Annotated in this window: 51 protein-coding genes and 1 tRNA gene (2 of these 52 only partly in view); 32 read left to right on the top strand and 20 right to left on the bottom strand. The window is 70.5% G+C overall.

The genetic code is table 11. The features are described from left to right. From KBY19_RS02210 to KBY19_RS02200, 3 genes are all read left to right on the top strand, one after another. Nucleotides 1-1,022 carry the 3' portion of a PQQ-binding-like beta-propeller repeat protein gene (locus KBY19_RS02210; protein WP_180289661.1) on the top strand. 583 nt of this gene lie to the left of the window's left edge, so 1,022 of the gene's 1,605 nt are visible here — the last part of the coding sequence; its start codon lies off the left edge, out of view; it ends in the stop codon at nucleotides 1,020-1,022. Between the two features lie 150 nt (nucleotides 1,023-1,172). Then, nucleotides 1,173-2,984, top strand: coding sequence for a PQQ-binding-like beta-propeller repeat protein (locus tag KBY19_RS02205; protein ID WP_210965017.1), 1,812 nt, complete (start codon nucleotides 1,173-1,175; stop codon nucleotides 2,982-2,984). Nucleotides 2,985-3,195: 211 nt separating this feature from the next. Further along, nucleotides 3,196-3,882: a LuxR C-terminal-related transcriptional regulator gene (locus KBY19_RS02200; RefSeq protein ID WP_099881786.1), complete on the top strand. Its 687-nt coding sequence runs from the start codon at nucleotides 3,196-3,198 to the stop codon at nucleotides 3,880-3,882. 21 nt (nucleotides 3,883-3,903) lie between these two features. On the opposite strand, the gene KBY19_RS02195 is transcribed toward KBY19_RS02200, so the two are convergent. Both KBY19_RS02195 and KBY19_RS02190 read right to left on the bottom strand, forming a co-directional pair. Next, entirely contained in the window at nucleotides 3,904-4,242 is a 339-nt protein-coding gene (locus tag KBY19_RS02195) for a hypothetical protein (protein ID WP_185017141.1), read from the bottom strand. Nucleotides 4,243-4,270: 28 nt separating this feature from the next. Further along, the gene (locus tag KBY19_RS02190; protein WP_099881784.1) at nucleotides 4,271-5,941 is read right to left on the bottom strand and encodes a sodium:solute symporter family protein; all 1,671 of its coding nucleotides are present in this window, start codon (nucleotides 5,939-5,941) and stop codon (nucleotides 4,271-4,273) included. Nucleotides 5,942-6,221: 280 nt separating this feature from the next. Here KBY19_RS02190 and galT point away from each other — a divergent pair, with 280 nt between their 5' ends. The 5 genes from galT to KBY19_RS02165 all read left to right on the top strand — a co-directional run bounded on the left by galT (nucleotide 6,222) and on the right by KBY19_RS02165 (nucleotide 11,594). Further along, the gene (gene galT / locus KBY19_RS02185; RefSeq protein ID WP_185017139.1) at nucleotides 6,222-7,343 is read left to right on the top strand and encodes a galactose-1-phosphate uridylyltransferase; all 1,122 of its coding nucleotides are present in this window, start codon (nucleotides 6,222-6,224) and stop codon (nucleotides 7,341-7,343) included. Nucleotides 7,344-7,606: 263 nt separating this feature from the next. After that, the gene (gene galE / locus KBY19_RS02180) at nucleotides 7,607-8,614 is read left to right on the top strand and encodes a UDP-glucose 4-epimerase GalE (protein WP_210965015.1); all 1,008 of its coding nucleotides are present in this window, start codon (nucleotides 7,607-7,609) and stop codon (nucleotides 8,612-8,614) included. Then, nucleotides 8,611-9,768, top strand: a complete 1,158-nt coding sequence (gene galK / locus KBY19_RS02175) for a galactokinase (protein ID WP_185017137.1) — start codon at nucleotides 8,611-8,613, stop codon at nucleotides 9,766-9,768. Before galE ends, galK begins: the two co-directional genes overlap by 4 nt. A 310-nt stretch (nucleotides 9,769-10,078) precedes the next feature. Next, the gene (locus KBY19_RS02170) at nucleotides 10,079-10,987 is read left to right on the top strand and encodes a response regulator transcription factor (protein ID WP_185017135.1); all 909 of its coding nucleotides are present in this window, start codon (nucleotides 10,079-10,081) and stop codon (nucleotides 10,985-10,987) included. A gap of 175 nt (nucleotides 10,988-11,162) precedes the next feature. Continuing rightward, complete coding sequence (locus tag KBY19_RS02165; protein WP_099881774.1) at nucleotides 11,163-11,594, top strand: PPOX class F420-dependent oxidoreductase; 432 nt, start codon at nucleotides 11,163-11,165, stop codon at nucleotides 11,592-11,594. Between the two features lie 33 nt (nucleotides 11,595-11,627). Here the strand turns inward: KBY19_RS02165 and KBY19_RS02160 are convergent, their stop codons facing one another. Both KBY19_RS02160 and KBY19_RS02155 read right to left on the bottom strand, forming a co-directional pair. After that, entirely contained in the window at nucleotides 11,628-12,389 is a 762-nt protein-coding gene (locus KBY19_RS02160) for an SDR family NAD(P)-dependent oxidoreductase (RefSeq protein WP_247690505.1), read from the bottom strand. A 53-nt stretch (nucleotides 12,390-12,442) separates the two neighbouring features. After that, on the bottom strand, nucleotides 12,443-12,940 hold the full coding sequence (locus KBY19_RS02155) for a MarR family winged helix-turn-helix transcriptional regulator (protein WP_099881772.1): 498 nt from the start codon (nucleotides 12,938-12,940) through the stop codon (nucleotides 12,443-12,445). Nucleotides 12,941-13,011: 71 nt separating this feature from the next. On the opposite strand from KBY19_RS02155, the gene KBY19_RS02150 reads away from it, so the two are divergent. Then, the gene (locus KBY19_RS02150; RefSeq protein WP_210965013.1) at nucleotides 13,012-13,815 is read left to right on the top strand and encodes a trans-aconitate 2-methyltransferase; all 804 of its coding nucleotides are present in this window, start codon (nucleotides 13,012-13,014) and stop codon (nucleotides 13,813-13,815) included. A 78-nt stretch (nucleotides 13,816-13,893) separates the two neighbouring features. Here KBY19_RS02150 and KBY19_RS02145 read toward each other — a convergent pair whose 3' ends face one another. From KBY19_RS02145 to KBY19_RS02130, 4 genes are all read right to left on the bottom strand, one after another. After that, nucleotides 13,894-14,457, bottom strand: a complete 564-nt coding sequence (locus KBY19_RS02145) for a GNAT family N-acetyltransferase (protein WP_099881769.1) — start codon at nucleotides 14,455-14,457, stop codon at nucleotides 13,894-13,896. 92 nt (nucleotides 14,458-14,549) lie between these two features. After that, nucleotides 14,550-15,110, bottom strand: a complete 561-nt coding sequence (locus KBY19_RS02140; protein ID WP_247690531.1) for a Uma2 family endonuclease — start codon at nucleotides 15,108-15,110, stop codon at nucleotides 14,550-14,552. Between the two features lie 212 nt (nucleotides 15,111-15,322). After that, nucleotides 15,323-15,925, bottom strand: a complete 603-nt coding sequence (locus KBY19_RS02135; protein ID WP_221506569.1) for a TetR/AcrR family transcriptional regulator — start codon at nucleotides 15,923-15,925, stop codon at nucleotides 15,323-15,325. A 154-nt stretch (nucleotides 15,926-16,079) separates the two neighbouring features. Continuing rightward, complete coding sequence (locus KBY19_RS02130; protein WP_185017129.1) at nucleotides 16,080-17,195, bottom strand: fatty acid desaturase; 1,116 nt, start codon at nucleotides 17,193-17,195, stop codon at nucleotides 16,080-16,082. A gap of 431 nt (nucleotides 17,196-17,626) precedes the next feature. Between KBY19_RS02130 and ppc the strand changes: the two genes are divergently transcribed. Further along, nucleotides 17,627-20,371: a phosphoenolpyruvate carboxylase gene (gene ppc / locus KBY19_RS02125; RefSeq protein ID WP_307843423.1), complete on the top strand. Its 2,745-nt coding sequence runs from the start codon at nucleotides 17,627-17,629 to the stop codon at nucleotides 20,369-20,371. Nucleotides 20,372-20,410: 39 nt separating this feature from the next. On the opposite strand, the gene KBY19_RS02120 is transcribed toward ppc, so the two are convergent. Next, on the bottom strand, nucleotides 20,411-20,926 hold the full coding sequence (locus KBY19_RS02120; RefSeq protein WP_210965010.1) for a hypothetical protein: 516 nt from the start codon (nucleotides 20,924-20,926) through the stop codon (nucleotides 20,411-20,413). A gap of 162 nt (nucleotides 20,927-21,088) precedes the next feature. Between KBY19_RS02120 and KBY19_RS02115 the strand changes: the two genes are divergently transcribed. After that, nucleotides 21,089-22,342, top strand: a complete 1,254-nt coding sequence (locus KBY19_RS02115) for an SUKH-4 family immunity protein (protein ID WP_185017123.1) — start codon at nucleotides 21,089-21,091, stop codon at nucleotides 22,340-22,342. Nucleotide 22,343: 1 nt separating this feature from the next. On the opposite strand, the gene KBY19_RS02110 is transcribed toward KBY19_RS02115, so the two are convergent. Together KBY19_RS02110 and KBY19_RS02105 are read right to left on the bottom strand one after the other, a co-directional pair. Beyond that, entirely contained in the window at nucleotides 22,344-22,526 is a 183-nt protein-coding gene (locus tag KBY19_RS02110) for a hypothetical protein (RefSeq protein ID WP_247690529.1), read from the bottom strand. A gap of 58 nt (nucleotides 22,527-22,584) precedes the next feature. Next, nucleotides 22,585-22,812, bottom strand: coding sequence for a hypothetical protein (locus tag KBY19_RS02105; RefSeq protein WP_210965006.1), 228 nt, complete (start codon nucleotides 22,810-22,812; stop codon nucleotides 22,585-22,587). An 86-nt stretch (nucleotides 22,813-22,898) separates the two neighbouring features. Between KBY19_RS02105 and KBY19_RS02100 the strand changes: the two genes are divergently transcribed. From KBY19_RS02100 to KBY19_RS36125, 11 genes are all read left to right on the top strand, one after another. Next, nucleotides 22,899-23,729, top strand: coding sequence for a helix-turn-helix transcriptional regulator (locus KBY19_RS02100; protein ID WP_210965004.1), 831 nt, complete (start codon nucleotides 22,899-22,901; stop codon nucleotides 23,727-23,729). Then, complete coding sequence (locus tag KBY19_RS02095; protein WP_099881752.1) at nucleotides 23,726-23,941, top strand: DUF397 domain-containing protein; 216 nt, start codon at nucleotides 23,726-23,728, stop codon at nucleotides 23,939-23,941. The genes KBY19_RS02100 and KBY19_RS02095 overlap by 4 nt, the downstream gene beginning before the upstream one ends. A 170-nt stretch (nucleotides 23,942-24,111) precedes the next feature. Beyond that, on the top strand, nucleotides 24,112-24,432 hold the full coding sequence (locus tag KBY19_RS02090; protein WP_099881750.1) for an ArsR family transcriptional regulator: 321 nt from the start codon (nucleotides 24,112-24,114) through the stop codon (nucleotides 24,430-24,432). Then, nucleotides 24,429-24,698 (top strand): hypothetical protein, encoded by a 270-nt coding sequence (locus tag KBY19_RS02085; protein WP_210956717.1) that lies wholly within the window; start codon nucleotides 24,429-24,431, stop codon nucleotides 24,696-24,698. The genes KBY19_RS02090 and KBY19_RS02085 overlap by 4 nt, the downstream gene beginning before the upstream one ends. A gap of 154 nt (nucleotides 24,699-24,852) precedes the next feature. After that, on the top strand, nucleotides 24,853-27,123 hold the full coding sequence (locus KBY19_RS02080; RefSeq protein ID WP_185017119.1) for an MMPL family transporter: 2,271 nt from the start codon (nucleotides 24,853-24,855) through the stop codon (nucleotides 27,121-27,123). A gap of 137 nt (nucleotides 27,124-27,260) precedes the next feature. Continuing rightward, the gene (locus tag KBY19_RS02075; protein WP_210965002.1) at nucleotides 27,261-27,827 is read left to right on the top strand and encodes a DUF421 domain-containing protein; all 567 of its coding nucleotides are present in this window, start codon (nucleotides 27,261-27,263) and stop codon (nucleotides 27,825-27,827) included. Nucleotides 27,828-27,997: 170 nt separating this feature from the next. Then, on the top strand, nucleotides 27,998-28,492 hold the full coding sequence (locus KBY19_RS02070) for a hypothetical protein (RefSeq protein ID WP_099881741.1): 495 nt from the start codon (nucleotides 27,998-28,000) through the stop codon (nucleotides 28,490-28,492). Between the two features lie 328 nt (nucleotides 28,493-28,820). Then, complete coding sequence (locus tag KBY19_RS02065; protein ID WP_210965000.1) at nucleotides 28,821-30,839, top strand: hypothetical protein; 2,019 nt, start codon at nucleotides 28,821-28,823, stop codon at nucleotides 30,837-30,839. Beyond that, on the top strand, nucleotides 30,836-31,480 hold the full coding sequence (locus tag KBY19_RS02060) for a hypothetical protein (RefSeq protein WP_210964998.1): 645 nt from the start codon (nucleotides 30,836-30,838) through the stop codon (nucleotides 31,478-31,480). Before KBY19_RS02065 ends, KBY19_RS02060 begins: the two co-directional genes overlap by 4 nt. A gap of 20 nt (nucleotides 31,481-31,500) precedes the next feature. Then, nucleotides 31,501-32,127, top strand: a complete 627-nt coding sequence (locus tag KBY19_RS02055) for a hypothetical protein (RefSeq protein WP_210964996.1) — start codon at nucleotides 31,501-31,503, stop codon at nucleotides 32,125-32,127. A gap of 353 nt (nucleotides 32,128-32,480) precedes the next feature. Then, a complete protein-coding gene (locus KBY19_RS36125; protein ID WP_185017113.1) occupies nucleotides 32,481-33,128 on the top strand; it encodes a hypothetical protein in 648 nt (215 codons plus the stop codon). Between the two features lie 23 nt (nucleotides 33,129-33,151). On the opposite strand, the gene pth is transcribed toward KBY19_RS36125, so the two are convergent. The 5 genes from pth to KBY19_RS02025 all read right to left on the bottom strand — a co-directional run bounded on the left by pth (nucleotide 33,152) and on the right by KBY19_RS02025 (nucleotide 37,800). Further along, nucleotides 33,152-33,742: an aminoacyl-tRNA hydrolase gene (gene pth, locus KBY19_RS02045; RefSeq protein WP_099881735.1), complete on the bottom strand. Its 591-nt coding sequence runs from the start codon at nucleotides 33,740-33,742 to the stop codon at nucleotides 33,152-33,154. 176 nt (nucleotides 33,743-33,918) lie between these two features. Then, nucleotides 33,919-34,527: a 50S ribosomal protein L25/general stress protein Ctc gene (locus KBY19_RS02040; protein WP_185017111.1), complete on the bottom strand. Its 609-nt coding sequence runs from the start codon at nucleotides 34,525-34,527 to the stop codon at nucleotides 33,919-33,921. Between the two features lie 365 nt (nucleotides 34,528-34,892). Then, entirely contained in the window at nucleotides 34,893-35,870 is a 978-nt protein-coding gene (locus KBY19_RS02035) for a ribose-phosphate diphosphokinase (RefSeq protein ID WP_099881731.1), read from the bottom strand. A gap of 164 nt (nucleotides 35,871-36,034) precedes the next feature. Next, nucleotides 36,035-37,597, bottom strand: coding sequence for a bifunctional UDP-N-acetylglucosamine diphosphorylase/glucosamine-1-phosphate N-acetyltransferase GlmU (glmU, locus tag KBY19_RS02030; RefSeq protein WP_210964992.1), 1,563 nt, complete (start codon nucleotides 37,595-37,597; stop codon nucleotides 36,035-36,037). Nucleotides 37,598-37,729: 132 nt separating this feature from the next. Then, nucleotides 37,730-37,800: transfer RNA gene (locus KBY19_RS02025), tRNA-Gln, on the bottom strand. A 228-nt stretch (nucleotides 37,801-38,028) separates the two neighbouring features. On the opposite strand from KBY19_RS02025, the gene KBY19_RS02020 reads away from it, so the two are divergent. Continuing rightward, complete coding sequence (locus KBY19_RS02020; RefSeq protein WP_210964990.1) at nucleotides 38,029-39,627, top strand: sensor histidine kinase; 1,599 nt, start codon at nucleotides 38,029-38,031, stop codon at nucleotides 39,625-39,627. Between the two features lie 24 nt (nucleotides 39,628-39,651). On the opposite strand, the gene KBY19_RS02015 is transcribed toward KBY19_RS02020, so the two are convergent. Beyond that, nucleotides 39,652-40,194, bottom strand: coding sequence for an SUKH-3 domain-containing protein (locus tag KBY19_RS02015; protein ID WP_210964988.1), 543 nt, complete (start codon nucleotides 40,192-40,194; stop codon nucleotides 39,652-39,654). Beyond that, nucleotides 40,191-40,739 carry a YwqJ-related putative deaminase gene (locus KBY19_RS02010; RefSeq protein ID WP_307842617.1) on the bottom strand — a complete coding sequence of 183 codons (549 nt, stop codon included), beginning with the start codon at nucleotides 40,737-40,739 and terminating at the stop codon, nucleotides 40,191-40,193. Before KBY19_RS02010 ends, KBY19_RS02015 begins: the two co-directional genes overlap by 4 nt. Nucleotides 40,740-41,027: 288 nt before the next feature. On the opposite strand from KBY19_RS02010, the gene KBY19_RS02005 reads away from it, so the two are divergent. From KBY19_RS02005 to mfd, 6 genes are all read left to right on the top strand, one after another. After that, nucleotides 41,028-41,909: a hypothetical protein gene (locus tag KBY19_RS02005; protein ID WP_210964986.1), complete on the top strand. Its 882-nt coding sequence runs from the start codon at nucleotides 41,028-41,030 to the stop codon at nucleotides 41,907-41,909. 157 nt (nucleotides 41,910-42,066) lie between these two features. Beyond that, nucleotides 42,067-43,080, top strand: coding sequence for an SMI1/KNR4 family protein (locus tag KBY19_RS02000; RefSeq protein WP_185017104.1), 1,014 nt, complete (start codon nucleotides 42,067-42,069; stop codon nucleotides 43,078-43,080). A 7-nt stretch (nucleotides 43,081-43,087) separates the two neighbouring features. Further along, nucleotides 43,088-45,622 carry an SUKH-4 family immunity protein gene (locus KBY19_RS01995; protein ID WP_210964984.1) on the top strand — a complete coding sequence of 845 codons (2,535 nt, stop codon included), beginning with the start codon at nucleotides 43,088-43,090 and terminating at the stop codon, nucleotides 45,620-45,622. A 101-nt stretch (nucleotides 45,623-45,723) separates the two neighbouring features. Beyond that, the gene (locus KBY19_RS01990; protein ID WP_099881719.1) at nucleotides 45,724-46,731 is read left to right on the top strand and encodes an LCP family protein; all 1,008 of its coding nucleotides are present in this window, start codon (nucleotides 45,724-45,726) and stop codon (nucleotides 46,729-46,731) included. A 90-nt stretch (nucleotides 46,732-46,821) separates the two neighbouring features. Then, a complete protein-coding gene (locus KBY19_RS01985; RefSeq protein WP_099881717.1) occupies nucleotides 46,822-47,742 on the top strand; it encodes a cellulose-binding protein in 921 nt (306 codons plus the stop codon). 176 nt (nucleotides 47,743-47,918) lie between these two features. Then, nucleotides 47,919-51,515, top strand: coding sequence for a transcription-repair coupling factor (mfd, locus tag KBY19_RS01980; protein ID WP_099881715.1), 3,597 nt, complete (start codon nucleotides 47,919-47,921; stop codon nucleotides 51,513-51,515). A 42-nt stretch (nucleotides 51,516-51,557) separates the two neighbouring features. Here mfd and KBY19_RS01975 read toward each other — a convergent pair whose 3' ends face one another. Together KBY19_RS01975 and KBY19_RS01970 are read right to left on the bottom strand one after the other, a co-directional pair. Then, entirely contained in the window at nucleotides 51,558-51,929 is a 372-nt protein-coding gene (locus KBY19_RS01975) for a hypothetical protein (RefSeq protein WP_099881713.1), read from the bottom strand. Nucleotides 51,930-52,003: 74 nt separating this feature from the next. Then, nucleotides 52,004-52,618, bottom strand: coding sequence for a hypothetical protein (locus KBY19_RS01970; protein ID WP_099881711.1), 615 nt, complete (start codon nucleotides 52,616-52,618; stop codon nucleotides 52,004-52,006). A gap of 252 nt (nucleotides 52,619-52,870) precedes the next feature. Between KBY19_RS01970 and KBY19_RS01965 the strand changes: the two genes are divergently transcribed. The 3 genes from KBY19_RS01965 to KBY19_RS01955 all read left to right on the top strand — a co-directional run. After that, complete coding sequence (locus tag KBY19_RS01965) at nucleotides 52,871-54,766, top strand: N-6 DNA methylase (protein ID WP_307842609.1); 1,896 nt, start codon at nucleotides 52,871-52,873, stop codon at nucleotides 54,764-54,766. A 180-nt stretch (nucleotides 54,767-54,946) separates the two neighbouring features. Then, the gene (locus KBY19_RS01960; protein ID WP_210964982.1) at nucleotides 54,947-55,711 is read left to right on the top strand and encodes a hypothetical protein; all 765 of its coding nucleotides are present in this window, start codon (nucleotides 54,947-54,949) and stop codon (nucleotides 55,709-55,711) included. Beyond that, nucleotides 55,708-55,928 carry the 5' end (the start) of a serine/threonine-protein kinase gene (locus KBY19_RS01955; RefSeq protein WP_185017089.1) on the top strand. 1,072 nt of this gene lie beyond the right edge of the window, so only the first 221 of its 1,293 coding nucleotides appear in the window; its start codon is at nucleotides 55,708-55,710; its stop codon lies off the right edge, out of view. Before KBY19_RS01960 ends, KBY19_RS01955 begins: the two co-directional genes overlap by 4 nt.

The raw sequence follows: 55,928 nt of genomic DNA, 5'->3' as shown, positions 1-55,928 counted from the left end.
TGACCGACGACCACCGAACGGCGGTCGCCTTCCAGAAGAGCGACCACGGCTGCAACACGGTCGCGGTTTTCGACGTCGACAGCGGTGAGAAGCTCTGGGAGGAGCCCGTCCCCTTCGGCGACACCATCTTCGGCGGCGGAGACCTCAATCTGACGGTCGCCCAGGACACCGTCGCCCTCTCCTGGATCGGCGGTTTCGCCGCCTACCCGATCGAGGGCGGCGACCCGCTGTGGAAGAGCAAGGAGACCGGGGAGACCTGCGAGCACACCCGCTACGGAGGTGGCGCCCGGCTGCTGGCGGTGCTCGAATGCGGCAGGACACTGACCGTCAACCAGCTCGATCCGAAGACCGGTCACTCCACCTGGGACGTGAAACTGCCCCGCGGTCTGAAGGACGGGCGCTCGGTCCGGGTGGTGGACACCGATCCGATCGTGCTGGTGGTGGGCACCGGTGACGAGGTCGAGTCGGAGGTCATGACCATCGACGACAAGGGCTCCGTCGCCGCCACCTTCAACCTGGGCAAGCGCTACGAACCGGGCTGCGGGATCGGCAACATGGGCAGCGAGGCGTGTTTCAACGTCGTGGCGACCGACAAGACGGTCTTCGTCTCGACCAAGGAACACGACGGCAGCGGCGACAGCGTGGCCCGGACCAACGAGGTGATGGGGTTCGGCTTCCACAGCGGCGAACCGAAGTTCAAGTCGAGCGCAGGTGACGACCGCACGGTCTTCCCCATCGGCACCGAGGGCGACAAGGCCATCGCCTATGTCACACCGACCCTGGAGAAGGGCGGTCAGGTCGTCAGCGTCTCGCCGGACGACGGCAAGCAGCGGGGGCTGCTGCGGCTGCCGGACAAGAGCGCGGAGCAGCAGGGCCACTTCCGGGTACCGACCATGAGCACCAGTGCCCCGGCGCTCTACGAGGGCGGCCGGCTCTTCCTCCAGCGGAGCCTGCTGTACGGGAAGGAGGAGTCGCAGAAGGACGCGGCACCGATGGCCATGGGGTTCGGTACCGGACGGTGACGGAACCGCGATCCGGGCCCTCGGTGTCCGATGGTAGAAAGAACTTCCGCTCCGAAGTCTGCCATTGGTAGGCCACATTGTCCGATTCGCTCCGCCCTACGGGGGTTCGAGGGGCCGGGCGCCCGGTCTGCCCGTAACGAGGGATTGTTCATGTCGCAGCCGCCTCCGCCGCCTAGCCAGCCGCCATCCGGAGGCTTCGGCGCACCGCAGGAACCGCCGCGGGATCCGCAGGGGCAGCCGTCCTACGGCTACCCGCAGCAGCCGGATGCCGGGCAGCCGTCGTACGGCTATCCGCAGCAGCCCCCGCCGCCTGCGCAGGCACCCGGCGGGCCGCCGTCACAGCCCCCGCCCGCGGCACCCTCCGGATACGGCTACCCGCAGCAGAACGCGCACGCGGCTCCCACGCAGGCCGCCTTCGGCGCCGTGACACCCCCGCCGCCGGGTCCGCCCGGGCAGCCTGGTCCTCCCGGTCCTCCCGGTCCTCCCGGCCCGCCGCCCGGCGGCTACGGGCAGCAGCCGCCGGGAGGTTACCCGTACGCCAACACCGGCGCGGGGATGCCCGGTGGCGGGGGTGGCGGCAAGAGCAACTCCAAGATCATCGCGGTTGTCGCCGGTGTCGTCGCCGTCGCGGTGATAGCCGTCGGCGGCGTCTTCTTCCTCACCAAGGACGACGGCGGCAAGGAGAACGAGTCCAAGGGCGGGGGCGAGAAGACCACCGAGAACAAGGACCCCAACGCGCCGCCGAAGAACACGCAGGCCAAGCAGGTCGTCGACATGAAGGCGCCCGAGGTCAAGGACTACACGAGCGTCAACGGCGGCTGGGCCACGGACAAGGTGTTCGCCAAGTCCTCGGTCCAGGAGATGGTCATCAAGGAGTTCGAGTCGGGCAGGGAGACCAAGCTCTCGCTCAAGGGCAACGTCTGCGCGGCCTCCAACGAGATGACCAAGGACCACAAGGTCGCCGTCGTCGTGCAGGAGACCATCTCCAACAGCGCCGACTGCACCCGTTTGGTCGTCGTCGACCTGGACGCGAAGAAGATCGCCTGGGACCAGACGATGCCCAACATGGAGACGCAGTCCGTGGACAGCGTCGCCATCAGCGGTGACACCGTGGCCGCGGCGTGGATCGGTGGCTCCGCCGGCTACAAGATCTCCAACAAGAAGAAGCTGTGGGAGGCCAAGCCGAGCGAGTGCCGTGACGTCGGCTACGCGGGCGGCGAGGAGCTGGTCGCCGTCGTGGAGTGCGGCAGCAGCATCAAGTCGCCGCAGATCTCCGTGCAGCGGCTGGACCTGGACACCGGCAAGGCCAAGTGGAAGTACGAGCCGCCCAAGGGCGTCCGCAACGTCCGCGTCGCCTCCACCAAGCCGCTGGTGCTGGTCGCCGGCGCGGGGGACGAACTGACCAGCGATGTGCTGACCGTCGGCGAGGACAAGAAGCTCAAGGCGAAGATCTCCCTGGGCGACCGCTACGAGAAGCCGTGCCGGGTGGACGTCAACAGCTGCTACGGCATCGCGGTCGGCCCCGAAGCGGTCTACCTGGCGACCTCCCAGCACGACGGCGGTTCCGACAGCCTGTCCCAGGTCAACGAGATCATGGCCTTCGACTTCGACTCCGGCCGCACCAAGTGGAAGTCGCCGTCGGGCAAGAGCCGCGAGATCATCCCGTTCAAGACGCAGGGTTCCAACGTGCTCGGCTACAAGACCCCCAGCATCGGGCACGGCGGTGAAATCGTCACCATCGAACCGAAGAAGGGCAAGCAGACGACGCTGCTGAAGATGCCGGCCTCCGACTTCGACGAGGGGGAGCAGGCGTTCTCCGTCTCCCCCGGTTCGCTGGACACGCCGCTGATCTTCGAACACAACAGGTTCTTCCTGCTGGAGAAGACGCTCTCGGAGAACCGTTCGAGCCTGAACGACGAGGAGCCGCGGCTCGCGGTCGGTTTCGCACCGACCAGCGACTGAGCCGACCCCGACACACCACGTGACCGGCCCGCCATGTTGTGCCATGGCGGGCCGATGGCTGTCTTCAGGCGCCGGGTTCAAGCCCTCCCTTGGGGATTTCAGCCCGTAAGGGGCGCGGAACGGCGAGTGAGCGTGTAGCTTCCCGGAGAACAAGGGACGGCTGCGCCGGGGGGTGCGGGGCCGACGGGAGTGTGTGGGGGGAGCGAGCTTGATGAGCGTGCGGCTCATGGTGGTCGACGACCACCGCCTGCTCGCCGAGGCCCTTGCCTCGGCGCTGAAGCTGCGCGGACACCGTGTGCTGGCGGCGGCCGCGCCCAGCGGCGGCGCCGCCGAGTTGGTGATCAGCAGGGCACCGGAGGTGTGTCTGCTGGGCACGGCGACGCCGGCCGAACCGGGTGTCTTCGACCCGGTAGTGCGGATCAAGAGAGAGAAACCGCAGATCGCTGTGGTGGTGCTCGGTCCGGTGCCGAGCCCGCGCGGGATCGCCTCCGCCTTCGCGGCGGGGGCGTCCGGCTATGTGCGGCACGACGAGCGGATCGAGGGCGTCGAACGGGCCATGGTCAAGGCCAGGGCCGGAGAGTCCGCCGTGGCGCCGCAGTTGCTGACGCAGTCCTTCGCCGAGCTGCTGAACCCGGCCGCCGAGCCGGACGACGAGGGCGCCCGGCTGCTGCAGATGCTGACCCCGAGGGAGGTGGAGGTGCTGGTCCGGGTGGCCGAGGGCGAGGACACCCGGCTGATCGCCGCGGGAATGGGGATCGCGCCCAGCACGGCGCGGACCCATGTGCAGCGGGTGCTCATGAAGTTGGGGGTCGGCTCGCGGCTGGAGGCCGCCGCCCTGGCCGCCCGCACGGGGCTGCTGGAGCGGGCCGGCGGTCCTGGGAGCGCCCGCGAGCAGTAGCCGGGCGCTCCCAGGGGGCGGTCACTCCGCCGCTTCGCTGTCCTGCGAGGAGGTGTCCTGCGGGGACGGCGGGGGGATGGTGGGGCTCAGGCGGAGCCACAGCAGGAACGCCAGGCCCAGGGCGAGCATGGCCAGGCCGGTCCACAGGTTGATGTTGATGTCCTGTGCCTTCTTGAGGTCCTCTTCGGAGGCGAAGATCCCCGCGATGGTGACGATCACGCCGTACACCACGAACAGGCCGCCGATGATGCGGCGTACGTCGAAGAGCCGCGCCGCGGTCTGCGACCGCCGCTCCAGTTCCTCCACGTCCTTGGCCACCTGCTGAGCGTCTGGCTTCGAGGGGGTGCTGTCATGACTCATGGGGCTTCAGTGTCCTTCGCGTCGGGGCTCAGAAGGAGAAGGGGATGTAGCAGATGGCGGCGAGGATCAGCGCGCCCCAGCCGAGCAGCGCGGGCCTGCGGTACCAGGCGTCGTCGCCCTCGCCGGGCGGCTCCGGCTCGCCGGGCGAGCGGGTGCCGTAGACGAGCCCCGCCAGTTCCTCGGCCGGCTTCGGCTTGGTGAACAGTGTGACGGCCACCATGACCACGGAGCCCACGACGAAGGCCACGATCGAGGAGACGAAGTTGGCGCCCTGGTCGCTGGGGATGTCGATGACGCCCTGCTTGTAGAACCAGAAGTAGTTCACCATCGCGCCGGCGGTGCCGGTCAGCAGCCCCCAGAAGCCCGCGGCGGGCGTGGTCTTCTTCCAGAACATGCCGATGATGAAGACGACGAAGAGCGGCACGTTGAAGAAGGAGAACAGCGTCTGCAGGTAGTTCATGATGTTGCTGAACGAGGAGGCGATGAACGCCGTCCCCATGCCGATCAGCACGCCGACGACGGTGACCCAGCGGGCGGTGGCCACATAGTGCTCGTCGGGCCGGTCCTTCTTCAGATACGCCGCGTAGATGTCGTTGGTGAAGACGGTGTTGAAGGAGGAGATGTTGGCCGCCATACCGGCCATGAACGCCGCCAGCAGACCGGTGACCGCGATACCGAGCACGCCGTTGGGCAGCAGGTCGCGCATCAGGACCGGGATGGCGTCGTTGTACTGCAACCCGTCCTCGGTCTTGCCCAGCGTGGGTTCCATGACGAGCGCGATCAGGCCGGGTATGACGACGACCGCGGGAATGAAGATCTTGGGGAAGGCCGCGATCAGCGGGGTGCGCCGGGCCGCGGAGAGGTTCTTGGCGGACAGCGCGCGCTGCACCTCGGCGAAGTTGGTCGTCCAGTAGCCGAAGCTCATCACGAAGCCGAGGCCCAGCACGATGGTGAGCCAGTTGGCGCCCAGCGGGTTGTCGGAGCCGATCCCGGTGCCGTCCCAGGCGGTCATGAAGGCGCCGCCCTTCTCACCGGAGAGGGTGTCGGTGATACCGCCCCAGCCGCCGACGCGCTTGAGGCCCACCACGGTGAGCGGGATCAGCGCGGCGAGGATCACGAAGAACTGCAGCACCTCGGTGTAGATCGCCGAGGACAGGCCGCCGAGCGTGATGTACGCGAGCACGAAGAAGCCCGCGACGACGATGGAGATCCACAGCTCCCAGCCCAGCAGCGCCTTCAGCACGAGGGCGAGCGCGTAGAGGTTGACGCCGGCGATCAGTACGGAGGAGACCGCGAAGATGACCGAGCTGAGCAGGTGGGAGGAGGGCCCGAACCGGTGCAGCAGGAACTCGGGCACCGAGCGGACCTTGGAGCCGTAGTAGAACGGCATCATCACCAGGCCGAGGAAGACCATGGCGGGAATGGCGCCGATCCAGTACCAGTGCACGGTGTAGACGCCGTACTGGGCGCCGTTGGCCGCCATGCCGAGGATCTCGGTGGCACCGAGGTTGGCCGCCACGAAGGCGAGGCCGGTGATCCAGGCGGGGAGCGACCGGCCGGAGAGGAAGAAGTCGAGGCTGGTCTTCACACTGCGCCGGGCGGCGAAGCCGATCCCGAGTACGACGGCGAAGTAGATGCCGAGGAGTGTGTAGTCGAGTCCGTTGGTGGGGAGCCGTAGCCCTTCGGCCAGGTGCAACATGGGTCACTCGCTTCATTGCGCGATCGGAACGGACGCGAACGTACCGCCGACGTTTCACTTTTTGAAAGGTCATGTTGCAGGAGTTTGTTTGATTGTGATGATTGTCGAGGGGTGGTAGCGGCGGATCATCCGGTTTGCCCGCTCTGTCGCGAGGCTCCGGGGTGGGGGTGGAGGTCGGAAGTCGCCGCACTGCCCGGTTCCCTGTCACCTTTCGTTCGCTGTTGGCTCCTGGTTCTTTGTGTGTGATTATGTTTGAGGCCTAGGAACGAGGAGCCATCCGGTGAAGAAGACCTCAGGCCGTCTTGCCGACGGCCGCGAGATCGTTTACTACGACCTGAGCGACGATGCCGTCCGCACCGCCGCCGACCGGCGTCCGATGCCCGCCACGGAGGCGCTCTCCCAGATCCGGCACGACCCGCTGCTGGACGAGTGGGTCGGTGTCACCGCGCACCGCAACGCCCGCACGTACCATCCGCCGGCCGACGAGTGCCCGCTGTGCCCCTCCCGGGAGGGGCGGATGAGCGAGATCCCGGAGCCTGACTACGACGTCGCCGTCTTCGAGAACCGTTTCCCCTCCTTCCACGGCGCGCCCGGCAAGGAGGAGACCGAGGACTCCGCCGGGCTCTTCCGGCACGCGCCCGGCGCCGGCCGGTGCGAGGTCGTCAGCTTCACCTCGGACCACCAGGCCTCCTTCGCCGACCTCGACGAGGAGCAGGCCCGACTCGTCCTGGACGTGTGGACCGACCGCACCGCGGATCTGTCCCGATCGCCCGGTGTCGAGCAGGTGTACTGCTTCGAGAACCGCGGCGAGGAGATCGGGGTGACCCTCTCCCACCCGCACGGTCAGATCTACGGCTATCCGTTCACCACCCCGCGCACCGTCCGGATGCTGCGCTCTGTGGCCGAGCACGCGGCCAAGGCCGGCGGCAACCTCTTCGACGACCTCGTCGCGGCCGAACGCGCCGCCCAGGAGCGGGTGGTCATCGAGGGCGAACACTGGACGGCGTTCGTGCCCTACGCCGCACACTGGCCGTACGAGGTGCATCTGTACCCCAGATCCCGGGTGCCCGATCTGCTCGCGCTCGGCGAGGAGGCCCGCGCGGAGTTCCCCCGCATCTACCTGGAGCTGCTGCGCCGCTTCGACCGTCTGTTCGGCGAGCCCGCGTCCCGTACCCCCTACATCGCCGCCTGGCACCAGGCACCGTTCCCCGACGGCTCCGTCGACGGCGATCCCCGCCTCGCGGCTCGCGACGAGTTCGCACTGCATCTGGAGCTTTTCACCATCCGACGGGCTCCCGGCAAGCTGAAGTTCCTCGCGGGTTCCGAATCCGGCATGAACGTGTTCATCAACGATGTGCCCCCGGAAGCCGCGGCGCAGCGCCTGCGGGAGGTGGCTTCATGAAACGCACAGAGAGAGATGGTTTCGTGGGGCCCGTCGACGCGGAGGCGACCGCCGTGTGGGCGGAGAAGCGAACGAAGGACGCTGGTGAGCGACGTGCACGCGGCTGCCGGGGCGCGGTCGAGGATGGTGGGTCAGGCTGCCGTGTGGGCGGAGAAGCGAACAAAGGACGCTGGTGAGCGACGTGCACGCGGCTGCCGGGGCGCGGTCGAGGATGGTGGGTCAGGCCGCCGTGTGGGCGGAGAAGCGAACAAAGGACTGGGGTAATGGCTAAGTACCTGGTGACCGGCGGGGCCGGATATGTGGGCAGCGTCGTGGCGGCCCACCTGCTGCAGGCAGGGCACACCGTCACGGTGCTCGACGACCTCGACACCGGCTTCCCCCAGGGCGTACCGGCCGGTGCCGAGTTCGTCCGCGGCCGCATCCAGGACGCCGCACGCGTACTGGACGCCTCGTACGACGGCGTACTGCACTTCGCCGCGCACTCCAAGGTGGGCGAGTCCGTCGAGCATCCCGAGAAGTACTGGCGCAACAACGTCGGCGGCACCATCGAACTGCTGGCCGCCATGCGCCGGGCGGGCGTGGGCAAGCTGGTCTTCTCCTCCACGGCCGCCGTCTACGGTGAACCGGAGCGCACTCCCATCACCGAGACCGACCCCGCCGCGCCCACCAGCCCGTACGGCGCGTCGAAACTGGCCGTCGACCACATGATCAGCGGCGAGTGCGCGGCGCACGGGCTGGCCGCGGCCTCGCTGCGCTACTTCAATGTGGCGGGCGCCTACTTCGCCGCCGACGGCACCGCCTACGGTGAGCGCCACGACCCCGAGTCGCACCTGATCCCGCTGGTGCTCCAGGTCGCCCAGGGGCGGCGCGCCAGGATCTCCGTCTACGGCGACGACTACCCGACGCCCGACGGCACCTGCGTGCGCGACTACATCCACGTCGCCGACCTGGCCAAGGCCCACCTCCTCGCCCTCGACAGCGCGACCGCGGGCGAGCATCTGATCTGCAACCTCGGCAACGGCAACGGTTTCTCGGTACGGGAGGTCATCGAGACCGTCCGCAAGGTCACCGGGTACGACGTACCGGAGGAGGTCGCCCCGCGCCGGGGTGGTGACCCGGCGGTGCTGGTCGCCTCCGCCGAGCGGGCCCGGCAGGCGCTGGGCTGGCGGCCGGAGCGCAGCGGACTGGAGGAGATCGTGGCGGACGCCTGGCGATTCGCGCAGGACGTGGCGGGCACCGCCCAGGAGCGGACACCGGAGGGCGCAGCGTGAGTCGGAAGGTCCGCGAGGGGTTCGTGGAGGTCTACGGGGCCGAGCCGGAGGGTGTCTGGGCGGCGCCGGGCCGGGTGAACCTCATCGGCGAACACACGGACTACAACGACGGTTTCGTGATGCCCCTCGCCCTTCCGCACACGGTGCACGCGGCCGTCTCCCGGCGCGACGACGGTGTGCTGCGGCTGCACTCGGCGGATGTGCCGGGCGCCGCCTACCAGCTGCGGCTCGACGAGCTGACGCCGGGCGCGGACGGGGGCTGGGCCGCGTACCCGTCCGGTGTCGTATGGGCGCTGCGCGAGGCGGGGTTGCCGATCGGCGGCGCGGACGTGCAGATCTCCAGCACCGTGCCCACCGGTGCCGGGCTCTCCTCGTCGGCGGCGCTGGAGGTCGCCACCGCGCTCGCGCTGTCGGAGCTGTACGAGCTGGGGCTGTCCCGGCCGTGGCTGGCGCGGCTGTGCCAGCGCGCGGAGAACGACTTCGTCGGCATGCCCTGCGGGATCATGGACCAGATGGCCTCCGCCTGCTGCGCCGAGGGCCATGTACTGCACCTGGACACCCGCGACCTGACTCAGCGGCAGGTACCTTTCGACCTCTCCGCCGAGGGACTGCGGATGCTCGTCGTCGACACCCGCGTCAAGCACACGCTGGCCGACGGCGCCTACGCGGGGCGCCGCCGAGCGTGCGAGGCGGGCGCGAGGGCGCTCGAAGTCTCGGCGCTGCGCGATGTGGCCCACGAGGAGCTCGACGCGGCGCTCGCCCGCCTGGACGCCCGGTTGGACGACCCCGAGGTGCGCGGCTGTGTACGGCACATCGTCACGGAGAACCGGCGGGTCGAGGAGACGATCGCCCTGCTGGACGCGGGCGAGACGCGCGCGGTGGGCGCGGTACTGACCGCGGGGCACGCCTCCCTGCGGGACGACTTCCGTGTCTCCTGCGAGGAACTGGACCTGGTGGTCGACACCGCGCTCGCCGCGGGTGCGCTCGGCGCCCGGATGACCGGCGGCGGCTTCGGCGGTTCGGCGATCGTGCTGGCCGAGGAGACGCAGACCGAGAAGATCGCAGAGGCGGTGACCTCGGCGTTCGAGGCCGGGGGCCATCTGGTGCCGCAGGTGTTCGAGGCGGTGCCGAGCGCGGGTGCGCGGCGCTTGTGAGACGGCTGCTCCCGGGCGCGCGACGCCTGTCCCGCGCGCGGATTCCGGCCGCGCGCCTGCGCTCCTGACGCGCCCCGGCGCGCCCCTCGTGGGATCACGAGTGGAACGATTTTTGTGATTTGCCTTCCGTTGTCACAGCCCAGCCGTACCCTGAATCTTGTACAGCGCCGGTGGGGGCCGGTGCTGATCAGGGGGCGAGACAGCCGGGTACGACGCCCAGGGGCGGGGTAGACAGCGAACACGGCGGCGGCCGTGTCGATGGCGCGCTTTCCCGCGCATGGGCGCCGTGCCCGCACTGCCAGGGGGTGCCATGCAACGTATTCGCGTGCTGGTGGTCGACGACCACCGCATTTTCGCCGAGTCCTTGGCCGCGGCGCTCGCGGCGGAACAGGACGTCGAAGTCGGCGCGGCGGGCAGTGGCGCGGCAGCGCTGCGCCATCTGGAGCGTGGCGCGGCAGAGGGCCGCCGGTTCGACGTCCTGCTCGTCGACGCCGATCTGGGCGCCCCGCTGAACGGCGCGGCGCAGCCCGCCCACGGTGCGATGCCCGGCCCGGGACCCGTGCCCGCCCAGGGCGGAGCGCCCCAGCCGGCTTCGGCACGGACCAACGGTGACAGGCACCTGCCCGGCAGGCTGCTGGGCACCTCCGACGAACCGTCGGCACCGGCGGTCACCGGCGCGGCGGTCGCCTCGACCGCCGATACGCCGGCGACCGCGGTCGCCACCGGCGGGTTACCGCTGGTGGCGCGCGTGCGCGCCGACTATCCGACGGTGCGCACCGTCGTCCTGGCCGAACGGGACGACCCCCGGCACGCCGCCGCTGCGCTCCAGGCGGGCGCGGGCGGCTGGGTCGCCAAGGACTGCTCCCTCTCCCGGCTGCTGCAGGTGATCCGCGGTGTCCTCAAGGACGAGACCCATCTGCCGCCCGCCCTCCTCACCGGCGTGCTCAAGGAGTTGACCGCCAGCCGCAAGCACCGCACCGAGAGCGAACGCCTCGTGGAGTCCCTGACCCCGCGCGAGCGGGAGGTGCTGCGGTGCATGGTGGCGGGGCTGGGACGCAAGGCCGTCGCGGAACGGCTGTATCTGTCGCCGCACACGGTGCGCACCCATATGCAAAACGTCCTGGGGAAGCTGGGCGTCCACTCGACCCTGCAGGCCGTCGCCCTGGCCCGGCGCGCCGGGGTGGGCCCGGCGGAGCTGGAGCCGGCGGGAGCACGCTGACTCCGGCACCCTCGGGTCCGGCTCCGGCTGCCGCCTCCCGCGTCGTGTCCGGCTCCTGCTGTCGGTGCCGGGTTCTAGGCTGAGGTCCGAAGTCCGTGATCACCTGATCATCTCTGATCCGAAGCCTGTGATCACCTCTGATCCGATCGTCCGGACCGACTGCGGAGACGTGGCAATGCAGCAGATGACCGAAGCCCAGTGGCGCGACTTCGTCCTCACGGGCACCCGCACCGGGAAGCTGGCGACCACCCGCAAGGACGGCCGCCCTCATGTCACCCCCGTATGGTTCCTGCTGGACGAGGAGGGCCAACTGCTCTTCAACACCGGCGGCAGTTCGCTCAAGTACCGCTCCTTGCGCCGCGACCCGCGCTTCGCGCTCTGTGTGGACACCCAGGAGCCGCCGTTCAGCTTTGTGATGCTGGAATGCGTCGCGGCCCAGTTCATCGACGATCTGGAGCTGATGCGCGAGTGGGCCACCCGGATCGCCGGCCGCTACATGGGCGCCGACCGGGCCGAGACCTTCGGGGCACGCAATGCCGTCCCCGGCGAGTATCTGGTGCGGGCCCGTATCGAGCGGGCCATCGCCCACGCGGACATGGCCGACTGAGCCGGGGCGGCTCGCTCGGGGCCCCAGCCCGGCTCACACAGAGTTCTTGAATACGCTCCAGCCTCCGTCCACCACCAGTCCGGCGCCCGTCACGAAGGAGGCGTCCTGCGAGAGCAGGAAGGCGATGGCGGCGGCGACCTCGTCGGGGCGCCCATGGCGGCCGACGACCGTCTCGCCGGCCGCCTGTCGCCGGTCCTCCTCGTCGACCTCGTCCCAGGCGGGCGTCATGATCGGCCCCGGCAGTACGGAGTTGACCCGTACCCGGGGACCGAAGTCGGCGGCGAGCTGGCGGCCGAGGCCGGTGAGGCCCGCCTTGCTGGCGGCGTACGCGGGCCGTCCGGGCAGTCCGACGAGGGCGTGCACGGAGGAGGTCAGCACCACGGCGCCGCCCCGCTCGCGCAGATCGCCGGCGCAGGCACGGACTCCGAGGAAGGCTCCGGTCAGATTCACCCCGAGCTGGGCCTCCCAGTCGGAGACGGAGATCTCGTCGACGGCGCCACCGCGCACCAGCGCCGCGTTGCAGACCAGCCCGTCCACCGGCCCGAACCCCTCGCGGGCGGTCTCCACCGCGCGCCTCCAGGCCGGTTCGTCCGTGACGTCACCGAGAACGAACGCCGCCCGTCCGCCCGAGGCGGTGATCTCCCGCGCGGTGCGGTGCGCACCGGCCTCTTCCTTGTCGAGGATGACGACGGCCGCGCCCTCGTCGGCCAGCCGGTGCGCCGTGGCGGCACCGATGCCGGAGCCGCCACCGGAGATGATGACCGTATGTCCCTCGAACCGCGCGCCCATGGCCATGCGCGTGATCGTACGGCCCAGGATGCGCGCGGGGTAGAGCCCCGGGACAGGGCTCAGGTGGGGATGTTGTCGAACGGTGCCGTCAGCTGACGCAGCAGTGAGGCCAACTCGCCGCGCTGCAGCGGGGAGAGCTCGGCGAGAATGGCGCGCTCCTGGTCGAGCAGCCCGGCCAGTGCGCTGTCGGCGCGGTCCCGTCCCTCGGCCGTGAGCCGGACCAGGACCCCGCGCCGGTCGCTGGGGTCGGGCAGCCGCTCGACGAGCCCCTTCTTGGCGAGGCGGTCGATGCGGTTGGTCATCGTGCCGGACGTGACCAGGGTCTGGGTGAGCAACTGGCCGGGCGAGAGCTGGTAGGGGGTGCCCGCACGGCGGAGCGCGGTCAGCACATCGAACTCCCACGGCTCCAGACCGTGCTCGGAGAACGCGATACGGCGGGCGCGGTCCAGGTGCCGGGCCAGTCTGCTGACCCGGCTGAGCACCTCGAGCGGCTCGACGTCGAGGTCAGGGCGCTCTCGGCGCCATGCTGCCACCAAACGGTCGACCTCGTCCTCCATGGGATCAGTGTAGAGGTTGTGTCGACGTGAAGTCTCTTGACGTCAAGAGAGAGCGCGTGCACCCTGCTGCCATGTGGGACCCCCAGCAGTATCTACGGCACTCAGGCCCTCGCCTTCGTCCCGTTCTCGATCTCCTCGCACAGGTACCCGATCAACTGCCGGGTCATCCTCGCGTCCGGATCGCCGACCTCGGTTGCGGCCCCGGTGGCCCCAGCACACCACTGGCCGAGCGGTGGCCCGAGGCGCACATCACCGGATACGACAACTCACCGGAGATGCTCCGCGAGGCCGCGGCGCACGCCCGTCCGGGCCGCCTCGACTTCGCCCACGCCGACCTGGCCCACTGGCGCCCCGACCCCGTGGAGGACTTCGGGCTGCTCTTCTCCAACGCCGCCCTCCAGTGGGTGCCCGGCCACCAGAACTCCTTCCCCGACTGGCTCGCGGCCCTGCCGTCCGGTGGTGTCCTCGCCTTCCAGGTGCCCGGCAACTTCCGGGCTCCGAGCCACACCCTGTTGAGTGAACTGCGCGACTCCCCTCGCTGGCGCGACCGCGTCGGCGCACCCTCCCGCGCCGACACCGTGCTGAGCCCCGCCGAGTACGCGGACCTCCTCGCCCCGCTGGGCCCCGAGGGCTGCGACGTCGACGCCTGGGAGACGACCTACCTCCACCGGCTGACCGGCCCCGACCCCGTACTCGAATGGACCAAGGGCACCGCACTGCGCCCCGTACTGGCCCGCCTGGCGGATGACCCCGCCGCCCGCGACAGCTTCCTCGCCGAGTACGCGGAAGCTCTCCGCGAGGCATATCCACGCGCCGCGGACGGCACGACGGCGTTCCCGTTCCGCCGGGTCTTCGCTGTCGCGGTGAAGCGGTGAACCGGTGACTCGTCGCGGTCCCGGCTGCGGTCGCCGGCGCGCTGCGGTGGCGGTCGCTGTCGCGGTGCGGGAGGGGCGCTAGGACGCCTGTCCGGCGGCGCGCCACTCCGGGGCGAGGACCGACCAGATCTCCATGTCGGCCCGCTTGCCGCGGTAGAGGAAGCTCTCCCGCAGGACGCCGTCCTTCGTCATGCCCAGGCGGCGGGCGACGGCGATGCTGGGCTCGTTCGCCGCGGACACGTGCCACTCGACGCGGTGGATGCCCCGTTCCTCGACGGCCCAGTCGATGATGACGCGTACCGCGCGGGTCACCAGCCCCTTGCCCACGGCCGAGGGTTCGAGCCAGCAGCCGGCCTCGGCGTTGCCCTGGGGCACGTCCATCGTGCGGAAGAGTACCCCGCCGACCAACTCGTCCTCGGCCGTCCAGATGCCGTAGATTCGCCCGGTGTCGGCGGCGGCCTTCTCTGCGTAGGACTGGAGGAAGGCGCGCGCCGACTCCAGATCCTTGTTGGCGTCGGGCAGCCCCACATGCGCCCCGATGAACTCCCGCCCGCGCTCGATGTGGGCGAGGAACTCCTCGGCCTGCCACGGTTCGAGGGGGCGCAGTTCCGCACCGTCGTCACCCAGGGATATCGCGAACATCCTCGTCCTCCGCGGTCGAAGGTGTGCACACCTCGGCACACCGCGAGGGGAGCTTCGCACACGTTCCGTTTCGGACCGAGGGATTTTCGGCGCTACCGGAGGTCCAGTGACGACAAGGTGATGTCGATGCTGATGTCGTACGGAACGCTGACCTTGAGCTGACCATGATGGATGCCGGTCAGCGTGTAGCCCCTGGTCACGGGGTCGAGTTCGTAGACCCGGACGACCGGGTGAGGTTCGGTACCCGCAGTCTCCACCAGCCAGAAGTTCGGGATGCCCGCCGCCGCATACTTCCTGGGCTTGACGTCGTGATCGCGGACTTCGGACTCGGGCGAGACGACCTCGACCGCAAGGACCAGATCTTCGGCACGGTACCGGGACTGCTCCAGTCCCTCGACCGAATCCCTGCGGACCACGGAGATATCCGGTTCCACGCCATTGCGCCGGTCCAGAAGCACGGTCATCTCCCGCTCGACTTCCAGCTCCCCGGGAAGCGTGGTCAGAAGCCCTCGTGTGAGGACGTCAATCATCCGCCAGTGGAAGCGTCGCTGCGGACTCACGAAAACCAGACTCCCGTCGATCAGCTCGGTGTGCGGCGGGAGGTCGGGCAGCGTGAACAGGTCGTCCACGGTGTATCCGTCCAGGGGCGGCATCGGCCAGCGCCTGCCGGGTTCGCGCGCGGGTTGAGGCGCAGACTGACGCTCGGCCTCAGGCTGGCGCTCAGGCTCGGGCTCGTGCCCGGCGATCGGCTCGGCAGTCATTGTTCCTCCCATAAGTGGGATTCTCGGCCTGCGCTTCCACGGTAGCGGGCGGGTACGACGGAGATCGTCCAAATGGGTGACGGCCCCCGCAGGGGGCCGACGGTTCACGACCTCCTGTGACCGATCAGGCGCGGCTTCTGCTCCAGCCCGTCCAGGCCGTGCCAGGCGAGGTTGACCAGATGCGCCGCCACCTCGGCCTTCTTCGGCTTGCGGACGTTGAGCCACCACTGCCCCGTGAGGGCGACCATGCCGACGAGGGCCTGGGCGTAGAGGGGGGAGAGCTTGGCGTCGAAGCCGCGGTTCTTGAACTCGCGGCCGAGGATGTCCTCGACCTGGGTGGCGATGTCGGAGATCAGCGACGCGAAGGTGCCGGTCGACTGGGGGAGGGGGGAGTCCCGCACCAGGATGCGGAAGCCGTCGGTGTACTGCTCGATGTAGTCGAGCAGCGCGAAGGCGGCCTGTTCCAGCAGCTCACGGGGGTGGCCCCCCGTGAGCGCCCCGGTCACCATGTCCAGCAGGCGCCGCATCTCACGGTCGACGACGACCGCGTACAGGCCCTCCTTGCCGCCGAAGTGTTCGTAGACGACAGGCTTGGAGACCCCGGCCTTGTGGGCGATCTCCTCCACCGACGTTCCCTCGAAGCCACGTTCGGCGAAGAGGGTGCGGCCGATGTCCAGCAGCTGTTCGCGGCGCTCCTTGCCGGTCATCCGGCGACGGGCACGCTTCTTCGGACTGCTGGACGGCGGCGTCCCGCCGCTGAACGGCGGCGTCGTCTCGTCGGTCGGCACAGAGTGGGCCTTCCCTGTCGTATGGCTGTCTCGGGACCCGGGGGCCTGGCTGGGCCCCTGGGTCAGCACAGCATCATGCCGCCTGGGCCGACTGGTCGGGACGGCGGGAGTCGGCCTCGGTCGTCCCGTCCGTCGCCGGCTCCTGCTCCGCCTGCGCCGTCTTACGGCGGCGCGAGCCTTCCGTGTTGCGCTTCGAGTCGAGCCGGTCGAGCTTCGGCCAGCGCACGTCGTATGCCCAGCCGGCCTTCTCGAACCAGCGGATGATGCGCGCGCTGGAGTCGATCTGTCCGCGCTGGACGCCGTGCCGGGCGCAGGTGGGGTCCGCGTGGTGCAGGTTGTGCCACGACTCGCCGCAGGACAGGATCGCCAGCCACCACACGTTGCCCGACCGGTCACGGGACTTGAAGGGGCGCTTGCCGACGGCGTGGCAGATGGAGTTGATCGACCAGGTGACGTGGTGCAGCAGCGCGACGCGCACCATGGAGCCCCAGAAGAAGGCGGTCACCGCGCCCTGCCACGACCAGGTGGCGAGTCCGCCGATCACCGGCGGGATCATCAGGGAGACGACGGTCCACATCACGAACTGGCGGGAGACGGCGCGCAGCGCGGGGTCCTTGACCAGGTCGGGCGCGTACTTGTGCTGCGGCGTCTGCTCCTCGTCGAACATCCATGCGACGTGCGCCCACCACAGGCCCTTCATCAGCGCGGGGATCGTCTCCCCGTAGCGCCACGGGGAGTGCGGGTCGCCCTCGGCGTCGGAGAACTTGTGGTGCTTGCGGTGGTCGGCGACCCAGCGCACCAGCGGACCCTCGACGGCGAGCGAGCCCATGACCGCGAGCGCGATCCGCAGCGGCCGCTTCGCCTTGAACGAGCCGTGCGTGAAGTAGCGGTGGTAGCCGATCGTGATGCCGTGGCAGCCGATGTAGTACATCGCGACCATCAGCCCCAGATCCAGCCAGCTCACCCCCCATCCCCAGGCCAGCGGCACCGCGGCCACCAGTGCGACGAACGGGACGGTGATGAACAGCAGCAGCGCGATCTGTTCGGCCGAGCGCCGCTTCTCACCGCCCAGCGTCGCGGACGGCAGGGCGGTCGGGGAGGTGGCCGCTCCGGGGGTGGAGTCGGCCTCCGGCGAGTCGGCGGGGGCGGCTTGTGGCGAACTGTCGAGCACGTCCGGGCTTGTCGTCATAGATTCCCTCATTGGACCTCGGCTTGGCTACGGTTCCGTAACCTACGGCGTCGTAAGTATGGCAGCAGTAAGTCACGGGACAAGAGGGGTGCGCGCGCCGGGGCGGGGCCCGCCACGCTTCCCACCCTTCGGACGGGAGTCCTGTACCACGCTGAGGCCGACCTATCCTTGTTCCGTCGGACAGCGCGGTCCGCCACCTGCCCGAAGCACACCCGCAAGGGAAGCAACCCCGCAAGGGAGCCGCACCTGTGAGCAGCGCCGACAGCAACCAGCGAACCCCCGAGCCGCCGGAGAACCTGCCCGGATCGAGTGACCCCGGGACGGCCGGAAGTGTCCAGGGCGGTCCTGCTCCCGGCGGGAATCCGTCCCGAAGGAGTCCCTCCGAGGGGACGGCCTCGGGCGGGGAGTCCGCAGGCAGCCACCCCCTCAGCGTGGACAGCGTCGACAGCGTGGACGCGGCCGAGGCCACCTCGGCCCTGCGTGCGGACATCCGCAGACTGGGCGACCTGCTCGGCGAGACACTGGTGCGCCAGGAGGGCGCAGAACTGCTCGACCTGGTGGAACGGGTACGCGCGCTCACCCGCAGCAACGGCGAGGCAGCCGCCGAGCTGCTGGGCGAGACCGACCTGGAGACCGCCATCAAGCTGGTGCGCGCCTTCTCCACCTACTTCCACCTCGCCAACGTCACCGAGCAGGTGCACCGCGGCCGCGAGCTGCGCCAGCGCCGCTCCGGCGACGGCGGGATGCTCGCCCGTACCGCCGACATGCTCAAGGACGCCGACCCGGCGCATCTGGCGAACACCGCGCGTAACCTTTCGGTACGCCCCGTCTTCACCGCCCACCCCACCGAGGCGGCCCGCCGCTCGGTACTGACGAAGCTGCGCAAGATCGCCGAGCTGCTGGAGGAGGCGGACGGCAAGCTGGGCGGCGCCGAGCGCCGCCGCACCGATCTGCGGCTGGCCGAGAACGTCGACCTGATCTGGCAGACCGACGAGCTGCGCGTCGCCCGCCCCGAGCCCGCCGACGAGGCCCGGAACGCCATCTACTACCTGGACGAGCTGCACCGCGGCGCCGTCGGCGACGTACTGGAGGACCTGGCCGCCGAGCTGGAGCGCGCCGGAGCCCCGCTGCCGTCCGGCACCCGCCCGCTGACCTTCGGCACCTGGATCGGCGGCGACCGCGACGGCAACCCCAACGTCACGCCCGAGGTCACCTGGGACGTGCTGCTGCTGCAGCACGAGCACGGCATCGACGACGCCCTCGCCCACGTGGACGAGCTGCGCGGAGCCCTCTCCAACTCGATCCGCAACTGCGGCGCCACGCAGCCGCTGCTGGATTCACTCGAAAGAGACCTCGTCCGGCTTCCGGAGATCAGCCCCCGCTACAAGCGGCTCAACAAGGAAGAGCCCTACCGGCTCAAGGCCACCTGCATCCGGCAGAAGCTGCTCAACACCCGCACCCGGCTGGCCGAGAAGCTCCCGCACACCGACGGCTGGGACTATCTGGGCACCGGCGAGCTGCTGGCCGACCTCGCCCTCATCCAGGACTCGCTGCGCGAGCACCGCGGCGGCCTGGTCGCCGACGGCCGCCTGGAGCGCGCCATGCGCACCATGGCCGCCTTCGGCCTCCAGCTCGCCACGATGGACGTACGCGAGCACGCCGAGGCCCACCACCACGCGCTCGGCCAGCTCTTCGACCGGCTCGGTGAGGAGTCCTGGCGCTACGCCGACATGCCGCGCGACTACCGGCAGCGGCTGCTGGCCAAGGAGCTGCGCTCCCGCCGGCCGCTCTCCCCGAGCCCCGCGCCGCTGGACGCCGCGGGCGCCAAGACGCTCGGCGTCTTCGAGACCGTCCGCAAGGCGCTGGAGACCTTCGGACCCGAGGTCATCGAGTCGTACATCATCTCGATGTGCCAGGGCGCCGACGACGTGTTCGCCGCCGCCGTCCTCGCCCGCGAGGCCGGGCTGATCGATCTGCACGGCGGCTGGGCCAAGATCGGCATCGTGCCGCTGCTGGAGACCACCGACGAGCTGAAGATCGCCGACGAGCTCCTCGACGCGATGCTCTCCGACCCCTCCTACCGCAAGCTGGTCTCCCTGCGCGGCGACCTCCAGGAGGTCATGCTCGGCTACAGCGACTCCTCCAAGTTCGGCGGCATCACCACCAGCCAGTGGGAGATCCACCGCGCCCAGCGCCGACTGCGCGACGTCGCCCACCGGCACGGTGTACGGCTGCGGCTCTTCCACGGCCGGGGCGGCACCGTCGGCCGCGGTGGCGGCCCCACCCACGACGCGATCCTCGCCCAGCCCTGGGGCACCCTGGAGGGCGAGATCAAGGTCACCGAGCAGGGCGAGGTCATCTCCGACAAGTACCTGGTGCCCTCGCTGGCCCGGGAGAACCTGGAGCTGACCGTCTCGGCCACCCTCCAGGCGTCGGCCCTGCACACCGCGCCCCGCCAGTCCGACGAGGCGTTGGCCCGCTGGGACGCGGCGATGGACACCGTCTCGGACGCGGCGCACCGTGCCTACCGCGAGCTGGTCGAGGACCCGGACCTGCCCGCGTACTTCTTCGCCTCCACGCCTGTCGACCAGCTCGCCGAACTCCACCTGGGCTCCCGCCCCTCCCGCCGCCCCGACACCGGAGCGGGCCTGGACGGACTGCGCGCCATCCCGTGGGTGTTCGGCTGGACCCAGTCGCGGCAGATCGTCCCCGGCTGGTTCGGCGTCGGCACGGGCCTGAAGGCCGCCCGCGAGGCCGGACTCGACAGCGTGCTGGAAGAGGCGCACACCCACTGGCACTTCTTCCGCAACTTCCTCTCCAACGTCGAGATGACGCTGGCCAAGACGGATCTGCGGATCGCCCGCCACTACGTCGAGACGCTCGTTCCGCAGGAACTGCGGCACGTCTTCGCCACCATCGAGGCCGAACACGCCCGCACGGTCGAGGAAGTGCTCCGTATAACAGGCGAGAGCGAGCTGCTGGAGGCCAACCCGGTCCTCCAGCAGACGCTGAAGATCCGCGACGCCTACCTCGACCCGATCTCCTACCTGCAGGTCACCCTGCTGCACCGCCAGCGGGAGGCCACCGCCCAGGGCAAGGAGCCGGACGAGAACCTGGGCCGCGCGCTGCTGCTGACCGTCAACGGTGTGGCGGCCGGCCTGCGCAACACCGGCTGACGGCCTCCGGCGGCGTACGGGGCCTGGGTGCTGCTCGTCTCAGAACGCGAGCAGCGCCCAGGCCCCGCCCATGATCAGGGCCCCGCACGCCCCGGTCAGCAGGGCCGTCCTCTTCATCCGCAGGCCGCCCGCGATCACCAGCGAGGCCAGCAGCAGCGCCCCGCCCAGCGGTACCCACGCGTAGAGAATCCCGGCGGGCCCGGTCCGTATGACGTGGTCCGTACCGGGCTGTACGGCCACGTCCACCGTCTGCCCCTCCCCGCCGGAGACGAACTCGGAGACGGTCACCCGCTCCGGCTCGGACGTCTTCTCGCTGAGGAACGTCCCGGTGCACTCGTCGTCCCCGCACTCCTTCACAGTGACGGTGCCGCGCTCGTCGCCCGTCATGGCGGTGGCCGCCGTCTCCCACGACGTCCACACCCCGGCCACCACCAGCACCAGCGCGATCAGCGCCATCAGCCCGGCCCGCGCCAGCAGCAGCATCCCGAAGGCGCTCTCGCCGAGCCGCCGCATACGGCTGCGCTTGGCTGTGGTCTGTGCGGCACGTGAAGACATGGCGGAGATCCTGGCCACTTGACGGTAGCCGGTCAACCTCGGCCGACCGGCTTGTGGGTGCTTGGGCCACTATCGGAGGGCGGCCAGGGATCACTATCGGAATCGTGTCCTCCGACGCCATTGGTAAGACTGTTCGCGGTTCCGGAGTCGAGGGGGGATGACATGGCAGCGGACCCGCACCCGCACCCGCACCCGCACCCGCGTCCGTGGCGCCGACTGGATACAGCGGCGCTCCCCGAGACCCTGCGGCACGAGCCCAGCAGACGCTTCCTCACCGAGGCCGGCCTGCCCGAGCAGGCCGCCGAACTGGACTTCGCCAGCATCCGGGACGGTCACCTGCCGCCGCTCACCGAGGACGTGACGGCGGTCGACGCACCCGTCGCACTCGACGGACAGCTCCTCGTCCTGGGCCGTACCGATCACTGGGAGGCCCGGCTGGTGCTCGATGGCGAGGGAGGCGGGGTGCACCTGGTCGCCTGGGAGGGTGAGGACCTGTGCCACGACCTGATCGCCTCAGGAGTGCCGGAACTGGCCGCACTGCTGGGCGAGATCGAAACCGTCTCCGGCAGCCCCCGCGACCCCGTACCGGCCATGGAGCCGCGCGGGCTGGCGACCCTCACCCGGGCGCGCACGGAATCCGAACAGCGGCTGCGCCGTGCCGACCCCCGCCTGTACGAGCTGTACGACGCGCAAGAGCCCGCCCGCGAGCCCGCGCACTGGGGCGCCGCGCTGCTCGTCCGCACCCTGCACCTGGCGGCACGGCCGGGCGGGCCGGGAGAGCTCGCGTACGAGATCGAGCCGGAGCTGGTGGCCCAGCTCGCCGAAGGCGACGGCGGTGGCAGCGGCGGCAGGGGCGGCGTACGCCGGTTCACCGAGGACGAGCTGCCCGCCGGGCTCACCCACGCGCCCACCCGCCGACTGCTCACCGAGGTCGGACTCCCCCGCGAGACGGACATGTTCGCCGTCACGGACGGCCCCCTGCGTACCGTGGGAGAGGCGCACCCCTCCTTCTTCGAGCCCGGCGCCGAACTGCCCAGCCGCGCCTACCAGCGCGACTTCCACGCCCTCGGCTGGTGGGCCGGTGACCTCGCCCTCGCCCTGGACGGCACAACCGGTCGCCTGGAGCTCCCCGACTGGTTCGACCACGGCAGCCCCGCCGCTTATCTGCACCAGGATCTGTCGGCGCTGCTGTTCGCCTGCTGGACCTACCAGCAGGCCCACGCCGCCTGGGCCCGCTGGGACATCGGCGCGGGCGGCCGGCCCGCGCCCTGGCACGTCTACTCCCCCAAACACCTCCTGGAATCCCGGGTGGCCGCCCTCGTGGAAGCCGTCGACCCCGCCGCGTGGGCCACCGAGTGGCACTCGTGGCCCCAGCTGGAGAACGACGACCACACCGGCGGTCTGCTGTGTTCCTGAGTCACCCGGGCCAACCGGGCCAGCCCGGCTCCCGTGGCACCTTCCGGCTCCACGCGTTCGCCACCGCCACCGCCGCGTGCAGCCGCTCCCGCGCGGTCGCCTCCCGCACCAGGTGAGGGAGGGCGTCCCACTCCCGGCCCCCGCCGAGGGGCCGCAACTGGACGTGCGGCCCGAGGGCCGCCATGACGACGCCGACCCGCCCGGAGCGCTCGTCGACGACGACGGATCCGGTGCCCGGTGGCTCAGCCGCCGTCACGTGCTGTCTGACGCAGTACGTCGGTGAGCAGACGTGCCGTCGCCATGTTCACCCGCCCCAACTCGATGAGCTGGCGCGGCGGCTCCGCCGTGCACGAGGCCAGGTCCGGCCCCATGGACGGCAGCGTGACCCCGTGGCGTCCCAGCGCCTGCGCCAACTCGTCCGACACGGCCAGCGCGGCCGCGAGGGGGTGCTCGTCGATGTCACTGTTCATGCTCACAGCGTGACGCTGCGAAGCTACGCTCAGTAGGACCTACATGCCAGCATCATGTTTGCGGGGACCGACCGCCGGGAGAACCGATGATGCAGCAACGCGATCTGGACCCGTACAACTCGCCTAGGGAGTTCTACGGCGCCGAAGTCCGCCGCGAACGCGAACGCCAGGGCTGGTCCCAGGACACCCTGGGGGAGAAGGTCTTCTGCTCCGGCACCTACATCGGACAGTTGGAAGCCGCCACCCGACGCCCCCAGTACGACCTCTCCAAGCTGTTGGACGGCATCTTCGGCACGGGCGAGCACTTCCAACGGCTGTGCCGCCTCGTCCGCAAGTCCAAGCACGCCGACTACTTCGCTGACGCCGCCGAGTTGGAGCAGCGCGCCAAGACCATCAGTGAGTACGCCCCGATGCTGGTGCCGGGGCTGTTGCAGACGGAGGCGTATGCGAGGGCGTTGACGAAAGCGACGCTGCCGTACGCCTCCACGGAGGAGATCGAACGCTACGTCCGAGGACGGATGGAGCGGCAGAAGGTCTTCGAGGCGCCAACAGGCCCGTTGTTGTGGGAGGTCATCCACGAGGCTGCACTGCGCGTGCCGGTCGGAGGGCCCGAGGTGATGCGGGAACAACTCCTCCGGCTGGTGGAGGTCGGCCGGTCGTCCCGCGCACTGGTGCAAGTCCACCCCTCCTCAGCAGGGCCACACCCCTTCATGATGGGCGTCGTCTCTCTGATGACGTTCACGGACGCCCCTCGTCTCGTGTACGTAGAAGGCCCGCACAGCGGCCAACTTGTCGAAGAACCAGCGTTGGTCGACCGCTATCAGGCGTCATACGATCTCGCGAGGGCCGCCGCACTGCCGCCGGAGGCGTCCCTCACCTTGATCGAGTCGGTGGCGGAGGACTGGGCGAAATCATGAGTGCCGCAATCGATCTGAGCAGCGCGGTATGGCGGAAGTCGTCGTACACCAACGGAGAGGGAGGCAACTGCGTCGAGATCGCCGAAGGCTTCCCCGGCGTGATGCCCGTACGCGACAGCAAGCGTCCGGACGGCCCCGCCGTCGTCTTCCCGATCGGCGGCTGGGCGGCGTTCGTGGCGGCCGTCAAGGCGGGGGCGCTCCACAACCCGTAACGTCCCAGCCCAACAGCCCAACAGCCCAACAGCCCAACAGCCCAACAGCCCAACAGCCCAACAGCCCAACAGCCCAACAGCCCAACAGCCCTGCTGCCCGCAACGGGCGGCGGGGCTGCGGCATTTCACGACCTGCCCACGCAACAGGGCACCTGCTAACATCTGTTGGCATGTGCTGTACTGGTGACGACCTGGTGCGGGTGCTGGCCACCTTGTCCAATCCGCACCGGGTGCGGGTTGTCGCAGCTCTGGCGGGCGGGCGGAACTACGTGAGCCGGCTGGCGCGCGAGCTGGACATCAGCAGGGCGCTGCTCCAGGTCCATCTGAAGAAGCTGGAGGCGGCCGGTCTGGTCTCCTCCCATCTGGAGCTGTCGGAGGACGGAAAAGCAATGAAGTTCTACGAGGTGAACCCCTTCTCGGTCCACCTGACACCGGAGTTCCTGGCGAGCGCCGCGGAGACGCTGACCATCGAGAAAGGATCACCGCGTTGAACGAGCACGAGTGGCAGGAAGTCATAGGCACCATCGGGTTGTTCACCCTGCTCATCGCCGTGGTCGTCATCTTGCTCTGGCACAACACCGCCGGGCGGCGGGCCAGGGCTCGGCTCGCCCGCGAGGACGAGTACAAGAAGCTCGCCGAGGAAGCCGTCGGCAGACAACAGCGGATCGAGCAGCAACTTGCCGAGATCGGCGGTCAGGTCACGGATCTGACGAAGCGGACGGACACGATCGAGCGGGTCCTCAAAGACGTCGAGTAAGACGTCAAAGGCGTCGAGTAAGACATCGAGCAACCCCGTGAACCACCCCGGGCCGTCGAGCTGCAACTCGACGGCCCGGCAACGGGGAGCCGAACCACCTCGCCATGGGCGAGTTTGCGCAGGAACACTCCACCGAGAAAGAGGAGAGCAGCTCATGCTGCCCAGAAGCAAGTCGGGCCACGGCCCACCCGGAGGGGCCTCGCCTCGCGGGGGCGTGACCGAGGCCGTGGCGGTCTGGTCCACGCGGCACCGCGCCCTGGCGATCGGCGGCTGGCTGGCACTGGTCGTCATCGCCGTACTGTCCAGTATGCCGATGTCCGGCGAGACGGCCCGCGCGGTCGACCCCGGCGAGGCCGGCCGCGCCCAGCAATTGGTGGACGCACAGGGCAGCGGCGGCTCCATCCGGGAGAACGTGCTGATAAGGACGCGCGGCGGGAGCCGCGATTTCGCGGCCGACCCCGAACTGCGGGCGGCCACCAAGGAGCTGGTGGCCGAGCTGCGCCGGGCGCCGGGCGCGGTACGCGAGATCGGCTCCCCGCTTCAGCCGCAGGGCCGCCGCTGGATATCCAAGGACGGCAGTTCCGGCCTGGTGACCTTTGAAGTGGCCGGGCCGGACGTCCGGTACGAGAAGCACTACGCGGCGGCGGTGAAGGCCGTGGAGCGGGTGCGGGAGCACCACCCGGGCGTCACCCTCGACCAGGCGGGGGACCGCAGCCTTTCGGAGGCGGTCAACGAGGGGATCAAGGACGACTTCACGCGTGCGGAGACGACCTCACTGCCGCTCACGATCCTGGTGCTGCTGGCCGTCTTCGGCTCACTGGTCGCCGCGGGGATACCCCTGCTTCTGTCGGCGACGGCTGTCGCGGCGGCGTTCGGGCTGCTGCAACTGGCCGGGCACTGGGTGCCGTTCAACAGCGCCGCCTCCTCCATCGTGCTGCTCATCGGCATGGCGGTGGGCATCGACTACTCGCTGTTCTCACTGCGCAGGTTGCGCGAGGAACGGGCGGCCGGACACGACATCCGCGAGGCGCTGCGCATCACGGCACGCACGTCGGGCCATACCGTCGTGGCCTCCGGCCTGACAGTGATGCTCTGCATGACCGGGCTGCTGTTCACCGGTGTCGATGTCTTCAAGGGGCTAACCCTCGGAACCGTCCTGGTCGTCGGACTGGCCGTGCTCGGATCCGTAACGGCGCTGCCCGCCCTGCTCGCCGCACTCGGCGACCGGGTCGACAAGGCCCGCATCCCCTGGCTGGGCAGGCGCAGGATCGCGGCACAGGAGTCGCACCTGTGGGGGCGGGTGGCGGGCGCGGTCGTGCGGCGGCCGCTGCTGACCGGAGCGTCGGCAGCACTGGCGCTACTGGTCATGACGCTGCCCGCGCTCGGAATCCGGCTGCAGGACGCAGCGGTCACAGCCAGCCTGCCGCCGGGTGTCTCGGCGGCGGTGGACGCGGCGACCGACATGCAGGAACAGTTTCCCGGGGCGGCCACCGCTGCCCGGGTGGTCATCGCCCGTTCGGACGGCGCGCCGGTCCACACCCCTCAGTTGCGGGAGGCGATCGACGAGCTGCACGAGCAGGCCGCCGACAGCGGCGGTGCGCTGCGGGAACCGATCACGGCCGTACCGGTCGGTGACACGATGATGGTGCGGGTGCCGCTCGCGGGCGCCGTCACCGATCCCGCCGCCGACCGCGCCCTGGGGATCCTGCGCGACCAGGCGCTTCCCGCCGCCCTCGGTGAGGTGGAGGGCGCCGAGTACGCGGTCGGGGGCAAGACGGCCATGCCGCACGACTTCGCGGAGCGGGTGAACAGCCGGACCCCGGTCGTCATCGCCTTCATCCTCGGGCTCGCGTTCCTTCTGCTCATGGTGGTGTTCCGGTCGTTGACCATTCCGCTGGCGTCGATCCTGCTCAACCTGCTGTCCATCGGCGCCGCGTACGGGGTGCTGGCCTGGATCTTCCAGGACGGCAACCTGGAATCACTTCTGGGGTTCAACTCCTACGGCGGCGTGGTCAGCTGGCTCCCGCTGTTCATGTTCATCATCCTGTTCGGCCTGAGCATGGACTACCACATCTTCATCCTCAGCCGGATCAGGGAACGGTGGCTCGGAGGCGCGGAACCGCGTGCGGCGGTCGTGGGCGGTATCAGCGCCAGCGCCGGAGTCGTCAGCAGTGCGGCACTCATCATGATCGGCGTCTTCTCGGTCTTCCTCACCCTCTCCGCCATCGAGTACAAGATGCTGGGCCTCGGCATGGCCTCGGCCATCCTCATCGACGCGACCATCGTGCGCGGGGTGCTGTTGCCGGCCGTGATGTCCCTGCTGGGTGAGCGCGCCTGGTGGCTGCCGCCGCGGCTCCGACGAAGCCTGGGCAGCTCAGCGCCTTCGGTACCCGGCGCCGGCTCCGGTACGCGCGAACTCGTGTGACCCCTCGGCCGCCCCGCCTCCCGGAAGAGGCGGGGCGGTGGCATTTCGTTCCCTCTCCGCGCGTTGGGGCGCGTTCCGGGTAACCGCAACACCACTGTTGGGGCTGTGAGCCGGAACCGAGAGGGAGGCCAGTGGGCATGTGGCACGACATGATGACCATCGAGATCCCGGTCGTCGAGAAGATCCTGCGCACCGTCGTGGTGTACACCGTCATCGTCGTACTGTTCCGGCTTGCCGGAAAGCGCGGACTGGCGTCGATGAACACGTTCGACTTCGTCGTGATCTTCCTGCTGTCCAACGTGGTGCAGAACGCCGTCATCGGCGAGGACTACAGCCTGCTCGGCGGCGTGGTGGGCGCCGCCACCCTGGTGGGCGTCAACGCGCTCGTCAACAGGCTGCTGGCGGTCGAGGGGCACAGCGCCCGGCTGCTGGAGGGCAAGCCGACCACCGTCATCGAGGACGGCCGGATCGTCCGCCGCGCGATGCGGCGCCTCGGACTGCGCACCGGCGAGGTCGAGGAAGCGGTACGGCTCCAGACCGGCGGCACCGTCGAGACCGTCGAGCACGGCAGCCTGGAGCCGGACGGCAGGCTGCTCGTCGTCCCCGGCGCCGAGGCGCAGCAAGCGACCCGAGCCGACATCGACCGCCTCGCGGACCGCCTCACGGCCATCGAGGAAATGCTGCGGGCGAGCCGGGGGAAGTAATCCCTCGCGGCTGTGCCGGACCCCTCACCCGGAGCCCTCGAATCCTCTCCCCAGTACGTCACATGTGCACTACAGTCACTGCGCGTGCCGCTACGTGACAGTAAAGACACACAGAGGCACAGAGACACACACTGTGGAAGAGAGCCGGGATCGGACGGAGCGGTTGCTGGATGTCCTTCGAGCAGGAGTGGAACGACCTCAAAAGCGGCTCAGGCGGCACGGAATCGACTGCCATGCGCCTCAACCAGGCCACCACGCCGGACACCGGGCCGGGAGGCGGTAGTCGTCTCGACGGGTCCGGATGGCTGGTCGTCCAACGAGACGACCTCGGACGCGTGGGGCATGCCGCCTACAACCTTTGGCGCAAACTGCGGAAGTCGGCCGACCTCGGCGGGGGCGAGGACGGCACCGGTTCCGGGGCGACCGGACGCGCGGCCACGCAACTGAAGGCGCACTCGTTCCTGCTGGGCGAGGAACTGGCCCGCACCGCGAAGTTCTGGACCTCGCAGGTGAACACAGTGCTTCAAGGGTGCGCCCACATCTCCAACCACCTGGACTTCTCCAAGGACTACCACGGAGAAGAGGACCGGAAGATCGGTGCCCAGATTCTGGGTAAGGACGGAACAGAGCTCACGCCGTCACAGATCTCCAGACTGCTGCACTGAGCCATCGCCATACCGAGGGGGGAACGGCGGGGCATGAAGGAGTCCCAGATCACCTACACCGACCTGCTGTCGGTGGACTTATCCAGCTTCGGCACGGCAGCGGCGGACTGGAAGCAGATCCAAAGCGAACTCAAGACGCGGGCTTCCGAGGCCGAGGGCGACATGAACGCCAAGGCCCGGCAAGCGAGATGGGCCGGAGCCAACGCGGACGCGGTACGCCCCTTCGTGCGGAAGATCGCGGAAGAGGTCGAGGACCTGCGGCGCGAGGCCGAAAGCATCTGGAAACTGATGGACGGCGCGCACGAGGACCTGGTCGCCATCCAAGGACGTGGAGGCCGAGAAGGAGAAGGCCCGCAAACTCGACATCCACGTCACGGACAACGGAAACGGCACCGTCTCCTGCGAGTTCCGGTACGGAACGGACGACGCGACGACGGCCAGCGGCTACTACATCGGCGGCACCGGCAAGAAGCGCACCGCCGAGGAGCGGGATGCCAGGGACGCCATCGAGACCCGGTTGAACTTCCTGATCGGCAAAGCCCGCGAGATCGACGCCACCGCCGCGCGGTACATCGGCAAGAGCCACGGCAAGGACAAGCACGACGCCGGCCACGCCACGTACAAGTCCCTGGACGACGCCCAGGCCAAGGAGGCGGCCGGCCTCGCCAAAAAAGAACTGGAACTGGCCGCACACGGCAAGGAACTCAGCACGCCGGACCTGCAGCGTCTCCGCGATCTGACCAAGTACAACGCGAAGGACGCCGAGTTCGCCACCCGCTTCTACCGCGAACTGGGGCCGGAGAAGGCGCTGCGCCTGCACGGTCAATTAGGCATCGACGCCTCCACGGACGGCGGCGACACCCGCCGCGAACTCTCCCGAACCATCCAGAACTCACTGGACCGCGGCCTCGCGCTGGCCACCCATCCCGGTGGCGGCAAGGACGGAAACGTCACCCACCTCGGCAACGCGTGGACGGAGGAGTTGAAGAAGGTCGGCAAGGAGCCGATCTTCCTCCACGATCCGCAGAGCAACGAGCGAGGCAAGAACGCCATGCCCCAGCAGAAAGTCCTCGGCTATCAGGTGCTGGGCAACATGCTGCGGCACGGCAAGTACGACGAGGGCTTTTTGAACGTGGTCGGCGAGGACATGGTCGAGACCGAACGCAAGAACGAGCACGGCTCCGCCGGCTGGCCCAACCCCCACAACGCCCGACGGGACGGAGTCCTGAACCTCGACCCCAAGGGCGGCACAGGCTTCGACCCGATGACCGGCCTGATGAAAGGGCTGAGCCACACCCCGGACGCGGCGACCGAGTTCTTCAACGGCTACACCGGCGGCGACAAGCACGGCCCCGAGGAACTGTCCAACTTCGACTACTTCTTCGGCGACAAGAGCCGGGAAGAGCCGATCGACCCTCGCGACTGGCCGCACGACGGAGACGACGACGAGTCAAAGCTCGGGAAGGACGCCCTGGGCAGCGCAATTGAGGCAGCAACGACGGGACGCCCGCCGGGCGATGAGGGTCCACCGCTGAAGCATAAGCAGGAGCAGGCGGACTTGTTCCGTCGAGTGGTGTCGCGGCTGGGCGGAGCGGAAAACTCTTCATTGGTGGAGCACGGAGGAGAGTTGGAGCCACTCCAGCCGCACATGGGGAATATGGCTGCCGACTACATGCGCGATGTGCAGCGCGGCATCGTCCACGTTCCGGATGGCCTTATTGCCGAGCAGGGGAAGATAGCAGAGGTCGGAAACCTGAAAGGCGACGAACTCGGACGCTTCCTGCGGGCGGCCTCCCAGGATCCGGACGGATACGCCTCCATTACGCACGCCTCTCACGCGGTCTCGGCAGAGATCCTGCGTAACGCGATGCATGATCCGCCTGGAGACAACAGTCTTTCGGACGCAGCGGTCAAGGGCGCGGAGCCGGGCGCGAAGGTTGCGGCTGCGGCAGCCGAAGGGCGAGCCGAGGGTATCGAAAAGGCTCAGGACAGAGTCGGAGCCGTCGAACGGTACAACGAATCGTTGGACAAGAAACAAGAGTTGGTCGGGGCGATTGTGGACATGGGCTTGGGTCGCCTCACCTACGGCGGCGAAGCCGCGGGGCAAGTTGCGGGTGTGGTCCAAGAGGCAGTTTTCGATCAGTACCGAAAAGACCCCGAGGAAGTAGTTCGACAAGTGCAGGAAGGGCGCAGGGATTTCCTTGCTACTGAAAGGATGCGGGAAGCGAAGGCGATGGAGGAGATCGCGAAAATCGCTGGGGAGCGTGCGGGTGTGAAAGGTGAAGCCTTGGACTGGGCAGCTACCGACGTTGCGAATGCGGTGGCCGATGATTTCCCGGAAAAATGAAGGAGGTGGAAGAAGGTTGGAGGGCCCTGATGGGGAAACGGACGCTCGTGCTGTGCGCGGCGTTGGCCGTAGCTGTTCTTACCGCAACTGTATGGTGGTTCCGCCCCAGCAGCGAAGAAGTGCTGGCCGTGCCCGAACGAGTATGTGGCGGCACTTTTTTCGGTAAGAAATTGGAGCCGCTTCTCAGGGGAGGGAAAGGGGAAATGAAAGCGAATGTCGTTCGAAAATTCCCGGGAAGTCGAAAAATGTCTGACGTCCCGGTCTGCGAGCTGAGTACCAAGGGGAGAAGTGTCAGCTTCCGGGTCGACTATTCGGGTTTCCCGAACGACCCCCTCGCCGAGCTGGAAAAAGAAAACGATTTTGTTGCGGAATTTGGTCCTGCTCACGGAACGTACGACGATCTCAACGGGACGGTCCACTTCGGCATCCCATGTCCTACTGCTGAAAGTCCCGACGACACCTTGTTCTTGAATGTAGGTGCGAGCATGGCGCGTGACGCCGATGCGGCCGGCATGGCGAAACTCGCAGAATTGGCCGGTTACGCAGCCCGCACCCTCGCGCAGGACGTTTACAAATGCAAGGGTGCCGATGAACTGCCCGAGGGGCCGGTCAGCATCAGGAGAGGGGAAGGTAGCCGGTGAGCTCATTCATACGTGCGGCGATGGCGACGGCAGTGGTATCAGGCCTGGTGCTGCTCAGTGCCTGCGGGAGCGGTGACGAGTCCGGGAAGGGTGACATCGAGGGGGCGAAGGACAGCGAAGAGTCGGCCTCGGCGTCACCGAGTTCGAGTCCGAGCGGGTCGAAAAATATGGACGCGCCGAACTTAGATCTTCCCAAGGGTGTTCGTGTCGTCTTCGAGGACGAGGCGACGAGTGATCCGAAAAAGGCCAAGGTTCTGCGGGATCACTCGTACGCGGTCAAGGCCATGGCGTTGGCGTACTCGACGGGTAAGCCGGATGTGCCGGTAGTTCACCGTTACTATCAAGACGCCGCGGGGCAGCAAGTCCAGTCGCGTGTCAAGCAATACCGTGCGGACGGAAAAGTGGGAACGGGCACGTACCGCTACTACGACCGCAAGGTCACCCTGGGGAAGAGCTCTGCTTCCGTCACCTTCTGTGAAAGCCAACGCGATGCTTTCGCCAAGACGGTGAAGACGGGAAAGGTGATTCGTACCAAGCCGAGCATCAACGATTTCGTCAGCGGGGAGGCCATCATGGAGAAGCGCGGTGATACATGGGTGGTTATTTCGATGGCAGGGAAAAGTGGTGACGAGAAATGTTCACGGTGAACAGGAGAACCGCCGCGTCGGGTCTGGCTGCCGCGGCGATACTCTTATCGTCGGCGTCCCCCGCATTAGCCGGGAACGGCGGTGGCTGGGGCGGCACCACCGAACCCTCCCCACCTCCGCAAAACAACAAACCCAACGACATCACTTCCCGGGTCGAGTTCTCCCTCCATAATGTGCCGACGTCCGGGGGGACTCCCATGGCGCCTGCCCGGGGAGGGCAGTGGGAGCCGCCGGCGTGCTGGTACGAGCCCCGGTACTCGCCGGAGGAGTTCTCCGCGTACGCCACCACCGTTGATGTACGGCACGGGGAGGGGGCAAGCCGGGAGGGTGGGGTGCGGGCAAAGTACCCCGATATGCATATCGGGGACAAAGGCCAGTGGTACATCATGCGGTACGACACCAGCAGCACTGGCGGCACTCCTCAGAAGTGTCTCGATCAGGACGGCTTCGTCTTCGTCGGGCCCGACGACCCGGCGCCCACCGACGCGCCCGTGCTCGACCCCGAAATCCTCGCCGGGCTCGCTTACAAGAAGACGACGCTGCCCGCGCCGCCGTTGGCCCTCTCGCCGAAGCCGAAGCAGCAGGTGGTGAATCTCGCCACCCATGCCCGCTTCGCCAAGAAGTTGGGCCGGGTATGGGTGACCGCCGCCATCCAGGAGGCGGGGCTGGATCTGGCGGCCACCACGGTGGCCGAACCCGCGACGCTGCGGCTGGTGGCGGGGACGGACGACGCGGATCCGGCGTCGTGCACGTACGACCTGGCCGAGAGCGACGGTGGGGGCTACGCGGTGGACACCGAGGACGCCGACTGCAACATCACGTATCGGCGCGTCACGGCGAAGGGGGCGGCCCACACGCTCAAGGCGTATCTGACCTGGCGTGTCTCCTGGGCCGAGGGCGACAGCCCGGACGGAACGCCGCGCCATGAGATGCCGGACGGGGAGTCGGTCGACGAGGTGGCCGTCACCGTCAAGGAGATCCAGGCCATCAACCGCGACTGACCCGCGGGCCGCAAGGCGGCGCGTCAGCTGTTGTACGTGCTCTGGGCGCGTTCCAGGCCGTCGGCGATCAGCGACTCGCACGCGTCGGCGGTGCGGTCGACGAAGTAGTCGAGTTCTTTTCGTTCCGCGGCGGAGAAGTCCTTGAGGACGTAGTCGGCGACCTGCATCCGGCCGGGGGGCCGGCCGACGCCGAAGCGGACGCGGTAGTAGTCGCGGCCCAAAACCTTGGTGAGGGACTTGAGTCCGTTGTGGCCGTTGTCGCCGCCGCCGAGCTTGAGGCGGAGGGTGCCGTAGTCGAGGTCGAGTTCGTCGTGGACGACGACGAGGCGGTCGGCGCCGATGCCGTAGAAGTCCAGCAGTGCCTTGACGGGGCCGCCGGAGACGTTCATGTACGACATCGGTTTGGCGAGCACCACTCGGGTGCTGGTGGTGCCCGGGATCCCGATGCGGCCCTCGACCACCTGGGCGCGGGCCGCCTTGTGCGACTTGAACTTGCTGCCCATGCGGCCGGCGAGCAGATCGGCGACCATGAAGCCCACGTTGTGGCGGTTGCCGGCGTAGTCGGGGCCCGGGTTGCCGAGTCCGGCGATGAGCCACGGGGTGGTGGCCGACATACGTGGTCCTCCGGTCGTCAGATCGTGCCCGGCTGCGCGCCGGTCCCCTCCTGGTTCCCGTTCCGCGGGCGCCGGGCGGTGCCGGTGTCGGCAGTCCCGTCCGGCGCTCGCGGACCACGGGGTTGCGCCCCGAGCAGAGGCGCGCGGGCCCCTGCTCTGCGCAGCGGCGCGGGGTCCTACTCGGCGCTCTGGGCGGCCGGGGCCTCGCCCTCGGCGGCCTCCGCACCCTCGGCCGCGGGCTCCTCGGCCTGGGCGGCCAGGACCTGGATGACGGTCTCGTCACCCTCGATGGCGAGCGAGGTGTTGGGCGGCAGGGCGATGTCCTTGGCGAGGATCTGGTCGCCGACGTTCAGGCCCTCGACGGAGACGGTCACCGACTCGGGGATGTGGGTGGCCTCGGCCTCGACCGGCAGCGAGTTGTAGACGTGCTCGATCAGGTTCTGGCCCGGGGCCAGTTCGCCCTCGATGTGGATCGGGACCTCGACCTCGACCTTCTCGCCGCGCTTGACGGTCAGCAGGTCGATGTGGACCAGGAAGCCGCGGATGGCCTCGCGCTGGACGGCCTTGGGGATGACGAGTTCCTTCTTGCCCTCGACGTCCAGGTGGATCAGGACGTTCGGGGTCTTGAGCGCCATCATCATGTCGTAGCTGGGCAGAGCCACGTGAACGGGGTCGGCACCGTGGCCGTAGATGACGGCGGGGACCTTCTCCTCGCGGCGGAGACGGCGGGCCGAGCCCTTGCCGAACTCGTTGCGGATGGTCGCGCTGATGTTGACGTCAGCCATGCTGCGCTCCTCGTGAGTGACGGTGGTACGGGTGTCTGCGGTGCCACTCGGTCCCGACGGACCTGCTACGAAGAGCGCGCGTCGATAACGGAGCATCCGGTCCGGACGTCGGATCTCAGACGTCGAAGACCGGCCTCCCTCGCCGAGCGACTCGCAGAGTCTACGCGGCGAGGGAGGCCGGTCGGAAATCGATCATCGGGGGAGCGGGCTCACCCGCGAGCGGGCGCGCGCCTTGCCTCGGGCGGCCCGCCCAGGCGGCCCGCCCGCCTTGCCGGTGTGCGTCCAGCCCTGCCGGTGGCCCGCCCACCGTGGCCCGGGGGGCGTCCCGCCATGCCCGGGGGGCGTCCCGCCATGCCCCGCGGGGCCTAGGCCTGCTCGTCGAAGAGGCTGGTCACCGAGCCGTCCTCGAACACCTCGCGCACCGCGCGGGCGATCGTCGGTGCCATCGACAGCACCGTGATCTTGTCGAGCTCCAGCTCGCCGGGGGTGGGCAGGGTGTTGGTGAAGACGAACTCGCTGACCTTGGAATTCTTCAGCCGGTCGGCGGCCGGGCCGGAGAGCACGCCGTGTGTGGCCGTGACGATGACGTCCTCGGCGCCGTTCGCGAACAGCGCGTCGGCCGCGGCGCAGATGGTGCCGCCGGTGTCGATCATGTCGTCGACCAGGACGCAGACCCGGCCCTTCACATCGCCGACGACCTCGTGCACGGTCACCTGGTTGGCCACGTCCGGGTCACGGCGCTTGTGGACGATGGCCAGCGGGGCGCCGAGCCGGTCGGCCCAGCGGTCGGCAACCCGGACCCGGCCGGCGTCGGGGGAGACGACGGTGAGCTTGTTGCGGTCGGTCTTGGCCGCCACGTAGTCCGCCAGCAGGGGCAGCGCGAACAGGTGGTCGACCGGGCCGTCGAAGAAGCCCTGGATCTGGTCGGTGTGCAGGTCGACGGTGAGGATGCGGTCCGCACCCGCGCACTGGAACATGTCGGCCATCAGCCGCGCCGAGATCGGCTCGCGCCCGCGGTGCTTCTTGTCCTGCCGGGCGTAGCCGTAGAACGGGACGATCACGGTGATGCTCCGTGCCGACGCCCGCTTCAGCGCGTCGATCATGATGAGCTGTTCCATGACCCACTTGTTGATGGGCGCGGTGTGGCTCTGCATCAAGAAGCAGTCGGCGCCGCGCGCCGACTCCTGGAAGCGGACGTAGATCTCACCGTTCGCGAAGTCGAAAGCCTTGGTCGGGACCACGCCGATACCGAGCTGCTTGGCGACCTCTTCGGCGAGTTCGGGGTGGGCGCGGCCGGAGAAGAGCATGAGTTTCTTCTCGCCGGTCGTCTTGATCCCGGTCACTGCTGTTGTCTCCCTGTGTGGTGCGCCGCACGGCGGCTCAGCGGGGGGCGGCGTCGGTTGGCGGGGCCGCATCGGTCAACGGGGGCGGCGTCGGTTTTCGGCCGCATGGCCTGTCAGGCTCCCCATAACCGTACGCCCAGCGTCATACAACCGGATACCCGGTCTTAACCCTCTTCGGCGGGAACCTGCCCGTTCGCGTCCTCGGTGGAACGGGTGGTTTCAGCCGCCTCCGAGGGGCTCTCGGACGGTGCTCGCGAGGCTGCTCGGGCCGCATCCTGCGTGGCGGCCGTCTGCGCCTCGTCGGCTGCCTGGGCTGCCAGCGCGGAGGCGCTGCCCGGTCGTTTCCGGGCCACCCAGCCCTCGATGTTGCGCTGCTGGCCGCGCGCCACGGCCAGCGAGCCGGGCGGCACATCCTTGGTGATCACGGACCCGGCGGCGCTGTAGGCACCGTCCCCGACCGTGACAGGAGCCACATACATGTTGTCCGCACCCATGCGGCAGTGCGATCCGACCGTGGTGGTGTGTTTGCTCTCACCGTCGTAGTTCACGAAGACGCTCGCCGCGCCGATGTTGCTGTGCTCGCCGATCACCGCGTCACCCACATAGGAGAGGTGCGGCACCTTGGTGCCCTCGCCGATCTCGGCGTTCTTCATCTCCACGTAGCTGCCGGCCTTCACCTTGCGGCCCAGCCGGGTGCCCGGACGCAGATAGGTGTACGGCCCGACCGAGGCGCCCTCGCCGATCTCCGCGCCCTGCGCGACGGTGTTGCTGACCGTGGCGCCCGCGCCCACCCGGGTGTCCGCCAGCCGCGTGTTCGGCCCGACCTCGCTGTCCGCACCCAGATGTGTGCTGCCCAGCAGCTGGGTGCCCGGGTGGACCAGGGCGTCCGGCTCGTAGGTCACGCCCACGTCCAGCCATGTGGTGGCAGGGTCGATGACCGTGACGCCCGCCAGCATGGCGTCCTCCACCAGTCGGCCGTTGAGCATCCGGCGGGCCTCGGCCAGCTGTACGCGGTTGTTGATGCCCGCGATCTCGCGGTGATCGCCCGCCACGGCGGCGCCCACCCGGTGACCGGCCTCCCGCAGGATGCCGAGCACGTCTGTGAGGTACTCCTCACCCTGGCTGTTGTCGGTGCGGACCTTGCCGAGCGCCTGCGCCAGCAGTCGGCCGTCGAATGCGAACACCCCCGAGTTGATCTCCCGGATGGCGCGCTGCTCCTCGCTCGCGTCCTTGTGTTCCACGATCGCGGTGACCGCGCCGCCGCCGCTCTCGCGGACGATCCGGCCGTAGCCCGTCGCGTCCGGGACCTCGGCGGTCAGTACGGTGACGGCGTTGCCGTCCGCGGCGTGGGTGTCCGCCAGCTGCTGCAGCGTCCGGCCGGTCAGCAGCGGGGTGTCGCCGCAGGTCACCAGGACCGTCCCGGCGGGGCCGTCCTCGCCCAGCTCCTCCAGTGCCATCCGGACGGCGTGCCCGGTGCCGTTCTGCTCGTGCTGTACGGCGGTACGGATGCCGGGGTCCAGCTGCGACAGATGCGCGGTGACCTTCTCCCGCGCGTGTCCGACGACCACGACCAGCTGCTCCGGATCCAGTGCTCGCGCGGCGCTCACGACATGGCCGACCAGCGAACGGCCGCAGAGCTCGTGCAGGACCTTCGGAGTCGCCGACTTCATGCGGGTGCCCTCACCCGCTGCGAGAACGACGACGGCTGCCGGGCGAGTGACGCTCACGGGTGTGCCCTTCGGCTTCGGGGGTGGGTGCTGTCCGCAGAATACCGGTGGGTCGGCGCATGCCGACGTCGACGGGTGCGCGCGTGGCAGTGGCGGCGGGGAGCGGGGAGAGCGCCCGTGAAGGGGAATGGGCTCCCGGGGAGGGATTCGAACCCCCATCGACGGCACCAAAAACCGCTGACTTGCCCTTAGTCGACCCGGGATTAACTGTATGTCCGATATGCCACTCCGGCTGATCGGGCACCCCATACTATGCCGCACGATCAGGTCCGCACGCGACGGTAATGGCGAGGGGCAGGGGTGTTGTCCCGGCGCACGCCGCCGCGCTGTCTCGCCGAGGGAAACCGTCCGGTCACGGACGAACGAGCGGAATGGGATGTTCCGGGGATCGGCAGGACAAGCTGCCGGGGGGCGGTCGTAGGGTGGTCGGTATGACCGAGACGGGGGAAAACCGTACGCGGGGCGGGCCGTGGTGGTGGGAGAGACCACGGAGTGCGGTGCTCGACATCGCCCTGGGCGCGGCCTCCGCCGCGGAGTGTGCGCTACAGGGTCAGGGCTTCGCCCGGGAAGTGGGGATTCCCAGTGTGCTCGCGGTGGTGCTCGGCGCTGTCGCGGGGGCGATGCTGGTGCTGCGCCGCCGCTGGCCGATAGCCGTCGTCCTGGTCGCCATCGCCGTCATACCGGCCGAGATGGGCACCTTCCTCAGCGTCGTCGGCCTCTACACGCTCGCCGCCACCGAGGTGCCCCGCCGGATCACCGGACTGCTCGCCTCGATGGCCGCCCTCGGCATGCTGGTGATCACCGCCTTCCGGCTCGATCAGAGCATCGGTCAGGACCCCGACTTCAACCCCTCGGCCTGGTTCGTCCCCCTGGTGACCGTCCTCATGTCGATCGGTGTGACGGCCCCACCCGTGCTGCTCGGCCTGTACGTGGGCGCGCGGCGGCGGCTGGTGGAGTCGTTGCGGGAGCGCGCCGACGGCCTGGAGCGCGAACTGTCACTGCTGGCCGACCGGGCGGAGGAGCGCGCCGAGTGGGCGCGCAACGAGGAGCGCACCCGCATCGCGCGGGAGATGCACGACGTGGTCGCACACCGGGTGAGCCTGATGGTGGTGCACGCTGCGGCGCTCCAGGCGGTGGCGCTCAAGGACCCGGAGAAGGCGGCCAGGAACGCCGCACTGGTGGGCGACATGGGCCGCCAGGCGCTCAACGAGCTGCGCACGATGCTGGGCGTACTGCGGTCCGGCGAAACGGAGCGGACGGAGCGGACGGAGCGGACGGAGCGGACGGAGCGTTCGGAGGGCGCAGAGAAGCCGAACAAGACGGACAAGGCGGAGCGGTCCCACGCCGCGGAAGGCTCCCGTCCCGGTTCCGCGGCAGGCTTCGCCGCGACCGGTTCCGCCGCGACCGCCGCCGCGACCGGCTCGGCGGCCATGGGGGATTCCGGCGTCGTCGACGGGCAGCCCGGTGGCGGCGCCGCCGAGGCTCCTTCACGGCTGGCCGAGTTCGCCTCGGCGGTCGCCGGGCGGGCGAGCACCGGTGCCGCGGAAGCCCGGAAGGAGGGAGCGCGGACGGGGGCGCACGACGGCGGGCCCCGCGCCGACAAGGGCGCCGTCTCCTCCGATGTGCCGGACGTGCCCTCCCTCGCGCAGCTCGACGTGCTGGTCGGACAGTCACGCGCCGCGGGGATGACGGTGGAGCTCAGCGTCGAGGGCAGCCCCGACGGCACATGCCCCCCGCCGGTGCAGCAGACCGCCTACCGGGTGGTCCAGGAGGCGCTGACCAACGTGCACAAGCATGCGGCGGGGGCCGCCACCCGGGTACGGGTCGCGCACCGCACCGCCGAGGTCGCGCTCCAGGTCGAGAACGATCCGGCCGCCGACGGCGCGGCCGACGCGGGTCTGCCCAGCGGCGGCAACGGCCTGGTGGGGATGCGGGAGCGGGTGACGGCGCTCGGTGGCGGTTTCGTCTCCGGGCCGACGGACGCGGGCGGCTTCCGCGTCTCGGCGATCATCCCGTACGCGCGACCGTGAATCGCCCCGTACGCACGACCGTGATCATCCCGTACGCGCGTCCGTAAGGCCCTCGGGGCCCGTGCTGCTCTCCGGCGGGGGAGCGGGCGGCGGGGTCGCGCTCAGCCGGGCCGGGACCAGCCCCATCAGCAGGGCGGAGAGCGCGGCGTCGAAGCCGGCGCCCAGATACCAGTCGCCGGTCGCGTCGATGCTGTAGACGCGGCGCTCGGCGTCGATGGCCAGCAGCGCCTCGTCCTCGCCCTCGATACCGATCGGGCAGACCTGGGTGCCGAGCGCGCGGCCGAGATCGGAGAAGGTGCGCGCCGAGTGCAGCCCGGGGAGCGGATCGATGTACACGGGCGAGGGGGCCAGATGCCGGCCGGGGCCCGTGGGGGTGATGTGCAGGGTGCCGAACTCGGCCCACACCTCGACGGCCGCGGGAAAGACCGCGTGCCGGTGGCCGCCGGGTGAGAGGTGGCCGCGCAGGGTGTCGGCCCACTGTTCGGCCTGCCGGATGTCCCAGCGGCCGGGCTCCCACCCGGCGGTGCGCAACGGGTCGTCGACGGCGACGGGGAAACGGGTGGTCACTGCGCGCTCTCCTGTGCCGGGTCGACGGCCCGCACCCCGAAGTGGGCCAGCAGCGCCCCGCAGGAGCGGCACGGCGGCGCGTAGCTGCCGTGCAGCGGGTCGCCGTCCTCCCGGATGCGGCGCGCGGTGAGCTTGGCGTGTTTGAGGGCGCGCTTGGCCTCGCTGAGCGTGAGCGGCTTGGTCGCCTTCCCGGTGCGGGAGGCCTTGCCGACGGTCCCCTTGCCGCCCCGCGCGTTCCTGGCGGCCTTGCGCCCGCCGCGCTTCTCCGCACGGGCGGCCTCGGTGGCGGTCAGATAGCGCGACAGCAGTACGGCTTCGGGGCAGCGGCCGGTCTGGCGGGAGCGGCGCTCGGTGGTGAGGGTGTCGAGGAAGTCCTGCACCAGGTGGTGGTGGGTGGGCGGACGTTCGCCCTTGCTGCCCGTGCAGGTGAGGGTCTCGCCACGGATGGACAGGGCGGCGGCGACGGCCGGCAGGATGCCGTCGCGGCGCTGGAGCAGGACCGGTGCGGTGGCGCTGAGGGAGTCGACTGCGGCTATCCAGCCGATACGGGGGTCGCCGCTGCTGTACGAGCTGCTGTACGAGCCGTGCTGCGACTGCGGCGCTTCCGGCTGCCGCGGTGTATGCGCCTGTGGTGCCGTGTGCAATGGAGCTTCCTCCCAGAGTGTCCCCTCTGTGCCGGGGCTCGCCCAAGTATGCAGTGTGGCGCATGAGTCGATCATTCCGCCGGTGATGTCATGGAATTGTGGCGGTGGTGGTGACATCGTGAAGGGCGCCTTGTGACGCCCCCCAGGGCGGCGGATGATGACCAGCCTCCGCGACCGAGAGGGATGGCCATGACCCGCACGACCCGTACGACGCGGCCCGCGCGTCTTCGCGCGCCGCGCCGCACGCTCGCCGCTGCCGTCGTGCTGCCCGCGCTGCTGCTGCCGCTCACGGCCTGCGGTGGGGGAGGCGACGCCGACCAGGGGGGAAGCGACGGCGGCGCGAGCAGTGACAGCAAGAGCGGCAGCAAGGACGGCGGCGCCAAGGGCGGCAACTCCGAGGACGGCAAGGACGGCAAGGACGGCAAGGGTGACGCGGGTGGCGACGGCGGCAGCGGTGGCGCCGACGGCAGCGACAAGGCCGCGAAGCCGCTCGGCGAACAGCAGTTGCGCTCCGCGCTCCTCAAGACCGGGGACCTGTCGGGCTACCGGGTCAACGAGAGCAAGACGGCGCTCAGTGAGGACGACGACGACACTCCGCGGACCGGCCCGGAGTGCCGCCCGCTGATCGATGTCTTCAGCTCCGACTCCAAGCAGAAGCGCTCCGCCTGGGCCGGCATCGGCATCGTCAAGAGAGGTGAGGACGAGCTCAACGCCCGGAGCACCATTCACCAGGTGCTGCTGTCCGCCTATCGGCCGGGCGACGCCGAGGCGTTCATGGGCGACCTCAAGAGCGCCGCGCGGCAGTGCGAGCAGATCGTCGACAAGAAGGCCGGCAGGACCGAGAAGGTGACGGTCGAGGCACGGCCGTCGCCGCGCCGGGGTGACGACTCCGTGCGGTTCCTCATGGAAAATACGGAAAAGAGGAAGACGGGGGTGCTGGTGACGGTTGTCCGTTCCGGTGCTCACACCATGAGCTTCATGTCCACCTCGCTGTCGGGTGAGCGGGTCGCGGAGCCGAAGCCGGTGGTGGACAAGCAGTTGGCGAAGCTGGAGGCCGCCACCGGGCGTTGACCGAGGACCGAACCCCTGGTGGTCGCGGGCCGAGCCGCCGGTGGTCGCGGACCGGGTCCCTGGTGGTCGCGGGGCTGACCACCAGGGGCGGTGTCTGCCTGCTGCGGTACCGCATAGGCTGTTCGGAACCAGCCAGAAGCAGCAGGGAGCCAACGCCATGACGACAGGTCGGCTTGGGGTGGGGGCACCTCCCGGCCCCCAGGGCCGGGGAGAAGCCCCCGCGCCACCGAACCGGGCGTACGCCGGGCAGGTCGTGAACTTCCCGGACCCCGTCAGGGCGGCCCGCTACCCCCAGGGGGTGCGGGTCGACCACAGCGGGTTCCCGGACTTCTCCGCGTACGCCCGTGCGGCAGCAGAGATCGCAGAGCCCCCGGACGGCTTCGGTGGCGACGAACTGCGCCTGACGGACTACGTCTCGGCCAACGCCGCGCTGCACGCCGAAGGGCACGAACTGTGGGCGGATCTGCCGCCCGTCGCCACCCCGCACGGCTGGACGTGGCACCACGTGCCGTTCAGCCGCCGGATGGAACTCGTGCCCGTCGAGGTCAAGGCGCTGCTGCGGCACCACGGTGGTCTGACGACGGCGGGCGTCGACCACGAGAAGACCGGTACGCGCCCCCTCCAGGAGACCAGGCCCGCGCACTTCGCCGTCCCGCACGGCCCCGAGTCCGCGGTGAGCGAGCGGCAGGTGGTGGACGTCGAGGAGCGGCTGGGCTATCGGCTGCCCGGTGCCTACCGGACGTTCCTGAAGGTCGCGGGCGGCTGCGCGCCCCAGGGGGTCGCGCTCGACGCGGAGCTGGGCCTGCTGGTGGACCAGCCGTTCTTCACGGTGCGTGATGACGCGGCCGTCAACGATCTCGTCTACATCAACAAGTGCCTGCGCGACCACCTCACCAAGGACTACCTGGGGGTCGGATGCGTACAGGGTGGGCTGATCGCGGTGAAGGTGAAGGGCGAGGCGCCCGGTTCGGTGTGGTTCTGCGCGTACGACGACGCCCGGGACGCCGACGGTATGCAGGTGCAGGAGCGGGTCGAGCGGCTGCTGCGGCCGTGCGGCGCGGACTTCGACGAGTTCCTGCTGCGGCTGGCCGGCAACCCGCCGGAGCTGGAGACCGTGGCGAACCTGATGGTGGACGGCGGCTTCGCCCGCGCCGTCCCTGTGGAGAGGTGAGAGCGCGATGGTGACCTTGGCGCAGGCCCAGGAGCGCGCCGAGCGCTGGGTCAACGGTGACGTACCCGGCTACCAGCACCGTGAGGTGCTGGTGCGCGAGTTCGACCTGGGCTTCGTCGCCTGGGCCGAGGACCGCGAGGGCGGACCGGTCTCGGACGGCGGCAACGTCCGGCTGGTCATCGCCCGCGACAGCGGCGAGACGACGCTGTGGCCCGCGCTGCCGGTGGGCGAGGTCATCCGCCGCTACGAGGAGGAGTACGGCGAGGAACCGGCCGTGGCACCTCCGCCGCCCCAGCAGCGGCTCGATCTGGAGGCGACCTCGTTCCTGCTGACGCCGCCCGAGTGGCTGCAGCAGGCGGCCGACAAGATGGGCATCCCGGACCGGCGCGCCGACGGCCCGGAAACCTCCGGTGCACCCGGTGCTCCGGGCTCCGCCGTGCCGGACACACCGCCGCCGGCCTCCCCCGCTGCTGCCGCCGCCTCCGCCGGGGACTCGCTGGGCGGGAACCCGTCCGGGGCCAGCCCCTGGGACGGCGCCGACACCGGTGGCGCCGGAAGGGGCGAGGCGCAGGCGCCGCCCGCGACCGTGTTCGCGCCGCCGCTGATGGGCAGCGACGAGGACGACACCCCGCCGCCCCCCGGCTCCGAGGCGCGTACCGAACTGCTGCCCGAGGGCAGTGTGCTGCCCAGGACGACGGTGGCTCCCGCGCTCGACGGTCCGGACACCGACTTCGGTCACCCCACGGCCCAGCATTCCGGCGGGCCCTCCCAGGGCGGCGCGCCCGCAGGTGACCCCGGCACGAGCGACACCGGCACAGGTGACCCCGGCACGGGCGACACGGGCACCGGCGGCGACACGGGCGCCGGCCCCGGGAGCGGCGGCGTGCACCATGCCGCCACCATGCTGGCCGACCCCTCCCAAGGCGGTCTCCAGATGCCCGGCGCCCCCGGGGCGCCCGGAACCCCCGGCTCCGGTGACATCGCGGACGCCGCCACCAGCCGTGCCGCGCGCGACTCCGCCCCGGCCCGGCCGTCCTCCAGGGGCACGGGCCCCTCCGTGCCTCCGCCGCCCGGTGCTCCCGGCACCCCCGGAGCCCCCGGGACCCCCGGAAGCCGCTCCGGCGGTGGCCACGGCACACCACCGCCGCCCTCCGCACCGGGCGCTCCCGGTGTTCCCGGTGCACCCGGTGCGCCAGGTGCTCCCGGTGCGCCGGGTGGCGGCTATGTGCCGACGCAGATGGTCTCGGCCGACGACCTCGCCGAGCAGATCAACCAGAGCGGGCAGCAGCCGAAGGTGGATGCCCCCGGCGACTCCGCCACCCCGCCACCCGGCGGCACGGGCGGTGGCGGCGTGCACCAGGCGGCGACGATGCTCGCCAGTCCCGGACCCGGCGGCCCCACCGTGCCCGCACCCCCTGGTGCTCCCGGTGCACCTGGAGCGCCCGGCACTCCGCCGCCCGGTGCGCCCGGTACTCCGCCTCCCGGCGCCCCGGCTCCCGCCATGGCGCCGGGCCCCGGCGGGCCGCCGCCCGGTGCGCCGCAGCCGCAGCCCGGTCAGCCCACGGTCGGTCCCGGCTACATGGCCGTCCTGCGCTACCGCGCGCCCGACGGCTCCGAGCAGCAGCTCATCCGCCGCTCCGCGCCGGGCACCCCGCACCCGGAGTGGCAGCTGCTGCACGAGCTGCGGGCGATGAACGTGCCCCCGCAGCAGGTCGTCGAGCTCCACACCGAGCTGGAGTCCTGCGACCTGCCCGGCGGTTACTGCGCGCGCATGATCCGTGAGACCTGGCCGCAGGTGCGGGTCAGCCACACCGCCTCGTACGGCACCGACCACGCGTCCCGGCAGCAGGGGATGCGGCATCTGATCGAGCACCAGGGCGAGCTGCACCAGGTCGCCGACGGCCCCGCGCGGCCGGCACCCCAGCGGGTGCCGCTGCCGCCTCCCGGTCAGATCCCGCCCGCGCCGCCCATTCCGCCCGACGCCATCGGGCAGGAGCTCATGCAGGCGTTCGGGCCGCAGGGGGTCTTCCGCTTCGATCAGCGTGCGGTCTCCCGGCAGGGTGTGCCCGACATCGTGGCCCAGACCCTGGTCTGGGCGGGCGTCCCCATCGACATGGGCCCCTTCTTCTGGGGCCAGGCCCAGCCGGGCCGCCCCGTGCCCACCCTGGCCGAGCTCGCCCAGGAGCGCGGTGTGCAGCCCGCTTCCGACGCGGGGTCCTACCTGGTGATGGGGACGGACTTCGGCCGGCAGCTGTGCGTGCAGTACGGGACGGCGAACATCGTCGCCGTGCCGCTGGAGGCGGGGCCCGGTGGCCAACCCGCGTCGCCGCAGTTCGTGAACACCGGACTGCCGGAGTTCGTGCGGTGCATGGCCATGCTGGGGCGGATGTGGCGCCTGAGGTTCGGGTTGACGGCGGAGCAGGCCGGCCGGTGGACGGTCGACTTCCAGGCCCAGCTCGCGGCGCTGGACGCTGCCGCTCTGGCCTCGCCGGAGAACTGGTGGGCGGTCCTGCTGGAGCAGATGTGGGACGGTCTGTTCTGATCTTCCGTCCCCTCGTGCACCCCGGGACCGGGTAGGGGCGGCGTCCGTCGGACGGGTCAGGGTGGCGGGCGGCCGCGCGCCGGGTGCGGGACCCTCGGTCCATGTACGGGGAGAGCAGCACCCTCTACCGCGCGGGCCGGCCGCGCCGCCGCCGATGGCCGCGGGCGGTGGCCCTCGCGCTCCTGGTCCTCGTCCTGGCCTGCGGCGCGGCGGTCGCCGGGACCTATGTGTGGGCGGACGACCGGGTGCGGCACACTCAGGCGCTCGCCGACTATCCGGGCCGCCCGCCCCCGGGCAAGGGCACCAACTGGCTGATCATCGGCACCGACACCCGCGCCGATCTCAGCCGCCGGGAGCGCGAGGAGCTGCACGTCGGCGGGGGCGGCCAGCGCAACACGGACACGGTGATGGTGCTGCACTACGGTGCGGCGGGGCCGTATCTGGTGAGCATTCCGCGCGACTCGTACGTCACCGTCCCCGGCCATGGCCGCGGCAAGATCAACTCGGCGTATGCGCGCGGCGGCCCCGAGCTGCTCACCCGGACCGTCGAACAGGCGACCGGGCTGCGCCTCGACCACTACGCGGAGATCGACTTCCTCGGCTTCACCCAGGTCGTCGACGCCCTGGACGGTGTGCGGATCTGCCTCAAGAAGCCGCTGCGCGACGAGAAGTCGGGGGCGGATCTGCGCGCGGGCTGCCAGACCCTCGACGGCAAGCAGGCGCTGGCATTCGTCCGGGCGCGCTACAGCGACCCGGAGGGGGACCTGGGGCGGGTGAAGCGGCAGCGGCAGTTGCTGAGCGCTCTCATCCGGGAGGGCACGGGTCCGGGCACCGTGGGCAACCCGTTCCGGTTCTATCCGTTCCTCGGCTCCGCCCTGGACGCGGTCACCGTCGACACGGGGAGCTCCGCGCTGTCACTCACACGAATGGGCTGGAAGATCAGACGGCTGACGGAGGGCGACGGGGGTACTGCGACCGTCCCGGTGGCGAACCCCGGGCTCAGCGTGCCGGGTGCCGGAAGTGTGGTCGCTTGGGAGCCATCCGGGTCACGTTCTCTTTTTCATCAGTTGCGACAGGATGTGCCGATTACGGCAACTCCGGTGAAGTAGCGCATCCTGGGGCAGGCCGGTCTCGTTGCGTGAGCGTCGGGGCCGTCGGATCGCAGAGAGTGACGGGACAGCTGAGATAAGGGGCTCGATATGAGTGCGTCGTCGCCGCACGGCTTCGTTGTCGTCCGGGGCCGCGGGTACCGGCCCGAACAGGTCGACGGCCGCGTGACCGAGCTGAACGCGGAACGCGAGGCCGCCTGGCACCGCACCGCGCAGCTCACCCAGCTCGCCCAGGAGCTGGCCGAGGAGGCGGAACGGCTGCGCGGTGTCGCCGCCGCACTGCCACCGCAGACCTACGAAGCGCTGGGCCCGCGCGCCCAAGGGCTCCTCGCCACCGCCGAGTCCGAGGCCACCGACGTACGGGCCGCGGCCGAGTCCGAGGCGCAGCAGCTGACCGAACGCGCCGAGGAAGAGGCCCGCGCCGTGCGCGACGCCGCCCGCGACGCGGCCTCCCGCCGCCGCGCGGACGCCGAGGCCGCCGCGACCAGGACCCTCGACGCCGCCCAGGACCGTGCCGACGAGCTGCGCTCCGAGGCGCGTGTGCAGGCCGAGAAGATCAGCCAGGAGGCCTCCGAAGCGCTGCAGGAGATGTCCCGCAGGTGCGCTGTGCTCCTCAGCGAACAGGAGAAGGAGCAGGCCGCGCAGGCGGACGCCTTCGAGCGGGAGCTGGCCACGAAGGAGGCCGACTTCCAGGCCTACGCCGCCGAGCTGGAGGAGCGCGGCCAGCGCGCCCTCGCCGACGCCAAGCGGGAGCACGCGGAGAGCGAGGAGGCGGCACGGCACCAGCAGGAGGACGCGGAGGCGCGCGGCGCCGAGCTGATCGCTCAGGCCCGGGTACGGGCCGAGGGGATCGAGAGGGAGACCGAACGGGTGCTGCGGGAGCACGCCGAGCGGGCCGAGGAACTGCGGCAGCACATGGCGCACGTCCGCTCCTCGCTCGCGGCCCTCACCGGCCGCACCCCGGAAGACCCCGCCGTCCCCGCTCAGCAGTCCGCCTCAGCCGCGGACTGAGCCGGCTCCGTCCCCACCCGGTCGCAGCTCCCGGTCCGTGACGGGCGGGGGCGGTGTCACCGGTGCGGCGTACCCTGAAAGGGTCCCGGTTCGCTTGCGAACCGGGCTCTTCGTCGTGCGCGCCCAGCACGACGCACCCGCGCCCGCCCGGACGGAAAGCCGAAAGCGAAGCCCTCATGAGCCTGCACGGTCTGCTCGATGCCGTCACCAAGGACCCCGCGCTGGAGGAGGCCGTCCAGGCCGCGGCCGACGGCAACCGGCACCACGTCGACATCGTCGGCCCGGCGGCGGCCCGCCCCTTCGCCGTCGCAGCGCTGGCCCGCTCGGCCTCCCGGCCGGTGCTGGCGGTGACGGCGACCGGCCGGGAGGCGGAGGACCTCGGGGCCGCGCTGCGCTCCCTCCTCCCGGAGGAGGGCATCGTCGAGTACCCCTCGTGGGAGACGCTGCCGCACGAGCGGCTCAGCCCCCGTTCGGACACGGTGGGCCGCCGCCTGGCGGTGCTGCGCAGGCTGGCGCACCCGGACCCGTCGGACCCGGCCACCGGCCCGGTCTCGGTCGTCGTCGCACCGATCCGCTCCGTGCTCCAGCCGCAGGTCAAGGGGCTGGGCGAGCTGGTGCCCGTCTCGCTCAAGCAGGGGCGGAGCGCCGATCTTGAGGAGGTGGTCGACGCGCTGTCGGCCGCCGCCTACGCACGCGTGGAGCTGGTGGAGAAGCGCGGGGACTTCGCGGTCCGCGGCGGCATCCTGGACGTCTTCCCGCCCACCGAGGAGCACCCGGTCCGGGTGGAGTTCTGGGGCGACGAGGTGGAGGAGATCCGCTACTTCAAGGTCGCCGACCAGCGCTCGCTGGAGATCGCGGAGCACGGGCTGTGGGCGCCGCCGTGCCGCGAGCTGCTGCTGACGGACGAAGTCCGGCGGCGCGCCGCGGAGCTGGCGGAGGTCCACCCGGAGCTGCACGAGCTGCTCGGCAAGATCGCCGAGGGGATCGCGGTGGAGGGGATGGAGTCCCTGGCGCCGGTGCTGGTGGACGAGATGGAGCTGCTGCTGGACGTGCTGCCGGCCGGCAGCATGACCGTGGTGTGCGACCCGGAGCGGGTGCGTACGCGCGCGGCCGACCTGGTGGCCACGAGCCAGGAGTTCCTGCAGGCGTCGTGGGCGGCGACGGCCGGCGCGGGGTCCGGCGGCGAGGGGGACGGCGCGAAGGCCCCGATCGACGTGGGCGCCGCCTCGCTGCGCGGGATCGCCGAGGTGCGCGAGCACGCCCGCGAGCTGGGCATGATGTGGTGGACGGTCAGCCAGTTCGCCGCGGACGCCGAGACGGAGGACGACGGGGACACCCTTCAGCTGGGCCTGCGCGCCCCCGAGTCGTACCGCGGTGACACGGCTCGTGCGCTCGCCGACACCAAGGGCTGGCTGGCCGACGGCTGGCGGTGCGTGTACGTCACCGAGGCGCACGGACCCGCGGCGCGTACCGTCGAGGTGCTGGGCGGCGAGGGGGTGCCAGCGCGGCTGGGGGCACCCCCCGGGCGGAGTCTGGGGGAAGGGCCCGAGCTGACGCTGGAGCCGTCACTGGTGCATGTGGCGTGCGGCTCCCTCGACAACGGTTTCGTCGCCCCCGGCCTCAAGCTGGCGGTGCTGACGGAGACGGATCTGTCGGGCCAGAAGGCGGCGGGCAAGGACGGCACCCGGATGCCGGCGCGCCGTCGCAAGCAGATCGACCCGCTGACACTCCAGCCGGGCGACTACATCGTCCACGAGCAGCACGGTGTGGGCCGCTACATCGAGATGGTGCAGCGCACGGTGCAGGGCGCCACCCGCGAGTATCTGCTGGTGGAGTACGCGCCGGCCAAGCGCGGCCAGCCCGGCGACCGGCTGTTCGTGCCCACCGACCAGCTGGAGCAGATCACCAAGTACGTGGGCGGCGAGCAGCCCACCTTGCACCGGCTGGGCGGCGCGGACTGGACGAAGACCAAGGCGCGGGCCAAGAAGGCGGTCAAGGAGATCGCCGCCGACCTGATCAAGCTCTACAGCGCGCGGATGGCCGCGCCGGGGCACCCGTTCGGCGCGGACACCCCCTGGCAGCGGGAGCTGGAGGACGCGTTCCCGTACGCGGAGACGCCGGATCAGCTGACCACCATCGGCGAGGTCAAGGAGGACATGGAGAAGTCCGTCCCGATGGACCGGCTGATCTGCGGGGACGTCGGCTACGGCAAGACGGAGATCGCCGTGCGGGCCGCCTTCAAGGCGGTGCAGGACGGCAAGCAGGTGGCGGTCCTGGTGCCGACGACACTGCTGGTCCAGCAGCACTTCTCCACGTTCACCGAGCGGTACGGCCAGTTCCCGGTCAACGTACGCGCGCTCTCCCGGTTCCAGACCGACACCGAGGCGCGGGCGACGCTGGACGGGCTGCGGGACGGCACCGTCGACGTCGTCATCGGTACCCACCGGCTCTTCTCCTCGGAGACGAAGTTCAAGGAGCTGGGCCTGGTCATCGTCGACGAGGAGCAGCGGTTCGGCGTCGAGCACAAGGAGCAGCTGAAGAAGCTGCGCGCCAATGTGGACGTGCTGACGATGTCCGCGACGCCGATCCCGCGCACCCTGGAGATGGCGGTCACCGGCATCCGCGAGATGTCCACGATCACCACGCCGCCGGAGGAGCGGCACCCGGTGCTCACCTTCGTCGGCCCGTTCGACGAGAAGCAGATCGGCGCCGCCATCCGCCGCGAGCTGCTGCGCGAGGGGCAGGTCTTCTACATCCACAACCGGGTCGAGTCCATCGACCGGGCGGCGGCGCGGCTGCGGCAGATCGTCCCGGAGGCGCGGATCGCCACCGCGCACGGGCAGATGAGCGAGCAGGCGCTGGAGCAGGTGGTGGTCGACTTCTGGGAGAAGAAGTTCGACGTGCTGGTCTCCACGACGATCGTGGAGAACGGCATCGACATCTCCAACTCCAACACCCTCATCGTCGAGCGCGGAGACACTTTCGGGCTGTCCCAGCTGCACCAGCTGCGCGGCCGGGTGGGCCGGGGCCGCGACCGCGGCTACGCCTACTTCCTCTACCCGCCGGAGAAGCCGCTCACGGAGACCGCCCACGAGCGGCTGGCCACCATCGCCCAGCACACCGAGATGGGTGCCGGTATGTATGTGGCGATGAAGGACCTGGAGATCCGCGGCGCCGGCAACCTGCTGGGCGGCGAGCAGTCCGGGCACATCGCCGGGGTCGGCTTCGACCTGTATGTCCGGATGGTCGGTGAGGCGGTCGCCGACTACCGCGCGGCTCTGGAGTCCGGGGAGGCGGGCCAGGTCGAGGAGGCCCCGCTGGAGGTCAAGATCGAGCTGCCGGTCGACGCGCACGTCCCGCACGACTACGCGCCGGGCGAGCGGCTGCGGCTCCAGGCCTACCGGTCGATCGCCGCCGCCAACACGGAGGAGGACATCGCCGCCGTACGGGAGGAGCTGACCGACCGCTACGGGCCGCTGCCCGAACCGGTGGAGAACCTGCTGCTGGTCGCCGGACTGCGGATGCTGGCCCGCTCCGCGGGGGTCACGGACATCACCCTGCAGGGGAACAACGTCCGCTTCAGCCCCGTCGAGTTGCGGGAGTCGCAGGAGCTGCGGCTCAAGCGGCTGTACCCGGGCTCGGTCGTCAAACAGGCCGCCGGCCAGGTGCTGGTGCCCCGCCCCAAGCCCGCCACCCTCGGCGCGAAGCCCGTGACGGGTCGCGAGCTCCTGGCCTGGGTGGGGGAGTTCCTCACCACGATCCCGGGCGCCTGAGCAGCGGGCCGAGCCGGGCGTCCGCCGCGGCGAAGCGAGGCGTCAGCGGACGACGCGCACCGCGGCGGCGGCGCCGCTGTCGAGTTCCTTGTCGAGCTCGTCGGCGGCGTCGCCGAACGCGGTGACGACGACGACCAGCCCCCACACGCCGAGGGCGAAGGCCGCGAGTGACAGCAGGACCCCGGCCAGTGCCGTCTTCCCGTTGGTGGCGCTCCCCTTCTTGGCGCGGGAGCGGCCGACGAGGCCGAGGACGAGTCCGATGAGCCCGAGGGTGCCCGAGAGCCAGAACAGGATCGGGACCAGCCCGGACAGCGCGCCGACGAGGCCGAGGATCAGCGCGGTGAGGCCGAGCCCGTTGCGGGCCGCCACGGCGGGTGCGGGCTGCTGGGCGGGCGAGTGGTGGGCGTGCGACATGGGTGTCCCCCCTGGGAGCGGTGCTGTGTACGGGTGCTGGTGCGGGTGGTGTGTGAGGCGCGTCCGGGGCGCGATCAGAGCTTGAGGCTCCACTGCGCGGGTTCCGTCTCGAAGTCGTTCACGCTGACCTCGATGTCGAGCGTCCCGGCGCCGCGCGGGGCGTCGAAGCCGTAGGTGGCGGTGGCCCGTTTGCCGGGCAGCAGCTTGCCGGTGAAGCCGCTGCCGACGGTCTCGCCGTCGAAGATTCCGGCAGTGGTCTCACCGTCCTCGCCCTGCCGGGCGCCGACGGTGACCAAGACGGTGTCGATCTTGGTGTCGCCGGTGTTCTCCAGCGTCACCCGTAGCTTGTGGGCCTGCTGCCCCGACTTGTGGCCTGCCGCGTACGCGGACGGTGTGAACGGTTCGGGCGCCGAGACGGTGACCTTGAGCCCCTTGTCGGCGTAGAGCGCGGATTCGCCCGCGGCGCGTGGGCCGCTGTCGCCGCCGTTCTTCTGCTGCTTCTTCCGGTCGGCGGACGGGCCCGACTGTTTGCCCTCGCTGCTCGACGAGCCCGCCTTACCGGTCCTGGCCTTCTCGGTGGTGGGCTCCTCCAGGGAGCAGGCGCCGAGCGCGCCGAGGGTGAGCACCGTCGCGGCGGTGACGGCGGTGACGAACAGGGGGTGCTTACGGGGCAGTGCGCGTGCGGGCATGACGCGACCTCCGGTCGAGTGATGAGTGGTGTGAGCGGTTCGGCTCGCCGTGCCGTGAACCGATGGGCTAATAACAACATTGCCTGTGAACCGAGTCAACAAGGAATCGTGAAGCTGTGGAAATTCACGCCGTGAACGGAGAGGGGCAGCAGCGGGATGGGTATGCTCGTGCGCACCGCCACGTTCACGACGGCGGTCTCACGGGCAGCACACAGGGCGGCCCACCGCGGGCGGTCGAACGGGAGGAATCCGGTGTCGGACGGCACGGAAGTGACGGCAGCGGCCATCGCCCGGCTCGCCGGTGTCGGCAGGGCCGCGGTCAGCAACTGGCGACGGCGCCATGCCGACTTCCCGCGTCCCGTCGGCGGCACCGAGACCAGCCCCACCTTCTCCCTCGCCGAGGTCGAAAGCTGGCTGCGCGAGCAGGGCAAGCTCGCCGAGGCGCCGCTGCGCGAACGGGTGCGCCGCCGACTGGAGGGCGCCTCGGAGGGATACGGCCCGGCACTCGTGCGGGCCGGCGAACACCTGGCGGGGCTCAACGAGCTGTCGGCCGCCGACCCCCTCGCCGCGGCCCGGCGCGAACTCGACCGGATGGCCGAGGAGACAGGGCCCGCGGCGGCCTTCGAGCAGCTGCTCGCCGACCACTTCGACGCCAACCCGCGCCAGTACACCCTCACTCCGGCGCCCACCGCCGCGCTGATGGCCCGGCTCGCCGGGCCGGGCGAGTCGGTGCTCGACCCGGCATGCGGCTCCGCCGAACTGCTCCTGGCCGCCTTCGCCCCCACCGGTACACCGGCCGGGGCAGGCGCCTCGGGGGACAGCACTCCTCCCTCCGCGCTCCACGGCCAGGAGGCCGACCCCCTCCTCGCCAGGCTGGCCGCGCTCCGCCTCACCCTGCGGGCCGCCGGCGGCCGGACGGGCCCGGCCGCCGTCGACGTCCGCGCCGAGGACGCGTTGCGTACCGAACCGGCCGCCGACGCACCGCTGGTGACGACCGTGCTGTGCCACCCTCCGTTCAACGAACGCAACTGGGGCCACGACGAACTGGCCTACGACCCGCGCTGGGCCTACGGCCTGCCGGCCCGTACCGAGTCCGAACTGGCCTGGGTGCAGCACGCGGTGGCCCGGCTGCGGCCGGGCGGCACCGCCGTACTGCTGCTGCCGCCGGCTGTCGCCGCCCGCCGGACGGGCCGTCGGGTGCGCGCCGCGCTGCTGCGCAAGGGAGCGCTCCGCGCCGTCCTCGCGCTGCCACCGGGTGCCGCGGCACCGCACAGCCTGCCGCTCCACCTGTGGGTGCTGCGCAAGCCGGACGGCGCCTCGGACGCCGCGTCCCGGCTGCTGCTGATGGACGCGGCGGGTGGCCGCGCGGAGGGCGAGGAGCCACCGTCCTGGAAGCAGACGGCCGAGACCGTGCTGGCCGCCTGGCGGGTGCACGACGCGGGTGAGGCCGTTCCCGAGCAGCCCGGGAGGTGCGCCACGCTGCCGGTGATCGACCTGCTGGACGACGAGGTGGACCTCAGCCCGGCGCGCCATCTGCTGCCGGGCGGCGCCGGAGCGGACGCCGCGGCGCTCGCCGATGTCCGCGTGGAACTGGAGCGCACCCTGCGCCGCACCCTTGAGCTGACCGCCGCCGACGCGGCTGCGCCCCAGGCCGAGCAACCGTCCGGTGCCGGTGGCACGGCGCTCCCCGAAGCCACCGTCGGCGAACTCGCCCGCAGCGGCGCACTGGAGGTGCACACCGCCACCTCCGAGCCGGTCACCACCGCACCGGGCGACGTCGTCATTCCCGTACAGGGCCGGGGCGCGGCCTATGTGGTCGCCGAAGGGGAGGGCGGGGCCCGGTTGGGCAAACCGCTGTGTCTGCTGCGGCCCGACCCGGCGGCGCTGGACGCCTGGTTCGTCGCCGGGTTCCTGCGCTCGACCGCCAACACCCGGCAAGCCAGCAGCTACGCCTCCAGCGCCTCGCGGATCGATGTGCGCAGGCTGCGGCTGCCGCGGTTGCCGCTGGAGCGGCAGCGGGCCTACGGGGAACGCTTCCGCCGCCTCACCGAGTTCGAGACCGCGCTGCGGCGGGTGGGGGAGTTGGGCGAGGAGTTCGTCCAGGGCATGTTCGACGGGCTCGCCGACGGCACGGTGCCACCGCTCTGACGGGCGGACCGGCCGACGTTCCCGGGGCGGGCCGGGGGCAGCAGGGCGCGGGCCTACAGCGGGTCGGCGGTGCGAAGTCGACAACGATTCTGCTTCCCTCCGCCGTCACGTATCCGCAACTCCGTACCGCTGTATACGCTCACCTCCTGCCTTGTCCGTTCCTGTTCCCCAGGAGGAAAGATGTACGGCCCGGCCGCGTCCCCGCCACCGCAGCCGCCGCCCGGTACGGTCACCACCGGTCCGGCCGGCGCCGGGACCCGGCCGGGGACCACCCGCACCCTGTTGGTGCGGATCGCCTTCGCGTCGTTCCCCGTCTGGTCGCTGGGGCTGCTGGCCTGGGTGCCGTCGCTGCGGTTCGCGGTGCTGCGCCGCCGGCCGCGCGACTGGATGGTGTTCGCGGGGGCGTGCGTGCTGACGGCGCTCTACATCGTGCTGCTCTTCGTCGTGCCGGAGTCGAAGCCCGGTGAGGAGGGCGATGCGCAGCTCGGCGCCGGGGTGTACATCGTGCTGCTGATCGGCGGCGCCGTGGTGCACGCCGTACTCGGGGACCGCGCCCCGCGTGCGCCCCGTCAGGCTGCGCGCCCTGCGTACACGTCGGCGCCCGCCCCCGGGCCGTACGCCCCCGCAGCCCGACCCGCGCCCCGCACCGCGCCGCCCGCATCGCCGCCCCCGTACGGCGGCGCCGCTCCCTACGCCCCCACGGTCTCCGCGCACCCGGCTCCGGCCCCGGACCCATCCCCCGCTCCGGGCCCGGGCCCGGCTCCGGCCCCCGCTCCGGTGACGTCGCCGCGGATGCGGCAGGTGGCCTCCGAGCTCGACGAGCTCGGCCAGTTCCTGCGCCAGAAGCAGCCCGGCGGCCGGCAACAGCAGCAGCAATCCGACCGGGAGCCGGAGCACGACCAGCAAGCGCGGCAGCGGCAGCCCGGCCGGTGGGACCGCCCGTGAGGCCCGGGCGGCTGATAGGTGGCCGGTACGAGCTGTCCGAACCGCTCGGCAAGGGCGGTATGGGCCAGGTGTGGGGCGCACTCGACGCGGGGCTCGGCGGCCGTGCCGTCGCCGTGAAGCTGGCGCACTCCGAGCGCATGGCCTCCCTCGTGCAGAGCGCCGACCCCGAGGAACTGCGGCGTCGCTTCGCCCGCGAATGCCGGGTGACCGCACAGCT

Source organism: Streptomyces sp. B15, assembly GCF_018070605.1.
GTDB classification, from domain to species: Bacteria; Actinomycetota; Actinomycetes; order Streptomycetales; family Streptomycetaceae; genus Streptomyces; species Streptomyces smyrnaeus.
Note: the sequence above shows the minus strand (reverse complement) of the source record. Positions and strands in the feature narration are given on the sequence as shown.

What these genes read in the sequence shown, in the direction of transcription:
- KBY19_RS02190 (WP_099881784.1), bottom strand. Translation starts at nt 5,941, where the DNA reads ATGTTGCACCTGGCCGAAGGGCTACGGCTCCCCACCAACGGACTCGAC.
- KBY19_RS02080 (WP_185017119.1), top strand. Translation starts at nt 24,853, where the DNA reads ATGCTGCCCAGAAGCAAGTCGGGCCACGGCCCACCCGGAGGGGCCTCG.
- pth (WP_099881735.1), bottom strand. Translation starts at nt 33,742, where the DNA reads ATGTCGGCCACCACCCCGTGGCTCATCGCCGGACTCGGCAACCCGGGC.
- KBY19_RS02205 (WP_210965017.1), top strand. Translation starts at nt 1,173, where the DNA reads ATGTCGCAGCCGCCTCCGCCGCCTAGCCAGCCGCCATCCGGAGGCTTC.
- KBY19_RS02075 (WP_210965002.1), top strand. Translation starts at nt 27,261, where the DNA reads ATGTGGCACGACATGATGACCATCGAGATCCCGGTCGTCGAGAAGATC.
- KBY19_RS02090 (WP_099881750.1), top strand. Translation starts at nt 24,112, where the DNA reads ATGTGCTGTACTGGTGACGACCTGGTGCGGGTGCTGGCCACCTTGTCC.
- KBY19_RS02100 (WP_210965004.1), top strand. Translation starts at nt 22,899, where the DNA reads ATGATGCAGCAACGCGATCTGGACCCGTACAACTCGCCTAGGGAGTTC.
- KBY19_RS02160 (WP_247690505.1), bottom strand. Translation starts at nt 12,389, where the DNA reads ATGGCCATGGGCGCGCGGTTCGAGGGACATACGGTCATCATCTCCGGT.
- KBY19_RS01985 (WP_099881717.1), top strand. Translation starts at nt 46,822, where the DNA reads ATGAGTGCGTCGTCGCCGCACGGCTTCGTTGTCGTCCGGGGCCGCGGG.
- KBY19_RS02200 (WP_099881786.1), top strand. Translation starts at nt 3,196, where the DNA reads ATGAGCGTGCGGCTCATGGTGGTCGACGACCACCGCCTGCTCGCCGAG.
- KBY19_RS01990 (WP_099881719.1), top strand. Translation starts at nt 45,724, where the DNA reads ATGTACGGGGAGAGCAGCACCCTCTACCGCGCGGGCCGGCCGCGCCGC.
- KBY19_RS02145 (WP_099881769.1), bottom strand. Translation starts at nt 14,457, where the DNA reads ATGTTCGCGATATCCCTGGGTGACGACGGTGCGGAACTGCGCCCCCTC.
- KBY19_RS02120 (WP_210965010.1), bottom strand. Translation starts at nt 20,926, where the DNA reads ATGTCTTCACGTGCCGCACAGACCACAGCCAAGCGCAGCCGTATGCGG.
- KBY19_RS36125 (WP_185017113.1), top strand. Translation starts at nt 32,481, where the DNA reads ATGCATATCGGGGACAAAGGCCAGTGGTACATCATGCGGTACGACACC.
- mfd (WP_099881715.1), top strand. Translation starts at nt 47,919, where the DNA reads ATGAGCCTGCACGGTCTGCTCGATGCCGTCACCAAGGACCCCGCGCTG.
- KBY19_RS02055 (WP_210964996.1), top strand. Translation starts at nt 31,501, where the DNA reads ATGGCGACGGCAGTGGTATCAGGCCTGGTGCTGCTCAGTGCCTGCGGG.
- galE (WP_210965015.1), top strand. Translation starts at nt 7,607, where the DNA reads ATGGCTAAGTACCTGGTGACCGGCGGGGCCGGATATGTGGGCAGCGTC.
- KBY19_RS02170 (WP_185017135.1), top strand. Translation starts at nt 10,079, where the DNA reads ATGCAACGTATTCGCGTGCTGGTGGTCGACGACCACCGCATTTTCGCC.
- KBY19_RS01975 (WP_099881713.1), bottom strand. Translation starts at nt 51,929, where the DNA reads ATGTCGCACGCCCACCACTCGCCCGCCCAGCAGCCCGCACCCGCCGTG.
- KBY19_RS01995 (WP_210964984.1), top strand. Translation starts at nt 43,088, where the DNA reads ATGGTGACCTTGGCGCAGGCCCAGGAGCGCGCCGAGCGCTGGGTCAAC.
- KBY19_RS02060 (WP_210964998.1), top strand. Translation starts at nt 30,836, where the DNA reads ATGAAGGAGGTGGAAGAAGGTTGGAGGGCCCTGATGGGGAAACGGACG.
- KBY19_RS02020 (WP_210964990.1), top strand. Translation starts at nt 38,029, where the DNA reads ATGACCGAGACGGGGGAAAACCGTACGCGGGGCGGGCCGTGGTGGTGG.
- KBY19_RS02135 (WP_221506569.1), bottom strand. Translation starts at nt 15,925, where the DNA reads ATGACCGGCAAGGAGCGCCGCGAACAGCTGCTGGACATCGGCCGCACC.
- KBY19_RS02115 (WP_185017123.1), top strand. Translation starts at nt 21,089, where the DNA reads ATGGCAGCGGACCCGCACCCGCACCCGCACCCGCACCCGCGTCCGTGG.
- KBY19_RS02040 (WP_185017111.1), bottom strand. Translation starts at nt 34,527, where the DNA reads ATGGCTGACGTCAACATCAGCGCGACCATCCGCAACGAGTTCGGCAAG.
- KBY19_RS02165 (WP_099881774.1), top strand. Translation starts at nt 11,163, where the DNA reads ATGCAGCAGATGACCGAAGCCCAGTGGCGCGACTTCGTCCTCACGGGC.
- KBY19_RS01960 (WP_210964982.1), top strand. Translation starts at nt 54,947, where the DNA reads ATGTACGGCCCGGCCGCGTCCCCGCCACCGCAGCCGCCGCCCGGTACG.
- KBY19_RS02140 (WP_247690531.1), bottom strand. Translation starts at nt 15,110, where the DNA reads ATGCCGCCCCTGGACGGATACACCGTGGACGACCTGTTCACGCTGCCC.
- KBY19_RS02150 (WP_210965013.1), top strand. Translation starts at nt 13,012, where the DNA reads ATGTGGGACCCCCAGCAGTATCTACGGCACTCAGGCCCTCGCCTTCGT.
- KBY19_RS01970 (WP_099881711.1), bottom strand. Translation starts at nt 52,618, where the DNA reads ATGCCCGCACGCGCACTGCCCCGTAAGCACCCCCTGTTCGTCACCGCC.
- KBY19_RS02070 (WP_099881741.1), top strand. Translation starts at nt 27,998, where the DNA reads ATGTCCTTCGAGCAGGAGTGGAACGACCTCAAAAGCGGCTCAGGCGGC.
- KBY19_RS02095 (WP_099881752.1), top strand. Translation starts at nt 23,726, where the DNA reads ATGAGTGCCGCAATCGATCTGAGCAGCGCGGTATGGCGGAAGTCGTCG.
- KBY19_RS02005 (WP_210964986.1), top strand. Translation starts at nt 41,028, where the DNA reads ATGACCCGCACGACCCGTACGACGCGGCCCGCGCGTCTTCGCGCGCCG.
- KBY19_RS02110 (WP_247690529.1), bottom strand. Translation starts at nt 22,526, where the DNA reads ATGGCGGCCCTCGGGCCGCACGTCCAGTTGCGGCCCCTCGGCGGGGGC.
- KBY19_RS02155 (WP_099881772.1), bottom strand. Translation starts at nt 12,940, where the DNA reads ATGGAGGACGAGGTCGACCGTTTGGTGGCAGCATGGCGCCGAGAGCGC.
- KBY19_RS02105 (WP_210965006.1), bottom strand. Translation starts at nt 22,812, where the DNA reads ATGAACAGTGACATCGACGAGCACCCCCTCGCGGCCGCGCTGGCCGTG.
- KBY19_RS02000 (WP_185017104.1), top strand. Translation starts at nt 42,067, where the DNA reads ATGACGACAGGTCGGCTTGGGGTGGGGGCACCTCCCGGCCCCCAGGGC.
- KBY19_RS02130 (WP_185017129.1), bottom strand. Translation starts at nt 17,195, where the DNA reads ATGACGACAAGCCCGGACGTGCTCGACAGTTCGCCACAAGCCGCCCCC.
- KBY19_RS02195 (WP_185017141.1), bottom strand. Translation starts at nt 4,242, where the DNA reads ATGAGTCATGACAGCACCCCCTCGAAGCCAGACGCTCAGCAGGTGGCC.